Genomic DNA, 56,465 nt, shown 5'->3' with positions numbered 1-56,465 from the left:
CAAAGCCAAGCAGTTTGACCTTCACATCCTGACCTTCTTTCAGAACATCCGATGGATGATTCAGACGGCGGTTTTCGATCTGTGACACATGGACCAGACCATCGCGCTTACCAAAGAAGTTCACGAAAGCACCAAAGTCGACGATCTTAACAACTTTACCGTCGTAAATCTTGCCTTCCTCAGGTTCTGCCACGATCGAATGGATCATGTCATAGGCCTTTTTGATGCTATCTGCATTGGCAGAGGCGATTTTGATCACACCATCATCGTTGATGTCGACTTTCGCGCCAGATACTTCAACGATTTCACGGATGACTTTGCCGCCAGAACCGATGACTTCGCGGATTTTATCCGTTGGAACGGTCATGGTTTCGATGCGTGGTGCGTGGGCCGAGAATTCGTTCCGGCCTTCGCTCAGTGCATTCGCCATTTCGTTCAGGATATGGATCCGGCCGTCTTTGGCTTGTTCCAGGGCTTTCTCCATGATTTCAGGTGTGATCCCTGCAATCTTGATATCCATCTGCAAGCTGGTGATACCATCTTCGGTACCGGCAACTTTAAAGTCCATATCACCCAAGTGGTCTTCGTCACCCAGAATATCCGTCAGGATCGCATATTTGCCGTCATCTTCAAGGATCAGGCCCATAGCAACACCAGCAACTGGTGATTTCAAAGGGACACCTGCATCCATCATCGACAATGAACCACCGCAGACCGACGCCATCGACGAAGAGCCGTTGGATTCAGTGATCTCTGAAACAAGGCGGATCGTGTATGGGAAGTCTGTTGCAGCAGGCAGAACAGCCTGAAGTGCGCGCCACGCTAGTTTACCGTGACCAATCTCACGACGACCGGGAGGGCCGAAGCGACCAACTTCACCCACCGAATAGGGAGGGAAGTTGTAGTGCAGCAAGAAGTTTGAGCGGAACATGCCGTTCAGCGCATCAATCATCTGCTCGTCATCACCGGTGCCAAGCGTTGTGACAACCAAGCCTTGCGTTTCACCACGTGTAAACAGGGCAGAACCGTGGGTGCGTGGAAGGATGCCAACTTCTGAACTGATCGCACGAACTGTTTTTGTATCACGGCCGTCAATCCGGGTTCCTGTGGCAACGACGTCGCCACGCAGGATGCTGGATTCTAGCTTTTTGAAAGCAGAACCAAGGTTCTCGTCAGCCAGTTGCTCATCGCTCAGCGTCGCCTTGACAGCTTCACGCGCCGCAGAAACAGCGGTCGTACGCTCTTGCTTGTCACGAATTGCAAATGCGGCCCGCATGTCTTTCTCACCAGCAGCTTTTACAGCATCGTAAAGTTCAGCGTAATCGGCTGGTTGGAAATCAAAGGGCTCTTTCGCGCAAGTTTCGGCCAGATCAATGATCAGGTCGATCACTGGTTGAATTTGTTCGTGGCCGAATTTCACAGCTCCAAGCATTTCAGCTTCGCTCAGCTCATAAGCTTCAGACTCAACCATCATCACGGCATCTTTTGTACCGGCGACAACAAGGTCCAGACGTTGTTCAGGTTTGTTGCGAAGGTCGTGCATGTCGTCGATTTCAGGGTTCAGGATGTATTCGCCATCCACAAAACCTACGCGACACGCGGCAATTGGGCCCATGAAAGGGGCGCCAGAGATCGTAAGCGCTGCGGAGGCAGCAATCATCGCAACCATATCGGGGTCATTCACCAGATCGTGCGATAGTACGGAACAGATCACCAGAACTTCGTTCTTGAAGCCAGGAACAAACAGCGGGCGGATTGGGCGGTCGATCAGACGGCTTGTCAGCGTCTCTTTTTCCGTTGGCCGCGCTTCGCGTTTAAAAAAGCCACCTGGGATTTTACCAGCGGCATAGTATTTTTCGTTGTAATGAACGGTCAGAGGGAAAAAATCCTGACCGGGTTTTTGCTTTTTCGCAAAAGTTACAGCAGCCATGACAGAGGTCTCACCCAAAGTGGCGATCACTGTGCCGTCGGCTTGGCGGGCGATCTTGCCCGTTTCGAGTGTCAGCGTTTCTTCGCCCCACTCCATCGATTTCGTCGTTACGTTAAACATGACGTTTCCTATATTGGCCGTTTGGGGCGTATCCCCGGTGGCCGATTGCGTAGAGGCCGGATGCCTCTGGCCCTGATTTAGTATCCTGTCCGTCTCATCGGGCCCGGTGAAACAGACGTGCGGATTAAAAGAAAATCGCGCCTCAGGAGGCGCGATTTTATCAGCTTAGCGGCGCAGACCGAGGCGCTTAATCAGGTCCTGATAGCGTTGCTCTTCTTTGCCACGAAGGTAGTCCAGAAGTTTACGGCGCTGGGCGACCATCATCAAAAGACCACGGCGAGAATGGTTATCCTTTTTGTGGGTTTTGAAATGCTCGGTCAGTGTCGCGATGCGTGAAGAGAGGATAGCAACCTGAACTTCGGGTGAACCTGTGTCACCTTCTTTGGTCGCGAACTCTTTCATTACACGTGCTTTTTCTTCTACAGTAATCGACATCGGGGTCTCCTTGTTACAAAGGGTTGATGGCGCAGGCCGGGATGTCGTCCAGCAAGGCCCATGGAGAGTTGTCCGCCAAGGAAACCCGGACGGATGCGCGCGTATAAGAAGAAATTACTGAAAAGGAAAGCGAATTCTTTGCTTTTAGTTCTGATTTGCCGTTGTTTCAGACACCTAAAAGCGAAATCTGATCAGCCGTTAAACCGGCGGTCCCGGGAAGCGCGACAAGCCGCTCTCCATTTAGCATTACATGGTTGGTTTCGGGGTCATCTTCATCAGACTCGATTGTTACATTTGGCGCGGCCGCTTCGGTCTGATCGTAGATCAAAACCAGTGTATCTTCAGAGGTATCAAAATCCATGATTGTGGTGCCTTCACCCGCAGTGACCCAATCCCCCATCTTGAAGGTATCAGAGCCCGGTCCACCAGAGGCGATGTCGTTTGTACCTATTGTAATGTTGTCGTCCCCGGCACCTCCATTCAGATAGTCCTGTGTGTCAGTGTCGATATTTTCGTCATTTAGCAGAACCCCAGACAAACTGTCGTCACCGTCGCCGCCCTGAAGACTGTCACCGCCCAATCCGCCGATCAAAATATCTTGCCCCGCGCCACCCTGAAGTTGGTCGTTTCCGTCACCTCCCAACAACAAGTCGTTTCCGTCGCTGCCGTTCAGTGTGTCATTCCCATCTGCGCCATCCAGCAGGTCGTCACCATTGTGTCCGAAAATTTCGTCGTCACCGCCCTGACCATTCAATATGCTGTCGCCTTCACCGCCATCAATCGTGTCTGCGGTGTCCTTTCCTTTCTGAATATCCGGTTCTTCGTCATCCGTGTCGTCAATCGCGCTCGCAACGGTTCCGACCAGTAAAACTCCAAATAAACTCATTAATTCCAACATGGTGCACCTACAAGAAACATAAAAAGAAAGCAGATCGCAGGGGCGATTTGCAGCAGACCCATCCTAACGCGGGAAACGCATTGATCCGAGTTTCGAGTGTTTCAAATTTTAACAATCGGTTGAATGAAGCTTGAAATTGAAAGCCAGTGCTTGGCGTTTGCCAGCTTTCGAATATGGCTTTGATTTCAGGTTTTGAAAGTCTTTTCTCTAACCAAGGTCCCAAAGCTCGGGCTGCACCGAGTATCCGATGTAAAGCGGATGTTTGGGATGACCCGCTTTTGAAAGCCCAAGATGATAGAGCGGCCGTCCGGTCGCACGCACAAGCGTGGTGACGTTTGCCCCACGCCCAAGATGCTCACCGTGTGTTCCCCAGGCGCAAATGACTTGATCTGCCCACTGGCAACCCTCTGTTATTGCAACATCATTCTCCGGTCCAACCGGGTCAGTCGCAGCGCGCATTTTTCGTGGGTCAGTGTCGCGCCAGGCAAAAATATTGGCGACGCGAAATGCTCCAAATCCCAAGGCACGTGCACGCCTTTCACAACGCTCAACAGTTGGGTCATTCTGTACTTCAGTCGCTGTCGATGGGTTCAGCATGATAAAGAATGCCTTTTGCCCATTTGGGTCCCAAACACGGGTCAGCGAATAACGGTATCGTTCGCAATCTGAATAGACCGCTGTCGAGGGGGCATCGCCTTTTTGGTGCGTTCGGGTGATCATCTGCCTGTTCTTGTAACATTTCTAAGTTTTTTTGATGCTGTTTTTAAACTGTTTGAAGAGTTTAAACTGAAGCACCCTAAAGATTAAACACGCGCGAAGGGTGCAATTCGCCAGCTTTGTAGAGTCCCACGGCAACCGCTTTTCCATCCAGAGATGCCCAGGCCTCGTCGCCGTATTCAACGTCCGATGTCAGGACCATACCAGGGTTGCCGTTTCGAAGGCGGGCGGCGCTTTCCGCAGTACACCTGAGTTCAGGCAGGTCTTCCAAGCCCATTTCAAGCGGACGAAGATAGGCGTCAAGCTCTCCGGTCTTAGCGAGCTTCTCAACCAGCTCCATCGAAATACCATCCTCGGCGTCAAAGGGGCCAGACCAGATACGGCGCAATTCCTGAACATGGCCAAGGCAACCTAGTACCACCCCCAGATCACGGGCGATGGAACGAACATAGCCACCTTTTCCGCAGGTCATATCCAGCACCACATGGTCTGCGTCCGGACGCTCCACCATTACCAGTTCTTCAACCCAGAGCGGTCGGGCGGCAATTTCAAAATCTTCATCATCGCGGGCAAGTTTATAGGCACGCTCCCCGTCGATTTTCACAGCAGAAAACTTGGGCGGGACCTGCATGATGTCACCGGTGAATTGAGGTAGAGCCGCGACAATTTCTTCATCGGTCGGGCGAATATCAGAAGTCGCGATAACCTCGCCTTCGGTATCATCTGTGTTTGTCGCTTGCCCAAACCGCACGGTGAACCGATACGCCTTTAGCGCGTCCGTGACGTAGGGGACAGTTTTGGTGGCCTCACCAAGGGCAACGGCCAGAACACCAGTCGCCTCGGGGTCAAGCGTACCTGCGTGCCCTGCCTTTTGTGCATCCATCGCCCAGCGGAGCTTGTTGACGACAGCGTTGGAACTGATGCCCGCAGGTTTATCGATTACGATCCAGCCGGAGATATTCCGTCCTTTGCGTCTGCGTCCCATCAGGTGACCTTTCCATTCAATTCAAGGGGTGCGTGCTAACGCCAAGACGCCCATGCGTCAACGGTTGGCAGAAACAACAACGCCAACAATCACCCCAAGCGGCAGGCCAATGTCCCAACGATCAAGGTCGGCAGCAAGCAACCGCGAAACGGAACCGTCAAAGTAAAGCGCGTTTGAAAGGCCAAGCGCGTCACGGAACAGCGTTGCGAAATTATGAAAATTCACGGGGCGATCCGAGATTGCAAAAATGGCGCGTTTGCCATCGGCACTGGTGCCGACACCGTTGCGGATATAGCGAGAATCAGAGTCCGGCAGCAGCCGCGGGTGCAGGTTTCCGTCAATCACCAGCATCGGGCCGGACTGGGTTGCATAACGACAGTTCAGATCGGCATTGCGGTAGGCGCCGGTTTCAATCACCTGCATTGTCCCGTCACCAAAACAGAACACGCCATTTGGGGTCAGCCCAAAGTTGCCATATCCCCCGCCCGAGGCGATTTCACTCCGCTCAGCATAGTTTTCAATGAATAGGCCAACAGGGCTGCGGTCTTGATGATACATGCCAGCGTTCATGGCAAAGCTGAGGGTCTCATCCTCTCCAAGCGCACTGTCGATTGCCCCAAAGCTTCCGTAAAGCGTGCCTTCGGAATCACTGTGCCAAAGACGCAGATCATCATCAACACCGACTTCGCAGATCGTAAATGGAATGTTGAGATGGGTGACGGCCTTGCACCCCGAATAAGCGGGAGAGGCCAGAAGGCCAAGAGCTGCGATCAGAGCTTTGGCCCAAAGCTTCATTCTTCGGCGCTGCCTTCATCCTCGCTGGGCTTTTCAACATCCCGGCGTACGGTTTCCTGATTGAGCAAGCGGCGCGTTTCGTCCATCCGGTCAAAGGTTTCATCGATCACAAAACGGATTTCAGGCGAGACCTTGAGCGTGAGTGCCTTGGTCACAGCGCGGCGAACCTCATATCGGTTGCGGCGTAGCGCATCGAGTGCCTCTTCCTTACCCTGCCCACCAAGCGGCAGAACAAAAGCTGTGGCGACGCGCAGATCGGGCGTTGCGCGCACTTCGCTGACGGTGATTGACATGCGGTTCAGATCAGGGTCGTGGATTTCGCCCCGGATCAAAATTTCGGACAGAGTCCGCCGAATAAGTTCGCCAACACGAAGTTGACGTTGCGAAGGGCCGCGTGCGCTGAGATGTGAGTTCTTTGCCATGCCGCTCATCTAATCGTGTTCACAGTGCTTCGCAAGCGAGGCTTTGCAAGGCGGGGCCAACAGGCTATGCCCTGCCTAAGCGAATGAAGGAGTTGTGACATGTCTGATCTGCCGGGAATTGTGATCACTGGGGCCTCGGGCCGCATGGGGCAAATGTTGATCCGCACGGTTGTGGAAAGCAAGGGCGCAAAGCTGGTTGGCGCGGTCGAACGGACAGGTCACGATTGGATCGGTCAGGACCTCGGTGTCGCGATGGGGGGAACTGCCTTGGGGGTCGCCGTAACCGATGATCCGCTCGATGCTTTTGCCAAGGCACAGGCTGTCATCGATTTTACAACGCCTGATGCAACTGTGGAATTTGCCGCATTGGCAGCGCAGGCCCGGGCCGTTCATGTGATTGGCACAACCGGTCTGGAAGAAACGCATCTGGAAAAGATCAGGCTTGCCGCACGACACGCTATTGTGGTGCGGGCCGGAAACATGAGCCTTGGGGTTAACCTTCTGGTTCAGTTGACAAAAAAGGTCGCCGCAGCGCTGGACGAAGATTTTGACATTGAGGTGATAGAGGCGCACCACCACCATAAGGTCGACGCACCATCCGGAACTGCGCTTATGCTGGGCGAGGCGGCTGCCGAAGGACGCGGCGTACATTTGGCAGACGTGAGCGACAGTGGTCGTGACGGAATCACTGGTGCACGCAAGCGCGGTGACATTGGTTTTTCCGCGATCCGGGGTGGCGATATCGTTGGGGAGCACGATGTCATGTTTGCAGGGCAGGGCGAACGTATCGTGCTGCGCCATATGGCAACTGACCGGGGCATATTTGCCCGGGGTGCGCTGAAAGCTGCGCTTTGGGGGCAGGGTCATAAACCCGGCGAATACGATATGATGGATGTACTAGGGCTTTCGTGATGGCAGCCTGACTCGGATCAGAAATCGACGGCGATTCCCTTTTTCTCCCAATCACCATAGCGAACTGGTTCCGGGCCATCGCGCCCGCCAAGTTCCCTGGGAAGTTTGGTCTTCGCTGCTTTTTTGCGACGCTCCTCGGCTTCGGCAAGGGCGCGCCGGGCTGCAGGGGGCAGGTCTTTTTCGGGCGTGTCTTTCATCAGGCGCTCCTTGTGGTAGGCCAGTCCTTGATATACGCCGGGTGGCTGAAGAAACAAGCATTCAGAAAGGCGCATGATGTCTCAGCAAGGTGTGGCACCACGACTCGCGGCGGTTCAGCTAATGGATGCTGTAATGAAAGACGGGCGCTTGTTGTCAGAACTGACTGGCGGAAAAGGCCCACTTGCGCGGCTAGATCCTGCCGAGGCGGCCCGCGCGATGCGCCTTGCGTTGCAGACCTTGCGCTGGATGGCACGGGCCGACCGTTTGCTTGGCAGGTACTTGCGAAAAATGCCGCCGCTCTGGGTTATGAACGTTCTGCGTCTTGCCGTAATGGAGATCTGCGTTGAAGGCGAAGCTGCGCATGGTGTTGTCAACTCGGCTGTAAATATCACGCGCAAAGGCCCAAAGACCGAAAGCTTTTCAGGACTGGTCAACGCAACATTGCGCAAAGTGGCTGATCAGGGTCCGGCGCTTTGGCCGGGTCTCGCGGCGCCGCAATTGCCCAAATGGCTGCGGAAACCGTTGATTGCTGACTATGGAAAACCTGCTGTTGTCGCGGTGGAGGCGGCGCATACTGCTGGGGCGCCGCTTGATCTGACTCCGAAAGGCGCGGAATCAGAGGCATTGGCAAGGAAACTGGGCGGAGAGGTTCTACCGACCGGCAGTGTGCGATTGCAGGATGCCGGGCAGGTGACCGCTCTGCCGGGTTTCGAGACAGGGGATTGGTGGGTGCAGGACGCGGCGGCGGCACTGCCGGTGAAATTGCTGGCCCCACAAAAAGGTGAAGCGGTGCTTGATTTGTGCGCTGCACCGGGTGGGAAGACCATGCAGATCGCAGCGACAGGGGCAGATGTAACAGCGCTGGATTTGTCAAAAGCGCGAATGGCGAGGGTTGAGGAAAACCTGAAACGCACGCAGCTTGATGCACGGCTGGAAATTGGAGATGCACTGACATGGGACGGTGGGCCCTATGATGCGATACTCTTGGATGCACCTTGCACAGCAACGGGTACGATCAGACGGCATCCGGATTTGCCCTATGCCAAAGATGGTTCTGATTTTCCGCAACTTTTTAAGCTTCAGGAGCGCATGATTGATCATGCCCTAAGCTTGCTAAAGCCCGGCGGTCGGATGGTATTTTGCACATGCAGTCTACTTTTTGACGAGGGCGAAATTCAGGTGGAAGATGCGTTGAAACACCATCCTGATCTGCATATTGAAAGGCCAGCGCTAGATGGCATAGAGCCCGATTGGATCACATCCGAAGGCGGGCTCAGGCTGCGCCCGGATTTTTGGGCAGAACGCGGCGGAATGGACGGTTTCTACATGGCTGTTTTGCGCAAGGATTAGCCTTTCACGCAATTCGTCGGTGACAGCATTGCCTGTGGGGCGTATCATGCGGCAAAACGCAATGCAGAATGCATGCAAATTCTATGCGTATTCGGCGCATATAGCAGTCACAGGGTGAGGCGAGGCAGGCCGTGTCCAAATCAGAAAGCTGGTCCGCTAAATTGACGCGGACAATGAACCGCATTCAGGCGCGACGCAGTGCGTTGGCGCGCGCCGCAACAGGTTTTGTCTCGCAGCCAGAGCCACGCACCATTGGAACATTCGCTAAGGGTCGCCAATTGACGGCGGGCAATTTCCTGTTTGCCGGGTATCTGGTCGAAGCGCCGGAGACGGGAATCTGGGATTTGCCGATGCCTGATTCGAGCTTTGAAGAAGAGCTTCAGGGGTTTGGCTGGCTGGATGATCTGGCTTCAGTCGCAGATGGCCCTGCGCGTCAGCGTGCGCAAACATGGCTTAGCGAATGGATCGCGCGTTACGGCGGTGGGCATGGCCCGGGCTGGACGCCGGATCTGACCGGTCGTCGTTTGATCCGTTGGATAAATCACGCTTTGTTTTTGCTGAATGGGCAGGACAGAGAAATGTCTATCGCCTACTTCCGGTCACTTGCGCAGCAAACGATCTTTCTTAGTCGTCGCTGGCAGGCGGCGAGCAGCGGGTTGCCACGGTTCGAGGCGCTGACTGGGTTGATTTACGCAGGTCTTGCCCTGACCGGAATGGAACGCTTTGTAAATACGGCCATGCAGGCGCTCGCCCGGGAATGCGCAGCAAAGATTGATGACGAGGGCGGTATCCCAACCCGAAACCCGGAAGAGCTTCTTGAGGTCTTTACCCTGCTAACGTGGGCGGCATCGGCGCTCGCCGGGGCAGGGCGAATAGCCGCGAAGGAACATATTTCCGCTATTGAACGAATAGCCCCGACGCTTCGTGCTTTGCGCCACAGTGACGGTGGCTTGGCGCGGTTTCACGGTGGCGGGCGCGGGTTGGTGGGACGGTTGGACCATGCCCTGGCAGCATCAGGCGTTCGGGCTGGCGCAAACACCGGCTTGTCGATGGGATACGCCAGGCTAAGCACAGGGCGTACCAGCATTATTATAGATGCTAGTGCGCCACCGGCCGGACGGGCATCCTATAACGGTCATGCCTCAACACTTGCGTTTGAACTGACCTCCGGTCGGCGGCCGATGATCGTAAACTGCGGCTCTGGCATTTCATTTGGGGAAAGCTGGCGGCGCGCCGGGCGCGCAACGCCCTCACATTCAACGCTGGGAATCGACGGGTTCTCGTCGGCACGTTTGGGTCCCAGCCGGTTCATTGGCGGACATAGACGGGAATTGCTGACGGATGTTCCAAAGAAAATAAGCGTTCAACAGGCCGCAGGTGCGGACGGCATTTCGTTCCACGGCAGTCACAGCGGGTATGTCAGCACACATGGCCTGACACATGCGCGTGAACTCGTGCTCAGCATTGATGGCCGCTCGCTCAGCGGGGGCGATACGCTGGCCGTGTTGGGTGACAAGAGCAAAAAGCAGTTTGACCGAATGATGAACCGGGCGAAATTGCAGGGAATCGACTTCAGTGTGCGGTTTCATCTGCACCCGGATGTGGATGCAGCGCTGGATTTAGGGGGCTCTGCAGTCTCTCTGGTTTTGAAAAGCGGTGAAATTTGGGTTTTCCGCCATGATGGATTTTCAAAAATGATGCTCGAGCCGAGCGTTTACCTTGAAAAAAATCGATTAAAGCCACGTGCGACGAAACAAATCGTTCTATCTGGACGCGCCATGGAGTATGCGGTGCGCGTTGGATGGACTCTGGCCAAGGCGCAGGACACCCCTTCGGGCATTCGCGATCTTGAGCAGGATGACATCCCAACGCTGTAGCAAACGCCAAATTGGAATGATCTGATGACCAACAACGCCCCTGCCAACACACCCATCCGCCGTGCCTTGATTTCTGTTTCTGACAAGACAGGGCTGACAGATCTAGGGCAGGCGCTGGCCGCGCGTGGGGTAGAGTTGTTGTCGACGGGGGGGTCTGCCAAGGCGCTGCGCGATGCAGGGTTGACGGTAACCGATGTCGCGGATGTGACTGGCTTTCCGGAAATGATGGACGGGCGGGTGAAGACGTTGCACCCAAATGTGCATGGCGGGTTGCTCGCGTTGCGCGACAATGCCGATCACCTTGCAGCGATGGAAACCCATGACATTGCACCGATCGATCTGCTGGTCGTGAACCTTTATCCGTTTGAAGAAACGGTTGCGAAGGGCGCGGATTATGACACCTGTATCGAGAATATCGATATCGGTGGTCCGGCGATGATCAGGGCCGCGGCGAAAAACCATGCCTTTGTCAGCGTGGTTGTCGACGTGGAAGATTACGAAAAGCTGCTGGGCGATATGGACCAGCACAGTGGGGCGACGTGCCCCAAATTTCGCAAGAAGCTCGCGCAAACCGCTTACGCACGTACAGCGGCTTACGATGCTGCTGTTTCAACTTGGATGGCATCGGCCATTGGTGTTGAAACCCCACGACGTCGGGCCTTTGCCGGAACGCTTGCGCAGACTCTGCGGTATGGAGAAAACCCGCATCAGTCAGCGGCGTTCTATCTGGATGGCAGCGACCGGCCCGGTGTCGCGACGGCTGTGCAGCATCAGGGTAAGGAACTTTCATACAACAACATCAACGATACAGACGCAGCTTTTGAGCTGGTTGCAGAATTAGACCCAAATTATGGCCCGGCCTGTGCCATTATAAAACATGCAAACCCTTGTGGCGTCGCGCTTGGCGCAACCATGGTTGAGGCTTACAAGCGCGCGTTTGACTGTGATCGGACCAGTGCCTTTGGAGGGATCATCGCGCTGAACCAGCCCCTTGACGGGGCGACCGCAGAAGAGATTTCCAAAATCTTTACCGAAGTTGTCATCGCGCCGGGCGCTGATGCCGATGCTATGGAAATCTTTAGAAAAAAGAAGAACCTTCGCTTGCTGACAACGGCTGGTTTGCCGGATGTGACGGCGGCTTTGCTGTCGTATCGTCAGGTTTCGGGTGGTTTGCTCGTTCAGGACAAGGACAACGGGCATATCTCGGAGAACAATTTGAAGCTTGTCACCAAGCGCTCGCCAACAGATGCAGAGCTTGCCGATCTGTTGTTTGCGTGGAAGGTCGCGAAACATGTTAAATCAAACGCGATTGTTTATGTGAAAGATGGGGCAACCGTGGGCGTCGGTGCGGGCCAGATGAGTCGCGTTGACAGTTCGCGTATTGCTGCACGTAAATCGCAGGACATGGCTGATGCGCTTGGTCTTGCCGCCCCACTTGCACAAGGGTCTGTTGTGGCGTCTGATGCGTTTTTTCCATTTCCTGACGGGTTGCTTGCAGCCGCCGAAGCGGGTGCAACAGCGGTTATCCATCCCGGCGGATCAATGGGTGATAAGGCCGTGATCAAGGCTGCTGATGATGCAGGTCTCGCGATGGTCTTTACCGGCATGCGCCACTTTCGCCACTAAAAAGGAATTGCAGATGCGGTGGGTATTTTGGGCTGGTTTCGCGACCTTTCTAGCTGATCAGATATCAAAGTACCTTGTCGTTCATTTGCTGGACCTGAAGCGTCTGGGGGAAATTGACGTTATCCCCCCATATCTTAATTTCAGGATGGCGTGGAATGAAGGAATCAACTTTGGCATTCTGGATGTGTCGCGTTGGTTTCTGATTGCCTTGGCGATAGGTATTTCGACCTGGGTCCTGGTGTGGGTGTATAAAGAGGGGAAGACCCAAATTGCCTACCTGTCCGCCGGAATACTGGTTGGCGGTGCGCTCGGCAATGTTTTGGACAGGTTACTGTATGGGGCGGTCGCGGATTTTCTGAACATGTCGTGTTGTGGGATTGAAAACCCATACGCATTTAATGTAGCTGACATAGCAATCTTTGCTGGTGCTTTGGGGTTGGTGATATTTACGGGGGAAAAGAAGCCCCGTGACGCGCCCTGAAACATGCGCTAAAAAGCGAAGAAGAGTTAAGGAGTGTCGGATGCGAAGAGCTTATAGCGGGATTGTTATCGTCATGGTGGCGGTCCTTGCCTTGTCGGCGTGCGGTAAGAACCGCAAGACGCCACAGCTGATGACCTTTCGCAATAGCGGAAGTGGCCCGGACGAATTTGCAATTCTTCCGACGAAACCACTGCAGGCACCTGAATTTTCCGAAGCACTGCCACCCCCCACGCCGGGTGGTACGAACCTGACGGACCCGACGCCAAAGGCCGATGCTGTCGCAGCGCTTGGTGGGCGACCAGAGCAGCTTCAGCGCACGGGCGTTGTTGAGGGTGACGTAGCACTCGTCAGCCATACGACCCGTTATGGAGTAGCCTCTGATATTCGCACAGCGCTTGCTGCTGACGACGAGAACGTACGTCGTGGCAACCGAGAGCAGTTTTTGCGACGTATTTTCGGTGCAAATCTTTATTACCGAACCTACAAAGAACAGACTCTGGATGAATTTGAAGAACTGGAGCGGTTTCGCAATTTGGGTGTACGAACACCCTCTGCCCCGCCATTGCCTGAGTGATAACAACCTAAGGCGCTATCACAACCTCGTTGGATGGGCTTGCGGACAGCGCGATGGTTGTGCACCTGTAGGTCACGCCGCCAGTGCGGCTATATCTTAAAGGATTGTATATGCTGCACCGTATTGGCCTGATCATCGCAACCCTTGTCTGGACCGCAGCACCCACCACAGCTGAGGTTGTTTCAAATTTCAAGCTTGATAACGGTATGGAAGTTGTGGTGCTGGAAGATCACCGCGCACCGGTTGTCGTTCACATGGTCTGGTATCGGGTTGGCGCCGCAGATGAACCGGCCGGACGCTCGGGTATCGCGCATTTTCTGGAACATTTACTGTTTAAAGGCACCGATACAATAGCGTCGGGCGAGTTTTCCGAAGTGGTTTCGGCAAATGGCGGGTCTGACAACGCGTTTACCAGCTGGGATTATACGGCTTACTATCAACGCGTTGCGTCGGACCGGCTGGAATTGATGATGACTATGGAATCTGACCGGATGCGCAATTTGCGCTTGTCAGAGGCTGACGTTTTAACTGAACGCGATGTGATACTTGAGGAACGCAGCCAGCGCACTGACAGCGACCCGGGCGCGTTGTTTTCAGAACAAAGACGGGCTGCGCAATATCTCAACCATCCTTACGCGGTGCCAATCATCGGCTGGCGGCACGAGATGGAACAGCTTTCGCTGGATGACGCGCTTGAGTTTTATCAGACATATTACGCGCCTAACAATGCAATCCTGATTGTTGCCGGTGATGTGACGCCTGACGAGGTTCGGGTGCTGGCAGAAAAATATTATAGCCCGCTCGCCCCGACAGAAAACCTGCCAAATCGACTGCGCCCACAAGAGCCACCACAGCTTGCGGAAAGACGTATAGCGCTTGAAGACGCGCGGATCGGGCAACCCTATGTGATGAGAACCTATCTGGCGCCAGAGCGCGACAGCGGGGACCAAACAGAGGCCGCAGCGCTGGAAATGCTGGCTGAGCTTTTGGGTGGAAGCTCGACAACATCCGTTCTTGCGAAAAAACTGCAGTTCGATACGCAAAAGGCAATTTACACATCTGCATTTTACAGCGGAACGTCACTAGACGACACAACCTTTGGTCTGGTGGTGGTTCCAAACGAAGGTCTGAGTTTGATCGACGCCGAAACTGCGTTGGATGCTGCGGTTGCCGAATTCATGGTGGAAGGTGTCGATAGTGCCCAGCTTGAGCGCATAAAAATGCAATTACGCGCCGCACAGATTTACGGTGACGACGATGTCAGCTCGCTGGCAAGACGCTATGGTCAGGCTTTGACCTCGGGTTTGACAATCGAAGACGTGCAAGCCTGGCCCGATATTCTTCAATCCGTAACAGAAGAGGATGTCATGGTAGCTGCCCGTATGGTTTTTGATCGTCAGCGCGCCGTTACAGGATTGCTGAGTCGTCCCACCGCCACTGAGGAGACAACCCAATGATCCGTCTCACTTTGATTATCGTTTGGTGGTTTGCTCTGGCATTTGGCGCGCGCGCTGCTGTTGAAATAACTGAAGTTACGTCACCGGGCGGAATTAAGGCCTGGCTGGTCGAAGAGCATTCGATCCCCTTTGCAGCGCTGGAAATAAGGTTTCAAGGAGGGGCGAGCCTTGATGCGCCTGGAAAGCGTGGCGCAACCAACCTTATGATGGCGCTGGTCGAAGAAGGCGCGGGTGATATGGACGCGCGTGAATTCGCAGCCGCGCGTGAAGCGCTGGCAGCGGATTTCAGTTTTGGAACCTTCAACGACTCAATCTCCGTTTCCGCTCGGTTTTTGACCGAGAACCGAGACGACTCTATGGCGCTTTTGCGTGCTGCTTTGATGGTGCCACGCTTTGATGACGCCTCGGTAGAGCGGGTTCGCCGACAGGTGATATCGGGCATTCGTTCTGACGCGCAGGACCCAAACAGCATTGCCAGTGCCGCGTTTGATCTGACCGCGTTTGGCGACCATCCTTATGGAAGCGATCTTAGCGGAACACTGGAAAGCGTCACCGCATTGACACGCGCTGATATTTTGGAGGCGCAGGCACGTACCATGACGCGGGACCGTTTGTTTGTTGGTGCGGTCGGAGATATCACTCCGGAAGAATTGGGCGTCTTGCTTGACGATCTGCTGGGTGAATTGCCCGAAGAAGGGGCCCCGTTTCCAGAGCGCGCCGAGTTTTTACTGGCTGGTGGGCTGACAGTTGTTCCATTTGACACTCCACAATCTGTCGCGGTTTTTGGCCACGTCGGTATTAAACGGGATGATCCGGATTTTTTTGCGGCCTACGTAATGAACCAAATCCTTGGTGGCGGCGGGTTTTCTTCGCGGCTGACGACCGAGGTAAGGGAAAAACGTGGGCTGACCTACGGTATCAACACGTATCTCGTTCCGATGGATTATACCGAACTTTACATGGGGCGGGTTGCCTCTGCCAACGAACGGATGGCTGAAACCATTAAAGTGATCCGTTCTGAATGGGAAAAGATGGCTGATCTTGGTGTTGGCGAAAAAGAACTTCGTGACGCGATCACCTATCTGACGGGGGCTTATCCGTTGCGTTTTGATGGCAACGGGCCGATTGCCGACATTCTTGTCGGGATGCAAATACAGGGTCTTGGGATCGACTACATCAAAACCCGGAATGAAAAAGTGGAAGCTGTCACAGCCGACGATGTCGCCCGGGTGGCAGCACGATTGCTCGACCCTGACGCGCTCCATTTTGTGATTGTCGGTCAGCCAGTTGATGTAGACGCATCAAATTAATGACTTTGGCGGGGTGGCGTGCATTAGCGCGCCCGCGTTGCAATCAACACACCTGTCGCGGCGGCAGCCATGCCCACCCATGCAAGGGGTGGCATCACCTCGCCCAGCAATGCCCAGGCGATGAGTGCGGCCACCGGAGGCACCAAAAAGAACAGAGCTGAGACTTTGCTCACCTCGCCCGCGCGGATCATTGCAAGAAGTAAGCCCACGGAAATGAGAGAGTTGCCGATTACCAGATAAGCGAGCGCACCGAAAAATCCCGGTGTCCAGCTGATCTGCTGCGTTTCCAGCGCGAACATAAAAGGCAGAATGCCAAGCAAGCCCGCTGTGTAACCAATAAGGTTCGAAGTGATTGGATGGTGGGTCAAACCAAAGCGCTTTTCCCAGAGCGTTGCAAAGGTCATGCCCATCAATCCCAACACCGCGAAAACAATACCAAGTGCCGGTGGAGACTCGATTTCAGAGCGCGCGATTATAACAATTGCCGTACCCGCCAGGCCCAGTGCAAGCCCACCCCAGCGTTTCCAGCCAATACCTTCGCCGGTCCATCCTGGGGCAATCACGGCAACAAGAATGGGCTGCAGTGACATCAGCAAGGCGAGTGTTCCTGCTGCGACACCATAGAGTAATGCGATATAGGACATCCCGAAATAGACGGTTTGAATCATCACCCCAACAACAGCCAGATGGCCCCAGTCTGCCCGCTTCTTTGGTAACGGTGGACGGATGATTGCAAAAAGAACTGCCATGATTGCAACAACGCAGGCATAGCGAAGCGCCAGTAAAGTCATCGGCTCAGAATAGAGCAGCCCGATCTTTGCAACCGAATAGCCGCCTGACCATAGACACAAAAAGATCACCGGGGCTGCGATTAGCCACAAAGGACGATTGGTTGGCATGGGTTTTCCGAACCGGGAAATCCGGCAATTTGCGGCCGACTATAAGAGTTCGCGTAGCCTCGTCAATCAGGCTCGCCAATTCGTGGGACAACGGTCGTTTGAATACAGTAAAGAATTTTCCCATAGCTGCGTTCAGATCACTTCGGGAGTGGTCGAATCGGCGCAGGACATGCTATTTGTAGTGGTATGCCCGTAGAGACACACCAAATAAGCGAAAATCGACCCGTGATACGCCAACTTGATGAGGCTGCAATCAACCGGATTGCGGCAGGCGAAGTGGTGGAACGGCCCGCCTCTGCCGTGAAAGAACTGGTTGAGAATGCGATCGACGCAGGCGCACAGCGGATTGATATAGCCTATGGTGATGGTGGTAAAACACTGATCCGCGTTCGTGACGACGGTTGCGGGATGTGCGCTGAGGAACTGCCAATGGCACTGGCGCGGCATGCGACGTCAAAGATTGACGGGTCTGATCTGTTAAACATCCATACATTCGGGTTTCGCGGAGAGGCGCTCGCATCACTGGGCGCGGTCGGGCGGCTTTCACTAACGTCGCGCACTGCCGAAGGTGAAGGTGCCACGCTTTCCGTTGCGGGTGGTAGAATGGACGCCGTTAAACCAGCTGCGGCAAAACCCGGCACAGTTGTGGAATTGCGTGATCTGTTCTATGCCACACCGGCGCGGCTTAAATTCATGCGCACGGATAGGGCCGAAGCGCAGGCGATCACCGATGTAGTGAAGCGGCTTGCAATGGCGGAACCTTTCATAGGTTTCAGTCTGCGCGATGTTTCTGGCGGCGGGGAAGGGCGCGAAACATTTCGTGCAGACGCCGAAAGCGGCGATTTGTTTGACGCGCTGCATGGCCGTTTGCGCCGGATTCTCGGTTCAGAGTTTGCGGATAACGCGCTGAAGATCGAAGCGGAGCGTGAGGGGATTTTCCTGACAGGATACGCCGCCCTTCCCACATATTCGCGTGGGTCTTCGATCGCGCAATACCTGTTTGTGAATGGGCGACCTGTGAACGACAAGCTGCTTGTCGGGGCGCTGCGGGGCGCCTATTTTGACTTTCTGTCACGTGACAGGCATCCGGCAGCAGCGCTATTTCTAGAGGTCGAACCAAACCGTGTTGACGTGAATGTGCACCCGGCGAAATCACAGGTACGGTTTCGCGAACCGGGTGTTGCGCGTGGGCTGATCGTTTCTGCTCTTAGGCATGCGCTGGCAGAGGCGGGGCACAGGGCATCATCCACTGTTGCCGGGGCAACGTTAGGCGCAATGCGGCCGGAAACACCGGGTGGTCGGGTCTACCAGATGGACCGGCCAAGTTATGGAGCGACACAGGCAAGCTATGCCGCGCAGTCCCCTGCTTTTAATACGCCGGGGTTTGCAGAGGCGTCTGTTCCCTCTGCTCGCTTTGAAGACCCCACACCAAAAACAGATGAACATGCCACAGAGCTTCCTTTGGGTGCGGCGCGTGCGCAGGTGCATGAAAACTACATCATCGCGCAAACCGCAGATGGCATGGTTATTGTTGATCAGCATGCAGCGCATGAACGTCTGGTTTATGAAAAGCTGAAACGCCAGATGGCAGAGAACGGCGTTGCTGCGCAGGCATTACTGATACCGGAAATTGTAGATCTGTCAGAGGGCGACAGTGCCTTGCTGTTGGGGATGGCAGATGATCTTGCCCGCCTTGGGCTGGTGATTGAACCATTCGGTGGCAACGCAATCGCCGTTCGTGAAACCCCGGCTATTCTGGGTGCCGTGAACGCGCGCGGTATGATCATGGATATTCTCGATGAACTGGCGGACCTTGGCGATAGTCAAACCGTTAAGGCCCGGATTGAGGCGATCCTGAGCCGGGTGGCCTGTCATGGTTCGATCCGGTCTGGTCGGGTCATGCGCGCGGAAGAAATGAATGCGTTGCTACGCGAAATGGAGGCGACGCCACATTCCGGACAATGCAACCACGGTCGCCCAACCTATGTAGAACTCAAACTGGCCGATATTGAACGGCTGTTCGGACGCACATGATAGAGCTTGCAGGCCAGAACTATACTTGGAACGACCCGCTGGTGCTGATCGTCGGGGGGGTATTGCTGGCTTTTTTTATTCTGTTGATCATGGCGGTGCGCGCTTCTGGCCGGTCCGTACGGCTTGCAGAGCCTCTCGCGCAACAGATGGGCGCTTTGGGACAACGTGTTCAATTGCTTTCTGACGGGCAGCAGCAGCTTGCAGGGGGTTTGACCCATGTGTCAGAGGCGCAGGCAGCCTCGCAGGCCAATATGCTGCAACTGATGGAACAGCGACTTCAGGCGGTGACTTCGTCCATGAACGAGAACCTTCAGGGGACGTCGCGCCGAACAGCACAGTCGCTTGGCGAATTGCAGCAGCGCCTGATGACCATCGACAAGGCGCAAGCTAACATTGAAAAACTGTCGGGCGACGTGTTGAGCCTGCAGGATATTCTGTCAAACAAGCAGACGCGTGGGGCATTTGGTGAGATTCAGCTGAATGACATTGTTTCAAAGGCGCTGCCTAAAGACAGCTATTCAATGCAGGCGACGCTTTCGAACGGCAAACGTGCCGATTGTCTGATCCATTTGCCAAACCCGCCGGGGCCCATTGTTGTTGATAGCAAGTTCCCGCTTGAGGCTTACGAGGCGCTTCGGAACGCCAAGACCGATTGGGAGTTGAATGAGGCAGCGAAATTTCTTCGCGTTTCAGTTAAGGCGCATATCAAGGCGATCTCCGAGAAGTATATTCTGGAAGGGGAAACCGCGGACGGTGCCCTGATGTTTCTGCCGTCCGAGGCGGTTTACGCTGAACTGCATGCGAATTTTCCGGAACTTGTACGCGAAGGGTTTGCCGCGCGTGTCTGGATCGTGTCACCAACCACCTGCATGGCAACGCTGCACACCATGCGCGCCATTCTGAAAGACGCGCGGATGCGTGAACAGGCGGGGGCCATCCGCAAGACACTGCATCAGTTGCACCGCGATGTGGAAATTGTGGTTGAGCGTGTGGACAAGCTGAACACCCATTTTGGACAGGCTCGCGCAGACCTTGAAGGAATCAATACTGCGGCAGAGCGTGCAGGCAAACGCGCGGCACGGTTGGATAATTTCGACTTTGAAGAAATTGAGCAGGACGCGAAAGAGAATGTAGTTCCTCTATCAAAACTCTGAATGGCAGGTGGTTTGATAGCTAAAAAAGAAATTGGTTTACGCAGCCAGGTTCGCGATTTCGTTCTGCATCCAGTCTGCGAATTCTACGATCCTCTGATCAGGCCGCAAAGATTTTGGGAAGACAAGGTACATCCCACGCGACGTCGCAACGGTCAGAGGGTGCAGACGCACGAGTTGACCAGTTGCTTCGTCCGTTTGCGTGAGCTTTGAGTCGGCAATCGCGATTCCATTTCCTGAAAGCGCCAGATCAAGCATCCGCGCACGGTTTTTGTATTCCACTGTCGTTAAATCGGGGAGGTTTTTAATCCCTGCTGATTTAAACCAGTCAAACCAGTCATGCATTCTACCCTCGATATGGCCAAGGGTCATATCTGCAATCTCAGTGGGTCGCAGTGGAAGGCTCTTGTTGCCTATAAATGAGGGTGAACAGACGGGCCCAATTTGGTCGCCATGCAATAAAATTGCAGCCAGACCAGGCCATTTTCCGTCGCCGTATCGTAATCCGGCGTCAACATCCGTTTTTTGAAAATCAATAACGTCGTCTTCGAAACGTAACTGGATTCTTAAGCCAGGATTCTTGTCGTGAAACCGTTTCAAACGTGGAAGAACAAGACGATTGGAATAAAACGGCGCAGCAGAGATTACGATTGTCCCTTCCATTCGCTGGTTCAGAACTTCTGCTGTAGCGCCTTCTATTTCGTCGAGCGCACGCGTAAGTACGGGCGCGTATGCCTCTCCTGTTTCAGTGAGCTGAACTTCGCGTGTTAGCCGGTTAAAAAGCTGAACTTCAAGATAATCTTCCAGTGCTTTAATCTGATGGCTAACGGCCGCCTGCGAAACGCACAACTCGTTTGCCGCTTCTTTGAAGCTTACATGACGGGCTGCGGCCTCGAATGCGCGCAGTTGGTTCAGGTTGGGTAAGCGTCTGGCCATGTTTCACATACTTTAGAAAAACTAAACCATAGTGCAAAAATTGATCGTTTGTTGTCAAGGCGCGGGTTTCATTATGGTTCTTACAAGGTGCCGATAATCGCGAACTGACAAACAATAAAGGAGCTTACCATGCCACGGAACACACATACAAAGCCGCACTACACTGAACTCGATCTAATGCTTCTGCGTGCAGGAGTACGGAACACAAAAGACCACCCCTATTGGAGTTACAGACAGCCTAAAACCGTTCAGAACCTTCAGAATTTTGTGATCAGGTTATGTGGGAAAGCGGCAAACCTGCTACACACTTTGGCAAATAAAATCGACTTTGAAGTAAACGAAGCAGCGAAAGCTTAGCTAGAATACAAACAACAAAAAAAGGTGCCCCGATGAACTTGGTGGCACCTTTTTGTTTGCATGAAAGACATTCAGAATCTTAATCGACGTTTCACAAAACAAACCGCTGGAAATGCGAATAATTCAAAACGATTTGCAGTCATCAACCACCTGCAGATGTTGTGCAAGACGGTCAACTTCACCCATCCAGCGTGCAATCAGTTTGGGGTCTGAGGGTGCTGCATGCACACCTGCGGCGATTTCACGGTTCAGGACAGCCTCGACAGCCAACGAGACAGGAACGGACACAAGCCGCGCCATTGCTGTGCCGCGTTCGTCGCCCCAGGCGTCCATCACATATGTTTTGTGGTACACAGGAACACCCTCTTTTTCGGCTTTAAGTTCGACGCACATGATCACGCGGTCGGGTTCGCCCTCGTCATAGCTGTTCTCGTCCCAGAACTGATCCGACATTTCCTGAAGACGTGCGTCACCCGCAGGGCCGGAAAGCGTTTCAATTTCGGAAAAAACGTCTTTCCACGCCTCTGCCCAGCCGTTCAGCCGCAGGGTGCCACGAACGAACTCTTTAACACGCCAGTTTTTATCGAACTGGTAGTCAGCCATGAACGGGAGCGAATCCCGGTTCGGATAGACTTCAAAGGTTTCGGGCTGATCAAGCGGAGCGGTATAGCTGCTGATCGCATCCCAGGGGCGCGCAACATCAAGCGAAACATAGTCACGGATCGATTTTGACGGAGACCGCAGTGCCTTGAGCACGCCAACCGGTGACCAGCTAAACTTATAGCGAAAGGGGTTTGGTATTTTTGGCACCCCGCCACAGTAAGATTTGAAGGTGATGCCGTTTGTGGCGTTATAGGCACCTGAGGCACGATAATCAGCAACCAGCCAATGCGCCATCAAATGGTCAATGCCGGGGTCAAGGCCAACTTCGTTCACAAGGCAAACACCAGCATCTCGGGCAGTCGCATCCAAAGCTCTCATTTCGGGGGCGATATAGCTGGAACTGACAAAATGCGCGCCTTTGGAAATGCACAGCTCTGCCAAGGGTACATGCCAATCGCCCGGAAGCATTGAAACCGCGACATCGCCGGATTGCAGAACTGCTGCAAGATCATCAAGCGAGAATACATGAATGTCATCGGTCAGATCGCCAACGGCCTCTTGTGCCTTCCCGATAGTCCTGTTCCAGACAGTCACTTTGTGACCGGCTTCAATCAGGCGGCGGAGGCCGGGGATGGCCGAAAGGCCGGTGCCACACCAATGGATTGTCATATCTTCCTCACAGGGTTTTTGTGTGTTTATCAAATTCAGCTTTGGCTCTTCCCCAGACGCTAGACGTAAGATCGGGAAGAGTCATCAGCGACGCCAAAAGCTGACCCGCAAAATCCTCGGATGACTCGCGCGGCAACATTGACGGAAGGTTGTCGATCGCCATGACATCTAACGGGGGAGTGTCATACACGCGAACGGCAGGGGATTCCCAAGTCGTTGCACTTTCGTAAACCGGAACTGGGTTGTAATCGCTGTCCGGATCACATGCCACATCTCCGACAACCGTAAGAGTGCGCTGCGCTGTCAGGGCAGATTTTGGCACAAAGACAGGTGTTCCGGGCCGTGCAAAGATACAGTTGATGAAAAGATCGTGCTGCAGCACCTCGGGAAACGGTCCGCCAGAGGCGGTTTCGGCCATATCCCATTTCGTGACAGGAACCCCGAGGCTTTCGCAAAGGTCAGAAGCGCCGGCACCAACGCGGCCCAGTGCGCCAATGACCAAAGCTGTTGGGCGCTCATCCGAAAGCGCGTCGAGCTCTGTTCCCAGATCATCAAGCAAGTCATCCTTGCTGGCATAGACACCGACCGGCCCACAAATGCTACCGTGCTGTTGTGCAACCCAGCATTTCAGGCTTACAGCAGCACCTGCGAAACCAGCCCAGTACCCGAATGCGGCAACCCGGCGACCCGTTTCATCGACCAGATATTCAAGGTCGTAAAGCGTTCCGCCACCGGTTTTGAAGCGTTGTAACAGAGCCTTGCCAGAATGCTGACCCTTATATGCATGACCAAACATGATGTGGCGATGCGGAAGCGGTGTGCCGTCTTCTGGCAGTTCTTTAAGACCAAAAATAATTGCATCTGCAGGTGCGTCTGGCCAGCTGTTCTCAGGCGCAATTTCACACCCGGCTTCGCGGTAGCCAGCAAGCGGAATGGCACGGGCTGAACTTTCTTCGACAGTTACTTTCAAACCTGCGTCCAGCAATGCCTTTGCACCCTCGGGTGTAATTCCAACGCGTTCCTCGTTTTGCCGCTGTTCGGCCCGTACCCAAAGATGTGTCATCATGTTGCTTTCGTTAAATTTCGGACGAACAATAACCCTGTCCAGCGATGCCTTAAAGATGCGTTTGTGCAAACCTGCGTTCTGTATTTTCGAGATGCGGTACGCCGTTGAAATGGGTCAGGGCCATGGTGTCCCCCAACCGGTGAAGATGATGGACAGACGTATTCATGATTGCAAGGCAGGCGCGTGACATTGCCGGTGTACCAAGCCCCATTGTAAGCCGCAAAACCATGCTGATCAGCCCGGCTGACGTTACTGCAAGGGCTGGCCCTTTTCCTTGTGCAATTTCGTCAATCACACCAGAGACACGGTCTTCAAAAGCCTGGAAGCTTTCGGGTGGATTGTCGATGTCACCCGCCTGCCATAACGTGAAAAGCGCCGGCAGATGCGCGACAAATCCTTCACGGGAGTCTGGAATTGGTAAGCCATGTTGTGTCTTGATCAACTCTGCAAGTGTGAAATACTCGATCTCGTTAAGCCGTGAGTCCTGAATGATTTCTGCATGAAGGTCGGCCCCCATGGAAAGTGCAGTTTCGTTTTGGCGTATCAATGTTCCGCAATAGACGCGTTCGAATCGCGCGCCTGAAAGCGTCAGATGTTCACCCAGCCACTTTGCCTGTTGATGGCCGAGCGGGCTAAGCTGGTCATAACTCTCTTCGTCACGGGCGTTGGTCTGGGCTTGTCCATGACGAACAAAGGTGATCTGCGACATGGTTGTTTGCTCCTTTGCCCAGAGACTTATGTCAATGTTGCGGCAGGGGAAAGGACGTGCGTTGAAATGTCATTATTTTCCGTTAGGAACCTGCCTTGGCGCATTTGGTTACCTGCCTGTCGCGGATGAGGGCTTCGCCTTTCCTTTGCTATGCTTTAAATTGGGGCGATTAAGGGAGCCCGCCTATGACCGATAACATCCGATTCACCCTGGACGGCAAAGACGTTGAAGCCGAAAACGGCGAAACAATCTGGGAAGTTGCCAAGCGTGAAGGCACGCTTATTCCACATCTTTGTCACAAGGACGCTCCTGGATATCGGTCTGACGGCAACTGTCGTGCCTGCATGGTTGAAATTGACGGAGAGCGGGTTTTGGCCGCGTCCTGCATTCGCACACCAAGCGAAGGGATGAAGGTCACAACAGATTCGGCACGTGCAGATACCGCCCGCAAGTTGGTTATGGAGATGCTTGTTTCCGATCAGCCAGCGCAGGAAGTGGCCCACGATAAGTCATCCCACCTTTGGGATATGGCCGCGATGCAGGGTGTTGGCGAAAGCCGGTTTCCCAAACTGGAAGACGGGCGCATTCCGCTTTTGGATGACAGCCATGTCGCGATGAGCGTAAATCTAGACGCCTGCATTCAATGCGGTTTGTGCGTGCGGGCCTGTCGCGAAGTGCAGGTCAACGACGTGATCGGCATGGCCGGGCGCGGGCATGATGCCTACCCGACATTTGATATGGCAGACCCGATGGGCGCGTCAACCTGCGTGGCTTGCGGTGAATGTGTTCAGGCCTGTCCGACTGGCGCGTTGATGCCTGCGACTGTGACGGATGAGAACCAGGTTGGGGACAGTCGTGATTTTGACAATGAAGTCGAAAGCATCTGCCCGTTTTGCGGCGTCGGCTGTCAGGTTTCGCTAAAGATTAAAGACGGCAAAGTGAAATATGTAGACGGTATCAACGGCCCGGCAAACGAAGGGCGGCTCTGCGTTAAGGGGCGGTTTGGTTTTGACTACATCCACCACCCGCACCGGATAACGAAGCCTCTGATCCGCCGCGAAGATGCACAGGCAAAAGGTCTGAATGTTGATCCGGCCAATCCGCTGACCCATTTTCGAGAAGCAACCTGGGAAGAGGCACTTGATGTTGCTGCAGGAGGTCTTGCCAAACTGCGCGACACGCAGGGCGGAAAATCGATTGCCGGGTTTGGCAGCGCGAAATGCACTAATGAAGAAGCCTACCTTTTTCAGAAACTGATCCGTCAGGGATTTGGCCATAACAACGTTGATCACTGTACACGACTTTGCCATGCATCTTCGGTTGCGGCATTGATAGAAAATGTTGGTTCAGGCGCGGTTACCGCAACCTTTAATGAAATCGAAAATTCGGATGTCGCGATTGTTATAGGCTGTAATCCGATAGAGAATCACCCGGTTGCGGCGACCTTTTTTAAGCAATTTACGAAACGTGGCGGCAAGCTAATCGTGATGGACCCGCGCGGCGTTGGCTTGCGCCGTTTTGCAACACATATGCTGCAATTCCGGCCCGGTGCTGACGTTTCAATGCTGAACGCGATCATGAATGTGATTGTCGAAGAAGAGCTGTACGACAAACAATATATCGATGCCTACACAGAGAACTGGGAAGCTGAAAAAGAGCATCTCAAAGGCTTCTCGCCCGAAGCGATGAGTGAGATTTGCGGTATCGAACCTGAAGTTTTGCGTGACGTGGCTCGCCTCTTTGCAGGCGCTAACGCAGCCATGATTTTCTGGGGCATGGGCATATCGCAACATATCCACGGAACTGACAATTCGCGCTGTCTGATCAGTCTTGCTCTGATGTCTGGCCAGATTGGCCGACCGGGTGCAGGTTTGCACCCGTTGCGCGGACAAAATAACGTGCAGGGCGCGTCTGACGCCGGGCTCATTCCGATGTTCCTGCCGGACTATCAGACGGTCACGGACGATGGTGTTCGTTCTGCCTTTACCGAGGTCTGGAAATCAGGTGATTTCAGCGCTGAAAAAGGCCTGACCGTAACCGAGATTGTGGATGATATTCACGCCGGAAACACGCGCGGCATGTACATTCTGGGGGAAAACCCGGCGATGTCCGACCCGGATGTCGAACACGCACGCGATGCATTTGCAAAGTTAGAGCATCTTGTTGTGCAGGATATTTTTGTCACCGAAACGGCGTGCTTTGCAGATGTCATCCTGCCAGCTTCGGCATTTTATGAAAAATCAGGCACTGTGACGAACACCAACCGTCAGGTGCAGATGGGCCGCCCTGCAGTGACACCCCCGGGTGAAGCAAAGCAGGATTGGTGGATCGAGGTAGAGCTTGCAAAACGGCTTGGGCTGGATTGGGGCTATACCGACCCATCCGAAGTCTTTGCTGAAATGAAGCTGAATATGAAAAGCCTTGATAACATAACCTGGGATCGTCTGGTGAACGAAGGCGCGGTGACTTATCCGTCGCTCAGCCCAACTGACCCCGGTCAGGCGATTGTGTTCGGAGACGGATTCCCACGGCCTGACGGTCGTGCCAAATTCACGCCTGCAAGTGTTATCGCGCCTGATGAAGCGCCGGATGCAGACTATCCGATGATCCTGACCACCGGACGCCAGCTTGAACATTGGCACACTGGCTCTATGACACGTCGATCAAAGGTTCTGGACGCGGTTGAGCCTGAGGCGAACTGTTCCCTTCATCCCAAAACCTTGCGTACAATGGGCGTTGAACCGGGTGACATGATCCGACTGACAACCCGACGTGGGTCAATCGAGATCATGGCGCGTGCTGACCGCGCAATTGCCGAAGATATGGTCTTCCTGCCATTTGCTTTTGTAGAGGCAGCGGCGAACATTCTGACCAACCCCGCGGTCGATCCCTACGGCAAGATCCCAGAATTTAAATTCTCGGCCGTTAGGGTAGAAAAGCAGGATAGCGCGATAGCGGCCGAATAAATCATGTCAGTTGGTGCGGATCGTTTTCTGAAAGATCTTCATCAACTGCGCACGTTTGGTGCGACGGGAACTGGTATTGTACGACGTGCATTTTCGGATATGGATATCGCGGCGCGGCTGTGGCTGGCGGCTGAAATGCAGGAGGCCGGATTAACACCGCAGTTTGACCCGGTCGGCAATTTGTTTGGTCTGCATCCTGCCGAAAAAAGCCTGCTCATTGGCTCTCATTCCGACACGCAACCCGAAGGTGGGTGGCTTGACGGCGCGTTGGGCGTTTTGATGGGGCTCGCGATTGCGCGCGCGTCTGTTCAGGCAGGTGGCCCGCCAGTTTCAGTTGTATCCTTTCAGGATGAAGAGGGGCGGTTTGGCGGGCTCACCGGAAGCCGTGTTTGGGCTGGCGACATTTCGTTGTCGGAGGTAGATGATCTATGTGATTTCGATGGCATCAGTTTCGCGGACGCACGTTCAAAGATGAAAGAACTGGCCGGTGATTTTGTTAATCCAGCACAGTTCACGGGTTACATTGAACCCCATATCGAACAGGGCCCTGTTCTGGACACCTCTGGTGAGAAGGTTGGCGTTGTAACCGAGATTGTCGGTACACGCGAATTGCTCGTGACACTTAAAGGTCAGCAAAATCACGCGGGAACAACACCCATGCCGATGCGCCGCGATGCGTTTCAAGCCCTTGCTGAGTTTTCGCATGAATTGAACGGGCGCTTCCAGAATGTTGTTGCATCGCAAACCGTCTGGACGATTGGGCATGTCGAGGTGCATCCAAACGCCGCGTCGATTGTTCCGGGACAGGTCAGGTTCTCGGCCCAATGGCGCGATGGTGACGCGGGCAGGTTAGCGTGCATGGAGGATATCGTGCGTGAAACGCTGGCAGATGTTTGTGCCACGCACGGTATCGGCGCCCGTCTTTCAGAGTCGCAACAAATATTACCGGTCAAAATGGATACAGGTTTGCGCGAAAAGTTAGAAATTGCCGCCGAGCAATCGGTGCCGGGGAGCTGGCGAAAGATGCCATCAGGCGCGTTGCATGACGCCTCCTACGTTGCACGCTTGATGCCCACCGCAATGATGTTTGTTCCGTCCATTGGTGGTATCAGCCATAGTTTTGAGGAAGACACGGCAGAAGATGATCTTGTGATAGGGCTCAATGTTTTGGCCCGCGCAGCGTTTGGCTAGCGAAGCAAACCGCACGTGATTGGAAGAGTTGCAATCGGGCTGTAATTCCAACCATTGCGAAGGCCTGCTTTGCGGGACGAAGCGGACGCTGAATCTCTCTGCCTAGCTACGGTTCACGGAAGGCCAAAGCCCCGCTATAGTTACGTGTGAACATCGAAAGTCAAAGGTGCGTATTGGTATGGCACGGCAGCTCCCGCACGAGAGTCAAAAGAAGTACCTTGTTTATGCCGGTACCGGAACAGACCTCATTTTCAACCACGGCATTGAGCTGCCGGGGTTTGCGTCATTTCCGCTGCTTGAAAAGCCTGAATCCCGGGCAATCTTAGCCAACCAGATGAAAGCAATTGTAGACCTTGCCGGAGAGATGAAGGTGGGGTGTATTCTTGATGCTCCGACATGGATGGCGAATGTCGATAGAGCTGCGCCGTTGGGCTACGGGGCCGGGCAGCTTGTTGATGTTAACAGAGACGGTGTCGCGCTAATGGAAGAAGTGCGCCAAGCTGCTGGCCACGATGATGTATTGGTCTCGGCCTGCATTGGTCCGCGCTATGACCCTTATGCTGACATACCACCCTTGTCTGTCGAAGACGCACGTCAATACCACAGCGCTCAAATGAGCAGTCTGAAAGATACAAGCGTCGACCTTGTCACCGCCTATACATTCAACCGTCCGAGCGAGGCCGCAGGCTGTATCCTGGCTGCCCGAAATGTCGATCTGCCAATCATCATGTCACTGGTGGTCGAGACTGACGGGTGTTTGGCAGATGGCACAAAACTTGTCGAAGCGATTGATTGGATCGACGCCGCAACCAATGCGGCTGCATCGTTTTTCATGGTCAACTGTGCTCATCCAACCCACTTCTCCAGAGCGCTAAAAAACCATCCTCGATTGAAAGGAATTGTGGCGAACGCTTCGATTTGCTCACATGCAGAACTTGATGAGGCAGACGAATTGGACGAAGGCGATCCTCGCCAGCTCGGCAAGCAGATCGCCGAGATAGCGCGGGACAATCCATCGATAATAGTGTTTGGGGGATGCTGTGGTACCGATATGCGCCACCTGAAATCGATGGCGCGTGAATTGAGTTAGCCAACCTGTTTCTGTTTAAGCTTTGGGCTCAGAACAGCCATCGGGCGTTTTCAGTTAGATTAAGCCGTGACTCTAGATCACGCCCGCTGATAGCCGCGTCGCAACATTCGCTCTCGTGCCCTGTCGGCAGCAAGCGAAGCTGCGCGTAAATCACCAAACAACGCGATGCGTTGCTGGCCTGAACAACCACGACCACCCCAATCAAACACCACAGACCATTCCCCAAAAAGATTCAGAGATATTTCAATGCGATAATATGTGGGCAACCCTTTGGCAGAAGCGCCTTTTGTCATGAAGCAGACAGCCATGAGAGGAGTCTAAAAGGCGAAGATTCAGGCCGCAAGCGCTTTCCGAAATCTTCGCCGATTTTCCGCTTACCCGACCAGAACGATTGCGCTGCTTCCCGCACCGCGACGCAAAGCATGAGTATCGGCTAGTTCCGGGTCGTTGATCCACGCGAGGGCGGAATCGCGATCTGGAAAGCTAAGCACGGCGGCCATGTCTGGTGCCGGGATGTCGCCCTCAAGTACGGCGGGGGACGGTGCTGCGCTTAAAACTGCGCCGCCGTGTTTGGCCAGCGCATCGCCAGCTTTTTCACGGTAGGCGGAAAGGCTGTCCTTGTTAGTAATAGAAATGTGAACGGTTGCATAAATCATGGTCAGTCTCCTGTGATGAGTTTTTGATTTAGTTGGGTCGCAGGCATGCGAAAACCAGATGCTTTTGCAGACATAGTATGCAAAAATGCATGTCATGAGAGAGAATTGGGATGATCTTCGCGCCGTTCTTTTTATGGTGCGGCACGGCTCGCTGGCCGCGGCGGCAACAGCTTTGGATGTGAACTACACGACCGTCGCGCGCCGTATCGCGCAGGCGGAAGAAAGCTATGGTGTTCTTCTGTTTGAAAGACTGCCCCAGGGCTACGTTGCAACAGACGCCGGATTGCTCGCTGCTTGCGAAGCTGAAAAGATGGAAGATGCAGAGACAGGATTTCGTCGTGCGCTGGCAAAGGCTGATACAAGACTGAGTGGCCCTTTTTCGATCACGGCGCCTCAACTGTTGATTGCCGCACACCTGTGTCACGTCATCGAAGAGTTTCTTGGAAAGCATCCGGAGGTCGAGCTTACAGTTCGTGCAAGCAACGCGTTGCTGAACCTCAACCGCCGGGAAGCTGACCTCGCGATACGAATTAGCGAGAGCCCGGGCGATACGCTCGTCGGTCGGCGGTTGACGGGACAGCAGACCGCATCCTTTGCGTCCGCCGAAGTGGCGACGCGAATAGAAACCGCGCCAGAGGCGACGATAGATTGGATTGGTTTTACCTATTGGACCAAACCGCCAAAGGCATCTTTGGAGAACTATCCGAACGCACGGATCAAGATGCAGTTTGATGACATGAGCGCCGTGTTGGGTGCGACACAGGCCGGATTGGGCGTTGCGCGGATGCCGATGTTTCTTGGGCGGTCAGCCGGGTTGACGCAAGTGCCTGTTTTGCCCCCGCAGCCGTACACTGACATCTGGGCCGTAGCACATCGAGATATCTGGGCATCGGCTAAAGTCACGGCATTCAAAGAGTGTCTTTTACCTTACTTCAAGGCGCACGCGGCGGAATTTATGGCCTAGACTGAAGCCCAGTTCACATCACCCAGAAAAATGTATCCTGCACCGTAAATGGTCTTTATCAGACGCGGATTTTTTGGGTCTTCACCCAGCTTCGTGCGCAAGCGCGAGATGCGAACATCCATGGCCCGGTCAAAGCTTTCACTGGCAACGCCGCCCAGTGTTTCCTGCATCTGTGCACGGGAAATCAGACGTTTGGGGCTGTCCAGAAACAGGCGTAAAACTTCACCTTCCGCGTGGCTGAAAGGTGTTTCTTCTCCCGCTGCATTCAACAATACATAGCGGTCAAAATGTGCTTCCCATCCCTCGAAATGTGCAATTGAACGGGTTGTTGTTGTTTCTTTCCCACTGCGCAGCCGCGCACGGACACGGGCGACAACTTCGGCCGGATCGAACGGTTTGATGATGTAATCATCCGCCCCAAGTTCGAGCCCTGTCACCCGGTCTTGTACCTGTGCACGTCCGGATATGATAATTATGGCGGCTCCACTTTCCAACGCCAGCCGGTGGACCAGCGCAAGCCCGTCGCGGTCAGGCAATCCGAGATCGACAAGACAGACGTCAGGCGCGGTCGATTTCAGCGCGGCCTCAAACTCTGTCGCGCGGCCAAAGCTCGTTGTGCGAAATCCGGCTTCTTCAAGCGCGTCTGACAACATCCGCCGGATTTCCGGCTCGTCATCCAGAATTGCAATGAGCGGTGCGTTTGCTTTTGTCATTGTACGGGCTCCGTCGTCAGGAATGCGGCAAGTTCGCTGGTCGTAAATGGCTTGCCGATCAATGGGAATCGCGACGCTGCAGCAACGCGCACCGGGTCTGTTGGCGGCAGAGAGGTCATCAGATGTGCAGGGGCCTTCACCCCCTTTTCTGCCAGGCGCTGCAACATCTCGTCACCACTTCGGCCACCTGCAAGCAGGACATCTGAAAGGATAATGTCGATACCGGAAACTTCTGCCAGTTCTTCGCCCTCTTCTGCGGTTTCTGCTTCGATAACACTATGGCCCATATCAACGAGCATTTCGCGCACCGAGGTGCGGATGTCCGGAGAATCTTCGACCAGAAGGACGAGCCGGCTTGGCATGTTTCCGCGGGTTGGGCGCAGCGGAAGGCGCAGCGTTACGCGCGCACCAATTTCAGTGTTCATAAGTTTGACATGGCCACCGGCCGATTTAGTCATGTCATAAACCATTGAGAGGCCAAGTCCTGAGCCTTCAATACCTTTGGAGGTGAAAAACGGGTCCAATGCGTGCAACAGTGCTTTTTCACTGAACCCCGGGCCGGTGTCGCTGACGCTGATTTCAAGCCAGGTGTCGCGTACAGGATGCGCGAAGAGTGTGATTTTTCCGGTTTGCTCACCTATCGCATCCTTGGCGTTTAACAGCAGGTTAAGCAGGGAATCCTGCAGAAACCCCGGATCGAGAAGCAGGGGAGCCGTAAAGCCAAGATGCTGGATATCGAGTATGATGTTGTCTGGCAAAGTCGGACGGGCAAGCATCGTGAGATCAGCCAGAAACTCTGGAATATGAGTGGCAGTCGGGCGTGCTTCGCGATGCCCGGACATTTGTGCGATACGGTCAAGAAGGTTGCCGCCACGACGTGCTGCGGATTGCGTGGCGTTAATGAGGTCCATTGCGTCCGACGGCAAGTTCATTCGCGAAAGCCGCGATTGCATCCCAAGAATGATCGTCAACAAATTAGCAAAGTCATGTGCGAGACCCGACGTAAGTTGGGCTGCCAACTCTCTTTTGCTGGTCTGAGACAATGCCGCGCGTGTTTGGGTTTCTTCCGTAACATCCATGGAAAGTACGTAAACACCATTAATCGGTCCTTCCCGGCGATCAGGTGTAAAGGCCACGCGGATACGTCTGCTTGAATCTTGGTGGGTGAATTCAAAAACGCTCGGCTCACCTTTGAAAGCCTGTTCGAGATATGATGAGCAATACTCAAAAGCGTTTTTACCAAGCGCCTCGCTGATATGCAGATCAATAATGTTAGACGGACATCCCGGCATGACCGCGCTTAGCTGGCGGTTGGAAAACGTGTAGTGTCCCTCCAGGTCCAGATGCGCAATATGGGCGGGCATCATTTCAGTGGTCATCCGCGTGCGGGCTTCCATTTCAGTGAGCTGGCGTTTCGTTTCTTCCAACGCTGTGATTGTAGCAGCCAGTTGACGGTTAGATTGGGACAATCTTTCGGCGTGCAAAAACACCTGATCTGAAAGCTCTTCGGAACGAGACCTTAGCAATTCTTCCTGTTGTTGAATCGCGGTGATGTCTGTGTAAACGGCAACCCAGCCGCCCTGGGGCAGCGGATTTCCTTCAACTGAAATAGTTTGCCCGTTTGCGCGTGTACGCTCAAGATAATGTGGCTCAAACGCCTTCGCCTGATCAACGCGGGCCTGAATAAATTCGTCAGGGTCAGTGATTTCGCCGTATTCGCCGCGCTCTACCAGAAATCGAATGGTATCGGCGAATGTGGCACCGGGTGTTACAAGCGCGTTTGGCAGGTCAAAGATTTCCTGAAAGCGCTGGTTGGATACCGCAAGACACAGATCGCTGTCATAAATAGACAAAGCCTGTTGAATCAGGTTGAGCCCGGCCTGCGTCAGTGAAGATGTTTGGGCCCTGTTTTTCGCCATTCCGGTATCCTTTCATTCCTTCGCTAACACCGAAAAGGGGCGTGAGGAAAGAGCCAGCACCCTGTTGTTACAATTCGAAAGGTTTGTGACAAAGTCAGGAAAACTTTGACCCGGCATAAAAACAGGCGAAGCTAGGGGCGCAAAGAATCGCCCCATGGCGAGATTGGCGTGTTAAACGTCAGGGAGGAACAGAATTGATTGATCGCTCAGCGGCGCCAAGCGCACTGAACTCTATTCCTGCGTTGCTTGCACGCAATGCAACGGAATTTAGCACATCGCCAGCGTATCGCGAAAAAGAATACGGTATCTGGCAAAGTTGGACCTGGGCCGAGGCAGCAGAAGAGATTGAATCCCTTGCACTGGGTTTTTTAAATCTGGGTGTTAACGAAGGCGACTACATTGCCGTTATTGGGCGCAATCGGCCTAACCTTTATTGGTCGATGGTTGCGGCGCAAATGTGTGGTGCGATCCCAGTTCCTTTGTATCAGGACGCGAATGCAGAAGAGATGGCCTATGTTTTGGGCCATTGTGGTGCGCGGTTTGTTGTTGTTGCGGACCAGGAGCAGGTCGACAAAGTGATCGAGGTGCAGGAGCAGCTTCATCAGTTCGAACATATGATCTATCTGGATCCTCGCGGATTGCGCAAATACGATCATTCCCGTTTGCATGAATATTCGCATATTCAGGCGCAAGGGCGCGCAGCGGATGATGAGTTTCGCCCCGTGTTGGAGAAGCGGCGCGCAGCACTTGATTTGGATTCAACCTGTGTGATGCTTTACACATCCGGCACGACAGGTAAGCCTAAGGGCGTGGTTCTGTCGAACCGAAACATCATTGTCACCTCGCAGCATTCGTCAGAATTTGATCATCTCAAACTTGGGGACGAGGTGCTCGCATACTTGCCGATGGCCTGGGTTGGAGATTTTATATTTTCCATTGGGCAGGCAATGTGGACAGGGTTCTGCGTAAACTGCCCCGAAAGTCCAGATACCATGATGGCCGATCTATGCGAAATCGGGCCGAGCTATTATTTTGCACCGCCGCGGATTTTCGAAACACAGCTGACAAGCGTGATGATCCGGATGGAGGATGCAGGCAAATTTAAAAAGGGTCTGTTTGACTATTTCATGGCGCTCGCTCGCAAAGTGGGCCCGGATTTGCTTGACGGGAAACCAGTTAGCCTTTGGGACCGGCTTAAATACAAGCTGGGCGAGTTCTGCATTTATGGACCGCTAAAAAACACACTCGGGTTTTCCAAGGTGCGCGTTGGGTACACTGCTGGCGAGGCGATTGGCCCGGAGATTTTTGATTTCTATCGCTCGCTGGGCATTAATCTCAAGCAGCTATACGGTCAGACAGAAGCCTCTGTTTTCATCGCTCAGCAACCTGATGGCGAAGTTCGGTCAGACACGGTGGGCGTACCGTCACCGGGAGTGGAAATTCGTCTGGAAGACAACGGAGAGATTTATTATCGGTCTGCCGGCACATTTGTTGAGTATTACAAAAACCCCGAGTCCACTGCAGACACGAAGGATGCAGAAGGATGGGTTGCAACGGGCGACGCGGGCTTCTTTGAGGAAGGTACTGGCCATCTTCGGATCATTGACCGCGCCAAAGATGTTGGCAAAATGGCCGATGGAAAGTTGTTCGCGCCGAAATATGTTGAGAACAAGCTTAAGTTTTACCCCAACATTCTGGAAGCTGTTGTTTTTGGAAGCGGGCGAGACCGCTGTGCTGCGTTTATCAATATTGACCTGACAGCCGTCGGCAACTGGGCGGAACGCAATAATATCGCCTACGCATCCTATCAGGAACTTGCCCAACATCCCGATGTGTACAAGACCATTCAGACGCACATCGAAGAGGTCAACAAATCGATTGCAGAAGACTCCATGTTATCAGGGTGTCAGATCCACAGGTTCCTGATTTTGCATAAAGAACTTGATGCTGACGATGGTGAAATGACGCGGACCAGAAAAGTGCGCCGTAAGATCGTGGAAGAAAAGTTCCATGACCTGATAACGGCACTCTATGACGGGTCGGAACGCGTTCAGACCACAACGGAAGTCACTTACGAAGACGGCCGAAAGGGGTCGATTTCAGCCAATCTAGAATTGCGCGATGTAGCGGTTGTCACGCCTCAGCAGAAAATGGCTGCGGAATGATCGGGAATACACACGCAACGGCTCTTGCGGGCTTCGGTGATAGGACTGCTTTGGAGCAGAGATATGAATGATATGAGTCAGGACGGCTACGTCACAGAAGACGGTCGCCAAATTGGCGGTGTGATGATGGAAATGAAAAACATCACACTGAAATTTGGTGGTGTGGTGGCAATCGAAGACATCAGCTTTGACATCCGTGAAGGTGAAATTCGCGCAATCATCGGGCCGAACGGTGCCGGAAAGTCGTCAATGCTAAACGTGATTTCCGGGTTTTATCATCCACAGGAAGGTGAAGTCTGGTTTCATGGGACAGAGCGCCCGGCAATGAAACCCTATGAAGTCGCGCGGCAAGGCGTGGCGCGGACCTTTCAGAACATCGCGTTGTTCGAAGGAATGACCGTGCTTGATAACGTTATGACAGGGCGTTTGACCCATATGAAATCCGGACTGCTGAGTCAGGCAATCTGGTGGGGCAAAGCGTTGCAGGAAGAAGTCAAAAACCGCGAAGTTGTTGAGAAGGTTATCGACTTTCTGGAAATTCAATCAATCCGCAAAACGCCCGTTGGACGGTTGCCGTATGGCCTGAAAAAACGGGTTGAACTGGCTCGGGCCCTTGCGGCAGAGCCAAAGCTTTTGCTGTTGGATGAACCCATGGCAGGGATGAACGTGGAGGAGAAAGAGGACATGAGCCGCTTTATCCTTGATGTAAACGATGAATTTGGCACCACCATCGCGCTGATCGAGCACGATATGGGTGTTGTGATGGATCTGTCTGACAGGGTTGTTGTGATGGACTATGGCAAAAAGATCGGCGACGGGACACCCGACGAGGTCAGGAACAATCAAGACGTGATCGACGCTTATCTTGGCGTGGCACATTAAGGGGACGAGACTTTGGAACTTTTGAATCAGCTTTTCGTGAACCCTTTCGTCGACATGGTCGCTGCACCAGATTTTCTGTTGCAGGTTTTGTGGGAAGGGCTTGTTTCAGGCGTACTCTACGCACTGATTGCGCTGGGATTTGTGCTTATTTTCCGATCTTCGCGTATTTTCAACTTTGCCCAAGGCATTATGGTTGTTTTCGCCGCGCTGACCTTGGTCGGCCTCTATGCAATGGGTATTCCTGCATGGATATCGGTTGTGCTGACGCTTGGTGTGATGCTCATGCTTGCTGTCACAATCGAACGGGTGGTTCTTCGACCTCTTGTTGGTCAGCCTGATATCATTCTCTTCATGGCAACGATCGGGATTACACTGTTCCTGATTGGCTTTGGCGAGTTGATATTCGGCGGTGAAAACAAACAGATGATCACCAGCGAGCTGGGCATTCCGACAGGCGCGTTTGAACTTAATCCATTCGGTGGCTTCCTGTTGCTTGAGCAAAAAGACATCACCGCAGTTATTGGTGCGGTGTCCCTTGTTATTGGGTTGTTGTTGTTTCTCAACAAAACACGCATGGGTCGCGCTGTTCGGGCGCTGGGCGATGACCATCAGGCAGCGCTGTCTGTTGGTATCTCGCTCCGTACGATCTGGGTGCTTGTGTGGTTTATCGCAGGCGTTATCGCATTGGTAACAGGTGTCGTCTGGGGCGCACGCGCGGGGGTTAGCTTTGCGCTTGAAGTGATTGCCTACAAGGCCTTGCCAGTTCTTATGCTTGGCGGCCTTGAAAGTATCACTGGCGCAATTATCGGCGGCTTAGCCATCGGCATCCTGGAGAAGCTGTTTGAGATTTACTGGGGTCAGCCGATCATGGGAGGCAATACCGAGACGTGGTTTGCCTTCGTTCTGGCGCTGATTGTCCTGCTGTTCCGTCCGCAAGGGCTGTTCGGCGAAAAGATTATCGAGAGGGTATAGGCAATGCTTTTCAGAACCGCAGGCCAATTCAAGACCTCTTACCTCAAAGATCAGACACTGTTTCCGGTGCGGCAGGATGCTATTCTGCTTGGCATAATCCTTGCCTTCGCCTGGGTGATCTTTCCTCTGACTGCAAGCGAGTTTACTTTTCAGACGCTGCTTATTCCGGTGCTGGTCTATTCTCTGGCTGCGTTGGGGCTTAATATTCTGACGGGTTACGCCGGCCAGCTTAGCCTAGGAACGGGCGCTTTCATGGGCGTCGGCGCCTATGCATGCTATAAAATGATAACGATCTTTCCCGAAATGAACCTGCTTGTCGCGGTGCTTATGTCCGGGTTGTTTTCCGCTTTCATCGGTGTTTTGTTTGGTTTGCCAAGCCTTCGGATCAAGGGTTTTTATCTTGCGATCGCCACTTTGGCTGCGCAGTTTTTCCTTGTCTGGCTGTTTGAAAAATGGGCGTGGCTTTACAATTACAACGCCTCCGGCGCCATTCAGGTGCCCCATGTTGAAATGCTGGGCACACCAGTTGCCGGGCCGCAGGCTGCCTCTATGACGCAGTATTATTTTGTGTTGGTTGTTGTGACTTTGATGACGATTCTGGCAATCAATCTTACGCGGGGAACGCAGGGCCGGATTTGGAAGGCAACACGCGATATGGACATCGCGGCAGAGCTGATTGGTATCAACCTTCTGAAGTCAAAGCTTACGGCCTTTGCCGTATCTTCATACATCGTCGGGGTTTCAGGGGCGTTGTTTGTTTTCCTTTGGCGGGGTGCTGCAGAGCCCAACCTGTTTGATATCCCGATCTCGTTCCGTATTTTGTTTATCGCGATTATCGGCGGATTGGGGTCAATCATGGGTAACTACATGGGCGCGATCCTTATTGTTGCCCTGCCGGTGGTGTTGAAAACGCTGCCGGAAACATTTGGCATTCCGATTTCTTCGGCTACGGTTGAACATCTGAATGTCATGGTGGTTGGCGCGCTGATCGTGTTTTTCCTGATCATTGAACCACACGGATTGGCGCGGCTTTGGACGCTGATACGTGAGAAATTTATCATCTGGCCATTCCCGCACTAGGGGCAGGCTAATAACAAAAGACAGTAACAACTGAATGACTATTAACGGGAGGAAGAAAATGAAAAAACTTACCAATCTGGCGGTTGCCTCGGCGATTGCCGTTGTAACGGCCGGGGCTGCGATGGCCGAAGGCCTGAACGTGCCAAACCTTACGTACCGGACAGGTCCTTTCGCGGCGACCGGTATTCCGCTGATGAACGGTCAGCGTGACTATATGGCAATGTTGAATGCGCGTGATGGCGGCATCGGCGGGGTCCCTATTGAGTTTAACGAGTGTGAAACAGGGTATTCCACCGAAAAGGGGGTGGAATGCTATGAGGCCACAAAAGGCGCTGCAATTGTGACTCAGCCATGGTCCACAGGTATTACCCTGCAGGTTCTGCCAAAAACCAATGTTGACCAAATTCCGATCCTTGCACCTGGCTATGGCTTCTCACCAATGGCTGACGGCCGTGTGTTCCAGTGGGCATTCAACATGCCATCATCCTACTGGGACGGCGCTTCGATGATCCTGAACGAACTTGGCGGTGGTGATCTTTCATCGCTTTCCGGCAAGAAAATCGCGTTGCTTCATCTGGACCACCCATATGGTAAAGAGCCGATCCCATTCTTTGAGGCAATGGCCGAAGCGAATGGCTTTGAGTTCCTGCCAATTCCGGTTGGTCTGAAAGAAATGCAGAACCAATCTGCACAATGGCTGCAAATTCGCCGTGAACGCCCTGACTATGTGATCATGTGGGGATGGGGCGCGATGAACGCAGGCGCAATTTCCGAAGCTGTAAAAACGCGCTATCCAATGGATCAGTTCATTGGCGTCTGGTGGTCTGGTCATGATGCTGATCTTGCAACTGTTGGCGAAGCTGGCACCGGTTACCGTTCGATCAGCTGGTCGGCACCACAGCCTGATGCACCTGTTATGGCTGACATTCGTAAGCTTGTCTTTGATGCAGGGGATTCACTTGCAGCAGAAGATGAACTTAACTCGGTCTTTTATCAGCGTGGTCTCGTAATCTCGATGATCTTGGCTGAAGGCATTAAAACAGCTCAGGAGAATTTTGACGCGGCAGAGATTGATGCGTCTCAACTGCGTTGGGGTCTGGAGAACATCAACCTGACCGACGAGCGTCTTGCAGAGCTTGGCATGACCGGCATGGTACCACCATTCGCAACCTCTTGTGCAAACCACACCGGCCATTCCGGCGGTTGGATGTTGCAGTGGGATGGTGCGCAGTTCGTACCGGCCTCAGGTCACCTGATGCCTGACAGCGAGACAATTGCCTCGCTGGAAGGCCCGGCCGCAGCCGAATACGCCGAGGCAAATGCGCCTTGGCCAGTAAACGAAGACTGCGAAGGCTAATAAAGCCTCTCTGGCCGCGACATGGATTGCGGCCAGAGTACCCAATCTTAGACAAAGAAGATAATCAGATGCTGGACTCCGTAGAGACAAAAGAAGCCCTGCTTGAGGTCAACAATATCGAGGTGATTTATAATCACGTGATCCTTGTCCTTAAGGGTGTGAGTCTTCAGGTGCCTAAAGGGGGCATCACGGCCTTGCTTGGCGGAAACGGTGCCGGCAAAACAACGACGCTCAAGGCGATCTCGAACCTGCTGCATTCTGAACGCGGCGAAGTTACCAAGGGATCAGTTTCTTACCGCGGCAAACAAGTTCAGGATCTGAACCCGGCTGAACTGGTAAAGCAAGGCGTCATTCAGGTAATGGAAGGCCGCCATTGTTTTGAGCACCTGACGGTTGAAGAAAACCTGATGACCGGCGCCTACACACGGCGCGACGGTAAGGGAGCGGTCGCCGCAGATCTTGAGATGGTTTATAATTATTTTCCGCGGCTGAAAGACCGCCGTAAAAGCCAGGCTGGCTATACATCGGGTGGGGAACAACAGATGTGCGCGATTGGCCGCGCCCTGATGAGCCGTCCCGAAACGATTTTGCTGGATGAGCCAAGCATGGGTCTTGCGCCGCAGCTTGTGGAGCAGATTTTTGAAATTGTGAAATCCGTAAACGAAGGCGAAGGCGTGACCTTCCTGCTTGCAGAGCAAAACACCAATGTGGCACTTCGTTTTGCCCACTATGGATACATCCTTGAAAGTGGCCGCGTCGTTATGGACGGCCCCGCGGCCGAACTCCGCGAAAATCCGGATGTAAAAGAATTTTATCTGGGTGTTTCGGATGAAGGTCGCAAATCATTTCGTGATGTACGGTCTTACCGGCGCCGGAAGCGGTGGCTTAGCTAATGAACAACTACGATACACTGGAAATACGCTCTGCGGACGAACGCGCTGCTGATCTGTCTGCAACTTTGCCCGCGCAAATCACGCGCGCGAAAACCGCGCCCGGGCTGAAAGTATTGCTAGGTGATGTGGATGCCGAGTCCATTACAGATGTCGCTGCGCTAAGCCGCCTTCCGGTTTTGAGAAAATCGGAGCTTGGCAAGGCACAGGCTGCGCGTCCACCTCTGGGTGGGTTAACAACACGGCCCGCTGCAGGTTTTGCCCATATCTTCCAGTCGCCGGGTCCGATCTATGAGCCGGGCGGGATAGAGCCGGACTGGTGGCGTATAGGGCGGTTCCTGCATGCCTGCGGCATTGGGACTGGCGATATCATTCATAATTGTTTCAGTTACCACCTGACTCCCGCTGGAATGATTTTTGAGAGCGGCGCACGCGCTGTCGGTGCTGCGGTGTTACCAGCGGGAACGGGCCAGACTGAATTGCAGGTGCAGGCAGCTGCGGACATCGGGACAACGGCTTATGCGGGAACACCCGATTACCTTAAAATCATTCTCGATAAAGCTGACGAAATGGGCGCTGCCCTGAGTATAACGAAAGCCGCCGTTGGCGGCGGCGCGCTATTTCCCAGCCTGCGTCAGGAATACGCTGAGCGTGGGATCACCTGCTTGCAAAACTATGCGGCAGCGGACCTTGGGAATATCGCCTACGAAAGCGCCGCGATGGAGGGAATGATTGTCGACGAAGGAGTTATCGTTGAAATTGTAACACCCGGAACAGGCACACCCGTTGCGCCAGGCGAAGTTGGCGAAGTTGTTGTCACAACTCTTAACGCTGACTATCCGCTGATCCGTTTTGCGACCGGTGATCTAAGCGCCGTCATGGAAGGGCAAAGCCCTTGTGGACGCACGAATATGCGGATCAGGGGTTGGATGGGACGTGCGGACCAAACAACCAAGATCAAGGGTATGTTCGTGCGGCCTGAACAGGTTGCGGATTTTGTTGCTCAGAACGAAGCAATCACCAAGGCGCGTATCATTGCAACGCGCGAAGGTGAAAAGGATGTCATGACCGTGCAGGTCGAAGCGAACGGTGGGAACCGTGACAGCTTTGAATCCAGCGTTGTTCAGTTTCTGAGAATGAAAGGCCGTGTCGAAGTTTTGGCACCCGGTAGTTTGCCGAACGACGGCAAGGTAATCGACGACCAGCGCCTTTATGATTGAAACCTCTTTCAGATAACGAGTTAGGTTTTAGCTGATCTAATAATGTAAGAACGAGCGTAACTCCTCAGAACCTTGCCAAAATGGGTAAGGTCGCAGAGGATATACGCCTGTTGTGTTTTTACGATTTAGCGGGGGGTTCTATGAAAACGGCTGTTTCACGGGTATTTTTTGGCGCGCTGTTTTGGTCTGCGGCGAGCATTGCAAGCGCTGAAGATGCAGCATTGCTTATAGCGAATGATGACTATTTCCGACTTGGTGACGTTCCCGAAGTTTCTGCCCTTTCAGATACGGCCGACATACTAAAGAACGATGGTTTCACTGTCTTTGCGGGCGACAACAGCAGATCGCGCGAGATGTGGAATTTGGCAATGTCATTTCGCGACGCATCGGAAGAGGCTGATCGGCTGATCGTCGTTCTTGGCGGGCACATTGTTCATTCAGAGCGTGACAGCTGGCTTTTGGGCAGTCGCACACTCTCTGCAGATGCCTTAACCGTTGGCGGCTTTGGATTGTCGGTGGGTGCTATTCTTGAGGTTCTCGGTTCCGTACCGGGTGGTGCGGTTTTGATGGTAGCTGCGTCGGACGATGAACTGGACGTTCAGGGAAACATTGAGTCTGGCTTGGGTACATTGAGTATCCCTCAGGGTATCACTGTTATTAAAGGACCCGCGCAAGAGCTAAGGCGCATCTTGAGTAGTGATCTGCTCAATCCGGAACGCTCTTTGTCAGATGTTGCGCTACGGGCCGGGTCTTCTGTTGAAGTCCTTGGATTTACGTCAAAGCGCGTTTCTTTCGCGGGTGAGACACCTGTGGCAATCCAAAATGCCGATGCAGACTATTGGGACGTTGTACGGTCGATGGGAACTCTCGAAGCTGCGCTTTCCTATTTGGACCGGTATCCCAATGGTCAGTTTCGCGACGAAGCCAATCAACTGATCACAGAGTTCCGTGAAGCACCAGTTCGTGAAGCTGAGGCGACAGAAGATGCACTTCAGCTAACGCGCCAAATGAGAATAGATATCCAGCGCTCGCTCTCGACGCTTGGTTTTGACCCGCGTGGCGTGGATGGAATTTTCGGTCGCGGTACGCGCGCTGCGATTATGGCCTGGCAAAAAGACAATGGTTTTGATGAAACCGGATATCTCACGGGTAACCAAATCGGTATTCTACGTGCGGCAGCAACCCGCCGTGCGGCTGAATTTGAAGAAGAAGAACGTCAGCGTCAGTTAGAGGTGGAACGTCAGGATCGCGCTTACTGGGACGCAACTGGGCGTTCTGGTGAAGAAGCGGACTTACGTGTGTATCTTGAGCGTTACCCTGACGGTGTGTTCTCCGATATTGCGAAAAGCCGCTTGGCGGTTTTTAACGAAGAACGCCGAAGTGTAGAAGAAGCTGAAGAACGCGCAATATGGGATAATGTCGTCACGACAAACACAGCGAAAGCATATCGGGGTTATCTGGAAGACTATCCTGACGGACTATTCTCTGCAGATGCCCGCGCACGTCTGGAAGCTCTGGAAGGTGGTCCGGCATCAGAGGCTGAAATTGCAGCCGCGCGTGCAGAAGAGCGCCGTGTTGCGAATAGTTCTATCACACGGCTGTTGATTGAAAGGCGGTTGGCGTTCTTGGGTTTGGAGCCGGGTGTTGTGAATGGGCAGTTCGACAGGAACACGCGCCGTGCAATCCGTAGGTTCCAGCGTGCGCAGGACCTTGCCGTGACAGGTTTTGTTACGCAGCAAACTTTGGTGCGGTTGCTCGTCCGTTAGAGTTCATACCAAAATCAAACCCCTGATTGACAGGCGTCAGCATACCTGCGTTCTGATTTGATAGTTTGCTAGAGAATTAATTGGCGAGAGTTGTATGTGTTGCTGCGTGAAAAGTAAGTTTTTCAGTTTCTGGTTCCTTCTTCTTTTAAGCTTTGCTGTCATTTGGGTGGCGATCTCAAGCGGCGCATTCGCGATCACGGAGGAAATTCAAAGCACCGAAACAGACTGCGAAATTGAGCCAATTCCTGGGGCTGAAGATGCCACCGACCAAGCTTTTGAACCGGAAGCTTTGGCTTTTGAAAACTCGAGGGAAGTAGTCCGGGATTTGATCGAATGGATTGGCCAGAATACGAACTATGACATCGAACGCAGTCTAACGAACCCGCCAAGCGTTTCATTTTGTGACACGGGTGAGACGATAGAATACGAAGCAATGGAAATTGTTGTGGACGCACAGTTAAGAGCGGCCTATGACGCGAAAATCAGGCATGTTTTTCTTGTCAGACCATGGGACGCGTCCGACACAATGGATCAATCGCGTTTGCTTCACGAGTTGATCCACGATGTTCAATATTTGAACCGAGGCTGGAATTGCCTTCAGGAGCCCGAGTGGGAAGCATATAAGCTTCAGGAAATGTGGCTCGCTCAGAATGGGTTGGACGCAAATTTCGACTGGTTGCAAATCTTTTTTGCGTCCAGATGCCCGCGCGATATTCACCCCGGCTGAATCAAAGTTTTCCCAAAGGCATGTTTTGGCCAGTAAACTTTGCCGTTGCGTTCTGGAAAACAGAAAAAGCCGCAAGGAAACACCCGGCGGCTTTTTCTTATTAAAACTTCGCAGGTCTCAGCCCTGGCGGGCTTTGAACCTTGGCTGTGTTTTGTTGATCACATAAACACGGCCTTTACGACGCACAATGCGGCAGTCGCGATGCCGGCCCTTGAGCGAGCGGAGCGAGTTTTTGACCTTCATGGCCTTCTCCTCATGTCGCGGCGCGCGTGCGCCCGGTTAAAATTCATCCCCCTTCGGGGCAGATGGTGGGCACTACTGGGATTGAACCAGTGACCCCTTCGATGTCAACGAAGTGCTCTCCCGCTGAGCTAAGCGCCCATCTGTCGAACACAGGCCCCACCTGTCCCAAATAAAAGGGACGCGGGTGGGTCCGCGTCTGTTCGGTGGTCTATAAAAGGAGTCGAACTGGGGATCAAGGGCTTTTGGTAACTTGGGAAATGCGGTTATGTATGTTGTAAGAGGATAACAGATGACAAAGTTACCATATCAACTCGCCATGCCGGTGGACCACAGTTCAAGCGTGATTTTCGCGTCACCTCATAGTGGGCGAATCTACCCTGCTTCATTCTTGCGCAGCTCGGTCTTGGATGAACGGATCATTCGCACATCCGAAGATGCGTTTGTTGACTTGTTGTTTGAAGAAGTCCCCAAATTCGGTAGCCCTTTGTTGTCTGCATCCGTACCGCGGGCTTATCTGGATCTTAATCGGAACGCTGATGAACTGGATGCGGCCCTTATCGAAGATATGGAAACGAAAATTCACAATCCTCGCGTGGCGTCGGGTCTTGGCGTTGTTCCGCGTGTTGTCGCGAATGGCCGTGGAATCTATCGGGGAAAAATTTCACTCAAAGAAGCACACAAGCGAATCAGTGAAGTCTGGCGACCGTATCACGACTGTTTGCAGAGCCTCATGAAGCAAAACATAAGTGAGTTTGGCGAGTCGATTCTGATTGACTGTCACTCAATGCCACACGAGGCGATTGAAAGTATTCATCATGCGGGCAAACCTCACCCCGATGTTGTTCTGGGTGATCGTTTCGGCGTTGCCGCAAATTCCGATTTTGTTGACCGGATCGAAGCCGCATTTTCAAAGGCGGGTCTGCGTGTAGCACGTAACTCGCCCTTTGCCGGAGCATTTATCGTTCAGCACTATGGAAGGCCTTCGCGCAATCAACACGCAGTGCAAATCGAAATTGATCGCTCTCTATACATGAATGAAAAGATGATCCGCCCCAATGGAAACTTCATAGCCTTCCGTAAACTGATGAGCCAGGTTGCCGCAGACATTATTGATACCGGGCGAAGAAAAGTATCGCTCGCGGCAGAGTAAACGCGCTTTCTTTTTCCTGAAAATATCCCCGCCGGAGGCAAGAAGTTAACGAAGGCATCAGCGCAATGCTCGACCCTTTAAAATCGCGTCAGTGCCAAATTTTTTTCGAATTTTGTCTGAAGCCCGTTCAATTTCGACGCGTTTTTCCGCCTCTGGATCCAGCAGGTCGCCTGATATGTCTGCACCTTCTTCAGCGACCAGATCGCTGATACCGACGCCAATCAGCCTGTAGGGGCCCTTATCCCCAACCTGATCAAACAATGCGCGCGCTGTACGGTAAATGCGGTCGGCGATCTGCGTTGCATCTTGCAGGCTGACACGGCGTGTTAACGTCGAAAAATTTGCCTGTTTTAGTTTTAGCGTAACAACGCGGCCAGCAAGGTGGCGCGCCTTGGCGCGATCCGCAACTTTCTCTGCGAGCCGCCATATATAGCCATCAAGCAGGTCTGTGTTTGCCGTATCTTCAAAAAAGGTTGTTTCCTTGGATATGCTTTTTATTGGGGCATTTGCCGAGACCCGCCGGTAATCTTCACCGCGGGCAAGATGCCACAGGCGATCACCCATTGAACCGAATCTTTGGCAAAGATCTTCGCGGTTCCATCTCAGAAGGTCTGTAAAGGTACGGATGCCGACCTTTTCAAGCGAAACTTGGCCAGCCGGGCCAATTCCCCAAATCATTCGGACAGGCTTGCCCGCCAAAAAGGCGGGCGTTTCCTGTTTGCCAATCACGGAAAAACCCTGGGGTTTGTCAAGGTCGGAGGCAACTTTTGCAAGAAACTTATTGTGCGAAAGACCAATTGACCCTGTTAGACCAAGCTCGTCCATCATCCGTTTCACAAGACTGGCAAGCATGACAGCGGGGGGAGAACCATGCAGTTTTTCAGTGCCTCTCAGGTCAAGGAATGCTTCGTCCAGCGATAACGGTTCGATTGAGGGCGTGAGTTCGTCCATCATCGCCCGAATAGCGCGCGATGCATCAACATAAGCCGACATTCTTGGGGGAACGACAATTGCTTCGGGGCATAGTTTTAATGCCTGAAACATCGGCATCGCAGAACGAACACCCTTGATGCGGGCGATGTAACACGCCGTAGAAACAACACCGCGTTTGCCGCCACCGATGATAACGGGTTTGTCGCGCAAATCCGGGTTGTCGCGTTTTTCGACCGACGCATAGAAAGCATCGCAGTCCATATGCGCAATTGAGAGCGAAAAAAGTTCCGGATGTTCAAGCATTCTGGGGCTGCGGCAATTCGGGCAGCGTGGCGCGGATTCTTGAAACACCGCCAGGCAATTTCGACACAAAGCAGGCATGGCGGCAAAATAGGTTGCAAATCAGCGATACACAATCCATTCAAGTATCAGAACCAGCTTTCTGACCGATATTACGAAATAGAAACTCGAGGATAAGATGAACGCTCAAGACTTTCTAATGGATTTTCTGAACGGCAACCTTGTAGTGCTATTACTGGCTGCCTTTATCATTCTCTGTATCCTTCTTGGCGTACGTATCGTACCGCAGTCAGACAAGTTTGTGGTTGAACGGTTTGGGCGGTTGCATGCGGTTCTTGGGCCTGGGATCAACTTTATCGTGCCATTCCTGGACAGGGTACGTCACAAGATTTCCATTCTGGAACGTCAATTGCCAACCGCAAGTCAGGATGCAATTACATCTGACAACGTTCTGGTGCAGGTCGATACCTCAGTGTTCTACCGGATCACCGAGCCGGAAAAGACGGTTTACCGTATACGCGATGTCGACGCCGCAATTGCCACGACTGTCGCGGGTATTGTGCGTTCGGAAATTGGTGCGCTCGAACTTGATGAAGTCCAGACAAACCGCAACCAGCTAACCAGCCGTATTAAACTGGCGGTAGAGGCGGTCGTTGATGACTGGGGGATCGAGGTCACACGGGCAGAACTGCTTGACGTCAATCTGGATCAGGCGACCCGCAATGCAATGCTGCAGCAATTGAATGCCGAACGCGCAAGGCGTGCGCAGGTTACTGAAGCAGAGGGTACAAAACGTGCGGTCGAATTGAACGCCGATGCAGAACTATATTCAGCGGAACAAGCTGCAAAAGCACGCAGGGTTCAGGCAGATGCCGAAGCCTATGCAACGCAGGTGGTTGCGCTGGCGATTAAGGAAAACGGTATCGAAGCCGCGCAGTATCAAGTGGCTCTGAAACAGGTTGAGGCGCTGGTCGCCGTTGGCAAAGGTGAAGGCAAGCAGACCATCCTGTTACCCGCACACGCGCTTGATGCGTTCTCAGACGCTTTTGGCTTACTTAAAGGTGCGAAATGATCTGGACTGTCTGGTGGGTTTGGCTTTCAGCAGCGCTGGTTCTGGCAATCCTTGAGGTGCTGGCACCCGGCTTTATTCTGATCGGCTTTGCGGTTGGGGCGGCGGTTGTCGGAATTTTCCTGGTGATCGGTGGGCCGTTGAGTGCGTTGTTGATGGTTTCTCTTCCTGCAACATTGTTGTTGTTTGCGGTCAGTTCGCTTGTCGCTTGGTATGTGCTGCGCCGTGTTGTTGGTGTGCGTAAAAGCCAGGTGAAATCCTGGGACGACAAAGACGTCAACGACTAGGTTTAGGTTTTACAGCTACTAAGCAATCATTAAAGTTACGGACCACACCGAACCGGAGCGCCGCGCCCGAACCGAGGGAAAGGCGAGAAGCGCCCGCCCCGTGGAGGCGGTTCGACCGCTGCCCGTGCAACGCGCGGGCATTTGGGTGAGAGTTGTTTTGAAGATAGTCACGTCCGACGTTTTGGTTGTCAAACGCTGTGAACCGACAAAATGTTAGAAGTCGGTTAGGTGGGGCGAAGCGTGAGTTCGTTTAGGTTAGGCCAACGTCAGCTTTCTGGAAAGTATGACGAATTGCTGCTCGTCTTTCCGACTGGGGTTTTGAAATCTGTCGGCTGTTAGTAGTCAATTGTCTTACAGACTAAGATGGAAGTTCGTGCTGAGAAATAATCCTGCTCGAATGGAATTTCCACTCCGAGGGCTGCTGGTACATTTTCCTCGCAAACGCGCAACATGCTTCGATCCATATCTACGGTTCCATTGAATATTGGCATACCCCGCGTCTCGGGTGCGGGTACTTCCCATACGACGTTTTCGTTGACGGTAATTCGGAACCCAGTTTGCTCACAGAGACCGCACCAACCACTGATCGTCGGAGCGCGATAGTTTGCTGTTTCAAAGGCCACTCTATTGCCATCGATCAAGTATGAAGCAGGTTCCTTGTTCAGGCTGTGAAGGCCTTTTGGTGCGTCATCGTTCGATGTTTGTGAGTAAAGCTGCCCGCCGCCCACTTCTGTCCAGAAAACCCTCACGAAGAAGTGCTCACTGTAGCTGAAACCATCGAGGTCATAGCAGTGTGCCATTACCACAGAACGCCACTGATCTGCGTAAGCTGGTAAAAGCGACGTCATCTGGAGTTATGACGCCAGAACAAATGATCTGAAGCCGAACATGTCGAATTATCCCTTAAGAAACTTATCTTAATTAGCCCCACTCAAAATAGTTTGTCAAAGAAAGCAGCCATTAATGCAAGGTGTAGCATCGGTAACTATGGGCTCATAGCAGATGTTACAGAGTTTAGGGAATGTAGGTTCTGACCCGGACAAGTTACCCGCTCAAGCAGACGCAAGCTCGGCCAAGATAGCTTGTGCAGCACCGCGCGGGTCGGGGGACTGCCAGACGGGGCGGCCGACAACGATATGATCGACACCATCTCGTATCGCTTGCGCTGGTGTCGCGACTCTCTTTTGGTCACCCAATGCTGCCCCTGCAGGACGTACACCTGGGGTCACGATGAGCCGTCCTTTGGATTCTGGCAGTGCGCGTATTTGCGCCGCTTCCTGGGGCGATGCGATCACACCGTCAGCCCCAGCTTCAAACGCGCGTGCCGCGCGTTCCAGCACCAGATCCTGAACTTCGCCTGATTTGATCAGACTGTCATCAAGATCGCCCCGATCCAGAGATGTCAGAATAGTCACAGCGAGGATTTTAAGGTCTTTTCCGCGGGCGCCTTCCTTGGCCGCCCGCACCACATGCGGGTCACCGTGTACGGTCAGAAAATCAAGATCAAATTGCGCAAGTCCGCGAACGGCAGCTTCTACTGTGGCACCAATATCGAAAAGCTTCATATCAAGGAAGATACGCTTACCATGTTCTTCCTTAAGTTCGTTCGCAAGCGCCAGCCCGCCACCCGTCAGCATGCCAAGCCCGATTTTGTAGAACGACACCGCGTCCCCTAGCGTTTCCGCAAGGGTAAGTCCTTCGAGTGCGTTGGGAACATCTAGGGCAACTATCAGGCGGTCATCTGGCATTGGGGGCTCCTTTTTTTCAGGCCCCTCATACGCGCAGATTACAAAGGCAGCAAGCTATGCCAATTCAACCGGATACTTCTTGGCAAAGGTAATTTTACCACGCCCGCTGCGCAATTCGGGCATACGCATGGCCTGACGCTTTGCGTCATCAATCATTGCGGCTTCGATCCTTGGCGCTGCGTATTCGCGTGTTGTGATTTCCGTAAAACTGTACGGTGGATTAACGGCGCAGAAAAAACTGCTTCTTTGACCAGAGTCCTGTTCGAAAATTACACAGCCAACATAACGAGATTGAGCCTGATCAAAGCGACAATCTTCAATGATGATATCAAGTACATGCATGGCGTGCCCCGCTGTTTGTTTCGATTTGAATAAACCGCGAATAAGGCACGGGCAAGGAAAGGACGTGGCAAGAGTTTCTCAAAGCTCAAAGGTCTTGAAGATGAGAGAAAAGAGAACCACATAATGTTCAAGGTCCGGAAAGAATGTGCCGCCAAGCGGGCATTTTTGAGGGGACGCTTATATAAAGGAGAGTACCGATGAACATGGAGAAGTTCACGGAGCGGTCACGTGGGTTTTTACAGGCTGCACAGACTATTGCGACACGGGAAAGCCACCAGAGGCTTGGCCCGGAACATTTACTAAAAGCATTGATGGATGACGATCAGGGGCTTGCAAGCAACCTGATCAAACGTGCTGGCGGCGCGCCGGAACGCGTGGTCGAAGCGCTTGAAGCTTCGTTGGCCAAGATGCCAAAGGTTACCGGTGATGCAGGGCAGGTGTATCTTGATACGCAGACCGCCAAGGTGTTGGACGAGGCCGAGAAAATTGCGACCAAAGCCGGTGACAGTTTTGTCCCTGTCGAACGCATTTTGATGACGCTTGCGATGGTTAAATCCAAAGCCAAGGATGCCTTGGAAGCGGGTGCCGTTTCAGCGCAAAAGCTGAACGAAGCAATCAACGATATCCGCAAAGGACGTACTGCTGATACGGCCAGTGCTGAAGAAGGGTACGATGCGCTGAAGAAATACGCGCGTGATCTGACGGAAGCCGCCGAAGAAGGCAAGATTGACCCGATTATCGGACGGGACGAGGAAATTCGCCGGACGATGCAGGTGCTTTCCCGCCGGACCAAGAACAACCCGGTTCTGATTGGTGAGCCGGGCGTAGGTAAAACGGCGATCGCCGAAGGCCTCGCACTGCGGATCGTGAACGGTGACGTTCCTGAAAGCCTGAAGAACAAAAAGCTCCTTGCACTTGACATGGGGTCCTTGATTGCCGGCGCGAAATACCGCGGTGAGTTCGAAGAACGCTTGAAAGCGGTTCTGAGCGAAGTAACTTCGGCTGCGGGTGAAATCATCCTGTTTATCGACGAGATGCACACACTGGTTGGCGCCGGTAAGGCGGACGGGGCGATGGATGCCTCGAACCTGCTGAAACCTGCGTTGGCGCGGGGTGAGCTACACTGTGTGGGCGCAACCACGCTGGATGAATACCGTAAGTATGTTGAAAAAGATGCTGCCCTTGCGCGGCGGTTTCAGCCTGTATTGGTTGTTGAGCCAACGGTCGAGGATACAATCTCTATCCTGCGCGGTATCAAGGAAAAATACGAACTACACCATGGTGTGCGTATTTCCGATAGTGCGCTTGTTTCGGCGGCAACGCTCAGCCACCGCTATATCACGGATCGGTTCTTGCCAGATAAAGCGATTGACCTGATGGATGAGGCCGCGTCGCGTTTGCGTATGGAAGTGGACAGCAAACCAGAGGAACTGGACACGCTGGACCGTGAAATCATGCAAAAGCAGATCGAAGCTGAGGCGTTGAAGAAAGAAGACGATACAGCGTCAAAAGATCGCCTGGAAACACTGCAAAAAGAACTGTCTGAACTGCAGGAACGCTCCAGCGAGATGACGGCACAATGGCAGGGTGAGCGAGACAAGCTTGCCAATGCGCGTGACATGAAAGAGCAACTGGATCGTGCACGCATTGAGCTTGATCACGCCAAACGCGAAGGCGACCTCGGCAAAGCGGGTGAGCTGTCTTATGGCATCATCCCAGAGCTCGAGAAAAAGCTTGCAGAGACGGAAAGCCGTGAAGATGACGTCATGGTTTCTGAAGCCGTTCGTCCGGAGCAAATTGCCAGTGTGGTTGAGCGTTGGACAGGTATTCCAACCTCTAAAATGCTGGAAGGCGAACGCGAAAAACTGCTGCGTATGGAAGAGGAGATCGGCAAACGCGTGATCGGCCAGAAGCAAGCGGTTAAGGCTGTTGCAAATGCAGTACGCCGTGCACGCGCAGGGCTGAATGATGAGTCGCGCCCACTTGGCAGCTTCCTGTTCCTTGGGCCGACAGGTGTTGGTAAGACCGAACTGACCAAAGCCGTCGCAGAATATCTGTTCGACGACGACAGCGCTATGGTGCGGATCGACATGTCGGAGTTTATGGAAAAACACGCGGTCGCCCGCCTGATTGGCGCGCCTCCCGGCTATGTTGGCTATGACGAAGGCGGCGTGCTGACCGAAGCGGTTCGGCGCAGGCCATATCAGGTTGTTTTGTTCGACGAAGTCGAAAAGGCGCATCCTGATGTGTTTAATGTTCTTCTTCAGGTGCTTGACGACGGCGTTCTGACTGACGGGCATGGGCGGACTGTTGACTTCAAACAGACGCTGATTGTTCTGACGTCAAACCTTGGGGCACAGGCGTTGAGCCAGTTGCCCGAAGGATCGAGCGCAAGCGAGGCCAAGCGTGACGTTATGGATGCGGTCCGGGCACATTTCCGGCCAGAGTTCCTGAACCGTCTGGACGAAACCATCATATTTGACCGTCTCTCGCGTGATGACATGGACGGGATTGTTTCAATCCAGTTGGGTCTTCTTTCAAAACGTCTTGCGGCGCGCAAGATCATACTCGAAATGGATGACAGCGCTAAGACATGGCTGGCAGATGAAGGTTATGATCCGGTGTTTGGTGCCCGACCGCTCAAGCGGGTGATCCAGCGCTCCTTGCAGGATAGGCTTGCTGAAATGCTTCTGGCAGGCGAGGTTCTGGATGGTGATACCATTCCGGTTAGTGCCGGGGCCGATGGTCTGATCGTTGGTGACAGAGTGTCATCATCAGACCGTAAGCCACCAGAGGATGCGGTCCTGCATTAAACCTATGTATAGCAAAAGTGAAAATCCCGCCCGGTTTTGGGCGGGATTTTTTTTACGTTACAATTTCCAAACAGTTTCGTGAGATAAGTTGGTTTGGCTTTTAAGGTGAAGGGTTTTAGGCGATTGTTAACCAAATGTTAGGAGACCGGCATGCGCTATACCCCTGATCTGAAATGGTCCGACGTGACCCCAAAAGCAAATTTCCTCAATCGCCGTCAGCTTATGGCGGGGGCTGGGGCGTTGGCGCTCGGCTCCATTGCAGGGCCGGCGCTGGCCAGCATCCAGACTGCGCCAAGCTCTTATTCCACTGATGAGGAGCCCAACAGTTATGAAGATGCGACAAGCTACAACAACTTTTACGAATTCGGGACCGGCAAGGGGGACCCGGCGCGCTACTCTGACAATCTGACTACAGATCCATGGAGTGTTAAGATTGATGGGTTGGTTGACCGGCCCGGAGATTACGATCTCGCTGATCTGACATCTGGCGTCACTATGGAAGAGCGTATCTACCGGTTCCGTTGCGTCGAAGCCTGGGCAATGGTCATTCCATGGGTCGGCTTTGAGCTTAGTCAAATACTGAGCCGTGTGGGTGTGCAATCTTCGGCAAAATACGTTTCCTTCGAAACATTAGTGCGGCCCGAGGAAATGCCGGGACAAAGATATAACACGTTGGATTGGCCGTACCGCGAAGGCTTGCGCCTTGATGAGGCTATGCATCCGCTCACAATCATGGCGACAGGGCTTTATGGTGAAGAGCTGCCAAATCAAAATGGCGCCCCGCTTCGTTTGGTTGTTCCTTGGAAATACGGGTTCAAATCAATTAAGTCGATTGTCCGTATCACACTTACTTCGGAACAACCTGAAACAAGCTGGAATATGGCAAACCCCCGCGAATATGGTTTCTATTGTAACGTAAATCCGGAAGTGGATCATCCACGCTGGAGCCAGGCAACAGAACGCCGGATCGGCGGCTTCATCGCCAAACGTCAGCCGACCCTCATGATGAACGGCTATGCAGATCAGGTTGGGTCGCTTTATGCTGGCATGGACCTCGCCAAAGATTTTTAGGAAGGCAATGCAAAGTAAAAAATTAGCAAAGATCGGTGCGATTGGAACAGTTATCGTGGCGCTTTGCTGCTTCACTCCAGTTTTAGTCGTGCTGTTAGGCGTTCTTGGTCTTTCAGCTTTGGTTGGATATCTGGACCTCGTTCTTTTACCGCTCCTTGGTGTCTTTTTAGCTGTTACGATTTATGCGTTAGTCAGGAGGACGCGGATATGATTGATCCCGTTTCAATAATAACCTGCCCGCGTTGTGGGCATCGCAAAGCAGAGGAAATGCCGACAGATGCATGCCAGTGGTTTTACGATTGCGCTGGTTGCGGTGCGATACTGACGCCCTTGAAAGGCGACTGCTGTGTTTATTGCTCCTACGGAACGCAGCCTTGTCCGCCCATTCAGAATGGCAACGAATGCTGTTAGCAGGGTTTTGAATGAGTATTGCCGATTTTCTGAACAAGAACGCACGTCGCGTACCAGCGGGTTCGCTTTATATAGTCGGAATGATACCCTTGGTCTGGCTGATGTATCAGTTGTTCACAGGAGCATTGGGCGTTGACGCGGTCAAAGCGCTGGAACACAGGCTTGGTGAAATCGGGTTGCAGATACTGCTCGCAACGCTGGCAATCTCCCCACTTCGAAAATATGCCGGGGTGAACCTGATCAAGTTTCGCCGTGCACTAGGGTTGCTCACTTTTTTCTATGTATCACTCCATCTGTCGGTCTGGTTGCTCCTTGATATTCAGCTCCTGTGGGGGCAAATTTGGGCTGATATCCTAAAAAGACCGTACATCACGATTGGTATGGCCGCCTTTGTTATGATGTTGCCCCTGGCGATTACATCGAACAACCGGTCTGTAAGCCGCATGGGCGCGCCAGCATGGCGCCTGTTGCACCGCTTAACATACCCCGCAGCTTTGGCAGGTGCGTTGCATTTCGTCATGGTCGTTAAAGGCTGGCAGATGGAACCCTTCATTTATCTGGGTATAGCGCTTGCACTACTTTTGCTGCGCCTAAAGTCGAAACGATCCAATATTACTGTGTAGATGTCTTTGGATTCGTTGAATACCTGAATTCCAGAGCTTTCAGAGCAAAGCCCCCAACCACGCACGATCGACTCGCTGAATCGCATTTCGATCAGGGTGTGGTTGTCGATATCTTGATCCGCCTTATTGTTTTCGGTGGTTCTGGGGTCAAATAATTGCGCTAAAAGACTGGCTGACATTCCATTCATTGCTTTAACCCTTCAAAAATACAGGGAAATAAAATGAATTTAAAAAAAATGACATGTTTCGAAAAAAACCACTTGCGGGGTTCGTTCGATCGGCCTAAACACCACTTCACCGAGGCGGCGGCGACGTTGTTTTGGTCTGGCGGACTGGCCTTATGGTTAGGAAGTCTGGAAATAAATCAGAGGTTATGCGGGCTGGCGGCACCAACGAAGAATGGTGC

The 56,465-nt window shown here is 53.2% G+C and carries 55 protein-coding genes and 1 tRNA gene (1 of these 56 running past the window's edge); 33 read left to right on the top strand and 23 right to left on the bottom strand.

The window, feature by feature from the left end:
* From pnp to rbfA, 7 genes are all read right to left on the bottom strand, one after another.
* Positions 1–2,050, bottom strand: the 5' portion of a protein-coding gene (gene pnp, locus J4E70_RS13570; RefSeq protein WP_213890180.1) for a polyribonucleotide nucleotidyltransferase. Its footprint begins 86 nt before the window's first position; 2,050 of the gene's 2,136 nt are visible here — the first part of the coding sequence; its start codon is at positions 2,048–2,050; its stop codon lies beyond the left edge, outside the window.
* Positions 2,051–2,215: 165 nt separating this feature from the next.
* Positions 2,216–2,485: a 30S ribosomal protein S15 gene (gene rpsO / locus J4E70_RS13565; protein ID WP_213890179.1), complete on the bottom strand. Its 270-nt coding sequence runs from the start codon at positions 2,483–2,485 to the stop codon at positions 2,216–2,218.
* Positions 2,486–2,651: 166 nt separating this feature from the next.
* Positions 2,652–3,371, bottom strand: a complete 720-nt coding sequence (locus tag J4E70_RS13560) for a calcium-binding protein (RefSeq protein ID WP_213890178.1) — start codon at positions 3,369–3,371, stop codon at positions 2,652–2,654.
* A 219-nt stretch (positions 3,372–3,590) separates the two neighbouring features.
* On the bottom strand, positions 3,591–4,103 hold the full coding sequence (locus J4E70_RS13555) for a DUF1643 domain-containing protein (RefSeq protein WP_213890177.1): 513 nt from the start codon (positions 4,101–4,103) through the stop codon (positions 3,591–3,593).
* 76 nt (positions 4,104–4,179) lie between these two features.
* The gene (truB, locus tag J4E70_RS13550) at positions 4,180–5,085 is read right to left on the bottom strand and encodes a tRNA pseudouridine(55) synthase TruB (protein WP_213890176.1); all 906 of its coding nucleotides are present in this window, start codon (positions 5,083–5,085) and stop codon (positions 4,180–4,182) included.
* 57 nt (positions 5,086–5,142) lie between these two features.
* Positions 5,143–5,880, bottom strand: coding sequence for a phosphodiester glycosidase family protein (locus J4E70_RS13545; protein WP_213890175.1), 738 nt, complete (start codon positions 5,878–5,880; stop codon positions 5,143–5,145).
* On the bottom strand, positions 5,877–6,302 hold the full coding sequence (gene rbfA, locus J4E70_RS13540) for a 30S ribosome-binding factor RbfA (protein ID WP_213890174.1): 426 nt from the start codon (positions 6,300–6,302) through the stop codon (positions 5,877–5,879). The genes J4E70_RS13545 and rbfA overlap by 4 nt, the downstream gene beginning before the upstream one ends.
* A 99-nt stretch (positions 6,303–6,401) precedes the next feature.
* On the opposite strand from rbfA, the gene dapB reads away from it, so the two are divergent.
* Positions 6,402–7,214 (top strand): 4-hydroxy-tetrahydrodipicolinate reductase, encoded by an 813-nt coding sequence (gene dapB, locus J4E70_RS13535; protein ID WP_213890173.1) that lies wholly within the window; start codon positions 6,402–6,404, stop codon positions 7,212–7,214.
* A 17-nt stretch (positions 7,215–7,231) separates the two neighbouring features.
* On the opposite strand, the gene J4E70_RS13530 is transcribed toward dapB, so the two are convergent.
* Complete coding sequence (locus J4E70_RS13530) at positions 7,232–7,411, bottom strand: DUF1674 domain-containing protein (RefSeq protein WP_213890172.1); 180 nt, start codon at positions 7,409–7,411, stop codon at positions 7,232–7,234.
* Between the two features lie 76 nt (positions 7,412–7,487).
* On the opposite strand from J4E70_RS13530, the gene J4E70_RS13525 reads away from it, so the two are divergent.
* The 7 genes from J4E70_RS13525 to J4E70_RS13495 all read left to right on the top strand — a co-directional run bounded on the left by J4E70_RS13525 (position 7,488) and on the right by J4E70_RS13495 (position 16,087).
* Positions 7,488–8,762: an RsmB/NOP family class I SAM-dependent RNA methyltransferase gene (locus J4E70_RS13525; protein WP_213890302.1), complete on the top strand. Its 1,275-nt coding sequence runs from the start codon at positions 7,488–7,490 to the stop codon at positions 8,760–8,762.
* A 173-nt stretch (positions 8,763–8,935) separates the two neighbouring features.
* Complete coding sequence (locus tag J4E70_RS13520; protein WP_213890171.1) at positions 8,936–10,639, top strand: heparinase II/III family protein; 1,704 nt, start codon at positions 8,936–8,938, stop codon at positions 10,637–10,639.
* A 24-nt stretch (positions 10,640–10,663) separates the two neighbouring features.
* Entirely contained in the window at positions 10,664–12,265 is a 1,602-nt protein-coding gene (gene purH, locus J4E70_RS13515; RefSeq protein ID WP_213890170.1) for a bifunctional phosphoribosylaminoimidazolecarboxamide formyltransferase/IMP cyclohydrolase, read from the top strand.
* A 13-nt stretch (positions 12,266–12,278) separates the two neighbouring features.
* Entirely contained in the window at positions 12,279–12,746 is a 468-nt protein-coding gene (lspA, locus tag J4E70_RS13510) for a signal peptidase II (RefSeq protein ID WP_213890169.1), read from the top strand.
* Between the two features lie 40 nt (positions 12,747–12,786).
* Positions 12,787–13,320, top strand: a complete 534-nt coding sequence (locus J4E70_RS13505; protein WP_213890168.1) for a DUF3035 domain-containing protein — start codon at positions 12,787–12,789, stop codon at positions 13,318–13,320.
* A 110-nt stretch (positions 13,321–13,430) separates the two neighbouring features.
* Complete coding sequence (locus J4E70_RS13500; RefSeq protein WP_213890167.1) at positions 13,431–14,777, top strand: M16 family metallopeptidase; 1,347 nt, start codon at positions 13,431–13,433, stop codon at positions 14,775–14,777.
* Positions 14,774–16,087 (top strand): M16 family metallopeptidase, encoded by a 1,314-nt coding sequence (locus tag J4E70_RS13495; protein ID WP_213890166.1) that lies wholly within the window; start codon positions 14,774–14,776, stop codon positions 16,085–16,087. Before J4E70_RS13500 ends, J4E70_RS13495 begins: the two co-directional genes overlap by 4 nt.
* 23 nt (positions 16,088–16,110) lie before the next feature.
* Here the strand turns inward: J4E70_RS13495 and J4E70_RS13490 are convergent, their stop codons facing one another.
* Positions 16,111–16,986, bottom strand: a complete 876-nt coding sequence (locus tag J4E70_RS13490; RefSeq protein ID WP_213890165.1) for a DMT family transporter — start codon at positions 16,984–16,986, stop codon at positions 16,111–16,113.
* A gap of 186 nt (positions 16,987–17,172) precedes the next feature.
* On the opposite strand from J4E70_RS13490, the gene mutL reads away from it, so the two are divergent.
* Together mutL and J4E70_RS13480 are read left to right on the top strand one after the other, a co-directional pair.
* Positions 17,173–19,020 carry a DNA mismatch repair endonuclease MutL gene (gene mutL, locus J4E70_RS13485; RefSeq protein WP_213890164.1) on the top strand — a complete coding sequence of 616 codons (1,848 nt, stop codon included), beginning with the start codon at positions 17,173–17,175 and terminating at the stop codon, positions 19,018–19,020.
* A complete protein-coding gene (locus J4E70_RS13480) occupies positions 19,017–20,174 on the top strand; it encodes a DNA recombination protein RmuC (RefSeq protein ID WP_213890163.1) in 1,158 nt (385 codons plus the stop codon). The genes mutL and J4E70_RS13480 overlap by 4 nt, the downstream gene beginning before the upstream one ends.
* Before the next feature lie 36 nt (positions 20,175–20,210).
* Here J4E70_RS13480 and J4E70_RS13475 read toward each other — a convergent pair whose 3' ends face one another.
* Positions 20,211–21,107, bottom strand: coding sequence for a LysR substrate-binding domain-containing protein (locus tag J4E70_RS13475; RefSeq protein WP_213890162.1), 897 nt, complete (start codon positions 21,105–21,107; stop codon positions 20,211–20,213).
* Between the two features lie 129 nt (positions 21,108–21,236).
* Between J4E70_RS13475 and J4E70_RS13470 the strand changes: the two genes are divergently transcribed.
* On the top strand, positions 21,237–21,464 hold the full coding sequence (locus J4E70_RS13470; protein ID WP_213890161.1) for a hypothetical protein: 228 nt from the start codon (positions 21,237–21,239) through the stop codon (positions 21,462–21,464).
* Positions 21,465–21,587: 123 nt separating this feature from the next.
* On the opposite strand, the gene J4E70_RS13465 is transcribed toward J4E70_RS13470, so the two are convergent.
* Genes J4E70_RS13465 through J4E70_RS13455 form a run of 3 tightly spaced genes read right to left on the bottom strand, consistent with a single transcriptional unit; the run spans position 21,588 to position 24,511 of the window.
* Entirely contained in the window at positions 21,588–22,736 is a 1,149-nt protein-coding gene (locus J4E70_RS13465; RefSeq protein WP_213890160.1) for a saccharopine dehydrogenase family protein, read from the bottom strand.
* 7 nt (positions 22,737–22,743) lie between these two features.
* The gene (locus tag J4E70_RS13460; RefSeq protein WP_213890301.1) at positions 22,744–23,799 is read right to left on the bottom strand and encodes a saccharopine dehydrogenase; all 1,056 of its coding nucleotides are present in this window, start codon (positions 23,797–23,799) and stop codon (positions 22,744–22,746) included.
* A 52-nt stretch (positions 23,800–23,851) separates the two neighbouring features.
* Complete coding sequence (locus tag J4E70_RS13455) at positions 23,852–24,511, bottom strand: histidine phosphatase family protein (protein WP_213890159.1); 660 nt, start codon at positions 24,509–24,511, stop codon at positions 23,852–23,854.
* A gap of 185 nt (positions 24,512–24,696) precedes the next feature.
* On the opposite strand from J4E70_RS13455, the gene fdhF reads away from it, so the two are divergent.
* The 3 genes from fdhF (at position 24,697) to J4E70_RS13440 (ending at position 29,758) form a co-directional block, all read left to right on the top strand.
* On the top strand, positions 24,697–27,477 hold the full coding sequence (gene fdhF, locus J4E70_RS13450) for a formate dehydrogenase subunit alpha (protein WP_213890158.1): 2,781 nt from the start codon (positions 24,697–24,699) through the stop codon (positions 27,475–27,477).
* A gap of 3 nt (positions 27,478–27,480) precedes the next feature.
* On the top strand, positions 27,481–28,668 hold the full coding sequence (locus J4E70_RS13445; protein ID WP_213890157.1) for a hydantoinase/carbamoylase family amidase: 1,188 nt from the start codon (positions 27,481–27,483) through the stop codon (positions 28,666–28,668).
* Between the two features lie 178 nt (positions 28,669–28,846).
* Positions 28,847–29,758, top strand: coding sequence for a homocysteine S-methyltransferase family protein (locus tag J4E70_RS13440; protein WP_246531759.1), 912 nt, complete (start codon positions 28,847–28,849; stop codon positions 29,756–29,758).
* Between the two features lie 77 nt (positions 29,759–29,835).
* Here the strand turns inward: J4E70_RS13440 and J4E70_RS13435 are convergent, their stop codons facing one another.
* On the bottom strand, positions 29,836–30,051 hold the full coding sequence (locus tag J4E70_RS13435; protein ID WP_246531758.1) for a WGR domain-containing protein: 216 nt from the start codon (positions 30,049–30,051) through the stop codon (positions 29,836–29,838).
* 81 nt (positions 30,052–30,132) lie between these two features.
* Complete coding sequence (locus J4E70_RS13430) at positions 30,133–30,414, bottom strand: DUF1330 domain-containing protein (RefSeq protein ID WP_213890155.1); 282 nt, start codon at positions 30,412–30,414, stop codon at positions 30,133–30,135.
* 94 nt (positions 30,415–30,508) lie between these two features.
* On the opposite strand from J4E70_RS13430, the gene J4E70_RS13425 reads away from it, so the two are divergent.
* The gene (locus tag J4E70_RS13425) at positions 30,509–31,378 is read left to right on the top strand and encodes a LysR family transcriptional regulator (protein ID WP_213890154.1); all 870 of its coding nucleotides are present in this window, start codon (positions 30,509–30,511) and stop codon (positions 31,376–31,378) included.
* Here J4E70_RS13425 and J4E70_RS13420 read toward each other — a convergent pair.
* Together J4E70_RS13420 and J4E70_RS13415 are read right to left on the bottom strand one after the other, a co-directional pair.
* Positions 31,375–32,091 carry a response regulator transcription factor gene (locus J4E70_RS13420; protein WP_213890153.1) on the bottom strand — a complete coding sequence of 239 codons (717 nt, stop codon included), beginning with the start codon at positions 32,089–32,091 and terminating at the stop codon, positions 31,375–31,377. The genes J4E70_RS13425 and J4E70_RS13420 overlap by 4 nt on opposite strands.
* The gene (locus tag J4E70_RS13415; protein ID WP_213890152.1) at positions 32,088–34,010 is read right to left on the bottom strand and encodes a PAS-domain containing protein; all 1,923 of its coding nucleotides are present in this window, start codon (positions 34,008–34,010) and stop codon (positions 32,088–32,090) included. Before J4E70_RS13415 ends, J4E70_RS13420 begins: the two co-directional genes overlap by 4 nt.
* Before the next feature lie 194 nt (positions 34,011–34,204).
* On the opposite strand from J4E70_RS13415, the gene J4E70_RS13410 reads away from it, so the two are divergent.
* The 9 genes from J4E70_RS13410 to J4E70_RS13370 all read left to right on the top strand — a co-directional run bounded on the left by J4E70_RS13410 (position 34,205) and on the right by J4E70_RS13370 (position 45,069).
* A complete protein-coding gene (locus J4E70_RS13410; protein WP_246531757.1) occupies positions 34,205–36,175 on the top strand; it encodes an AMP-binding protein in 1,971 nt (656 codons plus the stop codon).
* A gap of 63 nt (positions 36,176–36,238) precedes the next feature.
* Complete coding sequence (locus J4E70_RS13405) at positions 36,239–37,057, top strand: ABC transporter ATP-binding protein (RefSeq protein WP_213890151.1); 819 nt, start codon at positions 36,239–36,241, stop codon at positions 37,055–37,057.
* Between the two features lie 54 nt (positions 37,058–37,111).
* Positions 37,112–38,029: a branched-chain amino acid ABC transporter permease gene (locus J4E70_RS13400; RefSeq protein ID WP_213890298.1), complete on the top strand. Its 918-nt coding sequence runs from the start codon at positions 37,112–37,114 to the stop codon at positions 38,027–38,029.
* A 3-nt stretch (positions 38,030–38,032) separates the two neighbouring features.
* On the top strand, positions 38,033–39,109 hold the full coding sequence (locus tag J4E70_RS13395) for a branched-chain amino acid ABC transporter permease (protein ID WP_213890150.1): 1,077 nt from the start codon (positions 38,033–38,035) through the stop codon (positions 39,107–39,109).
* A 58-nt stretch (positions 39,110–39,167) separates the two neighbouring features.
* On the top strand, positions 39,168–40,466 hold the full coding sequence (locus J4E70_RS13390; RefSeq protein WP_213890149.1) for an ABC transporter substrate-binding protein: 1,299 nt from the start codon (positions 39,168–39,170) through the stop codon (positions 40,464–40,466).
* Between the two features lie 68 nt (positions 40,467–40,534).
* Positions 40,535–41,359 (top strand): ABC transporter ATP-binding protein, encoded by an 825-nt coding sequence (locus J4E70_RS13385; protein ID WP_213890148.1) that lies wholly within the window; start codon positions 40,535–40,537, stop codon positions 41,357–41,359.
* Positions 41,359–42,576: a phenylacetate--CoA ligase family protein gene (locus J4E70_RS13380; RefSeq protein WP_213890147.1), complete on the top strand. Its 1,218-nt coding sequence runs from the start codon at positions 41,359–41,361 to the stop codon at positions 42,574–42,576. The genes J4E70_RS13385 and J4E70_RS13380 overlap by 1 nt, the downstream gene beginning before the upstream one ends.
* A 140-nt stretch (positions 42,577–42,716) precedes the next feature.
* Positions 42,717–44,342 carry a peptidoglycan-binding domain-containing protein gene (locus tag J4E70_RS13375; RefSeq protein ID WP_213890146.1) on the top strand — a complete coding sequence of 542 codons (1,626 nt, stop codon included), beginning with the start codon at positions 42,717–42,719 and terminating at the stop codon, positions 44,340–44,342.
* A gap of 106 nt (positions 44,343–44,448) precedes the next feature.
* Positions 44,449–45,069, top strand: coding sequence for a DUF6647 family protein (locus J4E70_RS13370; protein ID WP_213890145.1), 621 nt, complete (start codon positions 44,449–44,451; stop codon positions 45,067–45,069).
* Positions 45,070–45,186: 117 nt separating this feature from the next.
* Here J4E70_RS13370 and ykgO read toward each other — a convergent pair whose 3' ends face one another.
* Together ykgO and J4E70_RS13360 are read right to left on the bottom strand one after the other, a co-directional pair.
* The gene (gene ykgO, locus J4E70_RS13365) at positions 45,187–45,312 is read right to left on the bottom strand and encodes a type B 50S ribosomal protein L36 (protein WP_213890144.1); all 126 of its coding nucleotides are present in this window, start codon (positions 45,310–45,312) and stop codon (positions 45,187–45,189) included.
* 63 nt (positions 45,313–45,375) lie between these two features.
* Positions 45,376–45,450: transfer RNA gene (locus J4E70_RS13360), tRNA-Val, on the bottom strand.
* 151 nt (positions 45,451–45,601) lie between these two features.
* Here J4E70_RS13360 and J4E70_RS13355 point away from each other — a divergent pair.
* Complete coding sequence (locus J4E70_RS13355) at positions 45,602–46,462, top strand: N-formylglutamate amidohydrolase (RefSeq protein ID WP_213890143.1); 861 nt, start codon at positions 45,602–45,604, stop codon at positions 46,460–46,462.
* Between the two features lie 57 nt (positions 46,463–46,519).
* Here J4E70_RS13355 and J4E70_RS13350 read toward each other — a convergent pair whose 3' ends face one another.
* The gene (locus J4E70_RS13350; RefSeq protein ID WP_213890142.1) at positions 46,520–47,776 is read right to left on the bottom strand and encodes a DNA polymerase IV; all 1,257 of its coding nucleotides are present in this window, start codon (positions 47,774–47,776) and stop codon (positions 46,520–46,522) included.
* A gap of 97 nt (positions 47,777–47,873) precedes the next feature.
* Between J4E70_RS13350 and J4E70_RS13345 the strand changes: the two genes are divergently transcribed.
* Complete coding sequence (locus J4E70_RS13345) at positions 47,874–48,767, top strand: SPFH domain-containing protein (RefSeq protein WP_213890141.1); 894 nt, start codon at positions 47,874–47,876, stop codon at positions 48,765–48,767.
* Positions 48,764–49,051 carry an NfeD family protein gene (locus J4E70_RS13340; protein ID WP_213890140.1) on the top strand — a complete coding sequence of 96 codons (288 nt, stop codon included), beginning with the start codon at positions 48,764–48,766 and terminating at the stop codon, positions 49,049–49,051. The genes J4E70_RS13345 and J4E70_RS13340 overlap by 4 nt, the downstream gene beginning before the upstream one ends.
* A 335-nt stretch (positions 49,052–49,386) precedes the next feature.
* Here J4E70_RS13340 and J4E70_RS13335 read toward each other — a convergent pair whose 3' ends face one another.
* The 3 genes from J4E70_RS13335 to J4E70_RS13325 all read right to left on the bottom strand — a co-directional run bounded on the left by J4E70_RS13335 (position 49,387) and on the right by J4E70_RS13325 (position 51,141).
* Complete coding sequence (locus J4E70_RS13335) at positions 49,387–49,851, bottom strand: hypothetical protein (RefSeq protein WP_213890139.1); 465 nt, start codon at positions 49,849–49,851, stop codon at positions 49,387–49,389.
* A gap of 252 nt (positions 49,852–50,103) precedes the next feature.
* Positions 50,104–50,799, bottom strand: a complete 696-nt coding sequence (pyrF, locus tag J4E70_RS13330; RefSeq protein WP_213890138.1) for an orotidine-5'-phosphate decarboxylase — start codon at positions 50,797–50,799, stop codon at positions 50,104–50,106.
* A 54-nt stretch (positions 50,800–50,853) separates the two neighbouring features.
* Positions 50,854–51,141, bottom strand: coding sequence for a hypothetical protein (locus J4E70_RS13325; RefSeq protein ID WP_213890137.1), 288 nt, complete (start codon positions 51,139–51,141; stop codon positions 50,854–50,856).
* A 197-nt stretch (positions 51,142–51,338) separates the two neighbouring features.
* Between J4E70_RS13325 and clpB the strand changes: the two genes are divergently transcribed.
* The 6 genes from clpB to J4E70_RS13300 all read left to right on the top strand — a co-directional run.
* Positions 51,339–53,954: an ATP-dependent chaperone ClpB gene (clpB, locus tag J4E70_RS13320; RefSeq protein ID WP_213890136.1), complete on the top strand. Its 2,616-nt coding sequence runs from the start codon at positions 51,339–51,341 to the stop codon at positions 53,952–53,954.
* A gap of 150 nt (positions 53,955–54,104) precedes the next feature.
* Entirely contained in the window at positions 54,105–55,025 is a 921-nt protein-coding gene (msrP, locus tag J4E70_RS13315) for a protein-methionine-sulfoxide reductase catalytic subunit MsrP (protein ID WP_213890135.1), read from the top strand.
* Positions 55,026–55,032: 7 nt separating this feature from the next.
* Positions 55,033–55,236, top strand: coding sequence for a mercury resistance system transport protein MerF (gene merF / locus J4E70_RS13310; protein WP_213890134.1), 204 nt, complete (start codon positions 55,033–55,035; stop codon positions 55,234–55,236).
* Positions 55,233–55,436, top strand: coding sequence for a GDCCVxC domain-containing (seleno)protein (locus tag J4E70_RS19370; protein WP_246531756.1), 204 nt, complete (start codon positions 55,233–55,235; stop codon positions 55,434–55,436). The genes merF and J4E70_RS19370 overlap by 4 nt, the downstream gene beginning before the upstream one ends.
* 11 nt (positions 55,437–55,447) lie before the next feature.
* Positions 55,448–56,059, top strand: a complete 612-nt coding sequence (gene msrQ, locus J4E70_RS13305; RefSeq protein ID WP_213890133.1) for a protein-methionine-sulfoxide reductase heme-binding subunit MsrQ — start codon at positions 55,448–55,450, stop codon at positions 56,057–56,059.
* A gap of 221 nt (positions 56,060–56,280) precedes the next feature.
* On the top strand, positions 56,281–56,465 hold a 185-nt coding region (locus J4E70_RS13300), incomplete at its 3' end, for a hypothetical protein (protein ID WP_213890132.1).

It is taken from the genome of Pseudohalocynthiibacter aestuariivivens (assembly GCF_018457175.1).
GTDB lineage: Bacteria > Pseudomonadota > Alphaproteobacteria > Rhodobacterales > Rhodobacteraceae > Pseudohalocynthiibacter > Pseudohalocynthiibacter aestuariivivens.
The sequence above is the reverse complement of the archived record's forward strand: the minus strand, read 5'-3'. Positions and strand labels throughout refer to the sequence as shown.

Excerpts from the sequence above, each read along its gene's own strand:
- rpsO (WP_213890179.1), bottom strand. The coding sequence starts at position 2,485 with ATGTCGATTACTGTAGAAGAAAAAGCACGTGTAATGAAAGAGTTCGCG.
- J4E70_RS13560 (WP_213890178.1), bottom strand. The coding sequence starts at position 3,371 with ATGAGTTTATTTGGAGTTTTACTGGTCGGAACCGTTGCGAGCGCGATT.
- J4E70_RS13555 (WP_213890177.1), bottom strand. The coding sequence starts at position 4,103 with ATGATCACCCGAACGCACCAAAAAGGCGATGCCCCCTCGACAGCGGTC.
- truB (WP_213890176.1), bottom strand. The coding sequence starts at position 5,085 with ATGGGACGCAGACGCAAAGGACGGAATATCTCCGGCTGGATCGTAATC.
- J4E70_RS13545 (WP_213890175.1), bottom strand. The coding sequence starts at position 5,880 with ATGAAGCTTTGGGCCAAAGCTCTGATCGCAGCTCTTGGCCTTCTGGCC.
- rbfA (WP_213890174.1), bottom strand. The coding sequence starts at position 6,302 with ATGGCAAAGAACTCACATCTCAGCGCACGCGGCCCTTCGCAACGTCAA.
- dapB (WP_213890173.1), top strand. The coding sequence starts at position 6,402 with ATGTCTGATCTGCCGGGAATTGTGATCACTGGGGCCTCGGGCCGCATG.
- J4E70_RS13530 (WP_213890172.1), bottom strand. The coding sequence starts at position 7,411 with ATGAAAGACACGCCCGAAAAAGACCTGCCCCCTGCAGCCCGGCGCGCC.
- J4E70_RS13525 (WP_213890302.1), top strand. The coding sequence starts at position 7,488 with ATGTCTCAGCAAGGTGTGGCACCACGACTCGCGGCGGTTCAGCTAATG.
- J4E70_RS13520 (WP_213890171.1), top strand. The coding sequence starts at position 8,936 with ATGAACCGCATTCAGGCGCGACGCAGTGCGTTGGCGCGCGCCGCAACA.
- purH (WP_213890170.1), top strand. The coding sequence starts at position 10,664 with ATGACCAACAACGCCCCTGCCAACACACCCATCCGCCGTGCCTTGATT.
- lspA (WP_213890169.1), top strand. The coding sequence starts at position 12,279 with ATGCGGTGGGTATTTTGGGCTGGTTTCGCGACCTTTCTAGCTGATCAG.
- J4E70_RS13505 (WP_213890168.1), top strand. The coding sequence starts at position 12,787 with ATGCGAAGAGCTTATAGCGGGATTGTTATCGTCATGGTGGCGGTCCTT.
- J4E70_RS13500 (WP_213890167.1), top strand. The coding sequence starts at position 13,431 with ATGCTGCACCGTATTGGCCTGATCATCGCAACCCTTGTCTGGACCGCA.
- J4E70_RS13495 (WP_213890166.1), top strand. The coding sequence starts at position 14,774 with ATGATCCGTCTCACTTTGATTATCGTTTGGTGGTTTGCTCTGGCATTT.
- J4E70_RS13490 (WP_213890165.1), bottom strand. The coding sequence starts at position 16,986 with ATGCCAACCAATCGTCCTTTGTGGCTAATCGCAGCCCCGGTGATCTTT.
- mutL (WP_213890164.1), top strand. The coding sequence starts at position 17,173 with ATGCCCGTAGAGACACACCAAATAAGCGAAAATCGACCCGTGATACGC.
- J4E70_RS13480 (WP_213890163.1), top strand. The coding sequence starts at position 19,017 with ATGATAGAGCTTGCAGGCCAGAACTATACTTGGAACGACCCGCTGGTG.
- J4E70_RS13475 (WP_213890162.1), bottom strand. The coding sequence starts at position 21,107 with ATGGCCAGACGCTTACCCAACCTGAACCAACTGCGCGCATTCGAGGCC.
- J4E70_RS13470 (WP_213890161.1), top strand. The coding sequence starts at position 21,237 with ATGCCACGGAACACACATACAAAGCCGCACTACACTGAACTCGATCTA.
- J4E70_RS13465 (WP_213890160.1), bottom strand. The coding sequence starts at position 22,736 with ATGACAATCCATTGGTGTGGCACCGGCCTTTCGGCCATCCCCGGCCTC.
- J4E70_RS13460 (WP_213890301.1), bottom strand. The coding sequence starts at position 23,799 with ATGACACATCTTTGGGTACGGGCCGAACAGCGGCAAAACGAGGAACGC.
- J4E70_RS13455 (WP_213890159.1), bottom strand. The coding sequence starts at position 24,511 with ATGTCGCAGATCACCTTTGTTCGTCATGGACAAGCCCAGACCAACGCC.
- fdhF (WP_213890158.1), top strand. The coding sequence starts at position 24,697 with ATGACCGATAACATCCGATTCACCCTGGACGGCAAAGACGTTGAAGCC.
- J4E70_RS13445 (WP_213890157.1), top strand. The coding sequence starts at position 27,481 with ATGTCAGTTGGTGCGGATCGTTTTCTGAAAGATCTTCATCAACTGCGC.
- J4E70_RS13440 (WP_246531759.1), top strand. The coding sequence starts at position 28,847 with ATGGCACGGCAGCTCCCGCACGAGAGTCAAAAGAAGTACCTTGTTTAT.
- J4E70_RS13435 (WP_246531758.1), bottom strand. The coding sequence starts at position 30,051 with ATGACAAAAGGCGCTTCTGCCAAAGGGTTGCCCACATATTATCGCATT.
- J4E70_RS13430 (WP_213890155.1), bottom strand. The coding sequence starts at position 30,414 with ATGATTTATGCAACCGTTCACATTTCTATTACTAACAAGGACAGCCTT.
- J4E70_RS13425 (WP_213890154.1), top strand. The coding sequence starts at position 30,509 with ATGAGAGAGAATTGGGATGATCTTCGCGCCGTTCTTTTTATGGTGCGG.
- J4E70_RS13420 (WP_213890153.1), bottom strand. The coding sequence starts at position 32,091 with ATGACAAAAGCAAACGCACCGCTCATTGCAATTCTGGATGACGAGCCG.
- J4E70_RS13415 (WP_213890152.1), bottom strand. The coding sequence starts at position 34,010 with ATGGCGAAAAACAGGGCCCAAACATCTTCACTGACGCAGGCCGGGCTC.
- J4E70_RS13405 (WP_213890151.1), top strand. The coding sequence starts at position 36,239 with ATGAATGATATGAGTCAGGACGGCTACGTCACAGAAGACGGTCGCCAA.
- J4E70_RS13400 (WP_213890298.1), top strand. The coding sequence starts at position 37,112 with ATGGTCGCTGCACCAGATTTTCTGTTGCAGGTTTTGTGGGAAGGGCTT.
- J4E70_RS13395 (WP_213890150.1), top strand. The coding sequence starts at position 38,033 with ATGCTTTTCAGAACCGCAGGCCAATTCAAGACCTCTTACCTCAAAGAT.
- J4E70_RS13390 (WP_213890149.1), top strand. The coding sequence starts at position 39,168 with ATGAAAAAACTTACCAATCTGGCGGTTGCCTCGGCGATTGCCGTTGTA.
- J4E70_RS13385 (WP_213890148.1), top strand. The coding sequence starts at position 40,535 with ATGCTGGACTCCGTAGAGACAAAAGAAGCCCTGCTTGAGGTCAACAAT.
- J4E70_RS13380 (WP_213890147.1), top strand. The coding sequence starts at position 41,359 with ATGAACAACTACGATACACTGGAAATACGCTCTGCGGACGAACGCGCT.
- J4E70_RS13375 (WP_213890146.1), top strand. The coding sequence starts at position 42,717 with ATGAAAACGGCTGTTTCACGGGTATTTTTTGGCGCGCTGTTTTGGTCT.
- ykgO (WP_213890144.1), bottom strand. The coding sequence starts at position 45,312 with ATGAAGGTCAAAAACTCGCTCCGCTCGCTCAAGGGCCGGCATCGCGAC.
- J4E70_RS13355 (WP_213890143.1), top strand. The coding sequence starts at position 45,602 with ATGACAAAGTTACCATATCAACTCGCCATGCCGGTGGACCACAGTTCA.
- J4E70_RS13350 (WP_213890142.1), bottom strand. The coding sequence starts at position 47,776 with ATGCCTGCTTTGTGTCGAAATTGCCTGGCGGTGTTTCAAGAATCCGCG.
- J4E70_RS13345 (WP_213890141.1), top strand. The coding sequence starts at position 47,874 with ATGAACGCTCAAGACTTTCTAATGGATTTTCTGAACGGCAACCTTGTA.
- J4E70_RS13340 (WP_213890140.1), top strand. The coding sequence starts at position 48,764 with ATGATCTGGACTGTCTGGTGGGTTTGGCTTTCAGCAGCGCTGGTTCTG.
- J4E70_RS13335 (WP_213890139.1), bottom strand. The coding sequence starts at position 49,851 with ATGGCACACTGCTATGACCTCGATGGTTTCAGCTACAGTGAGCACTTC.
- pyrF (WP_213890138.1), bottom strand. The coding sequence starts at position 50,799 with ATGCCAGATGACCGCCTGATAGTTGCCCTAGATGTTCCCAACGCACTC.
- J4E70_RS13325 (WP_213890137.1), bottom strand. The coding sequence starts at position 51,141 with ATGCATGTACTTGATATCATCATTGAAGATTGTCGCTTTGATCAGGCT.
- clpB (WP_213890136.1), top strand. The coding sequence starts at position 51,339 with ATGAACATGGAGAAGTTCACGGAGCGGTCACGTGGGTTTTTACAGGCT.
- msrP (WP_213890135.1), top strand. The coding sequence starts at position 54,105 with ATGCGCTATACCCCTGATCTGAAATGGTCCGACGTGACCCCAAAAGCA.
- merF (WP_213890134.1), top strand. The coding sequence starts at position 55,033 with ATGCAAAGTAAAAAATTAGCAAAGATCGGTGCGATTGGAACAGTTATC.
- J4E70_RS19370 (WP_246531756.1), top strand. The coding sequence starts at position 55,233 with ATGATTGATCCCGTTTCAATAATAACCTGCCCGCGTTGTGGGCATCGC.
- msrQ (WP_213890133.1), top strand. The coding sequence starts at position 55,448 with ATGAGTATTGCCGATTTTCTGAACAAGAACGCACGTCGCGTACCAGCG.